This is a genomic window from Arcicella aurantiaca (assembly GCF_003148625.1).
GTDB classification, from domain to species: domain Bacteria; phylum Bacteroidota; class Bacteroidia; order Cytophagales; family Spirosomataceae; genus Arcicella; species Arcicella aurantiaca.
Map to the genome: position 1 here is coordinate 12,821 of NZ_QGGO01000015.1, position 46,910 is coordinate 59,730.

Annotated in this window: 45 protein-coding genes; 14 read left to right on the top strand and 31 right to left on the bottom strand. The window is 35.0% G+C overall.

Annotated features, from left to right (window positions below; all coding sequences use genetic code 11):
- Positions 1–43 precede the first annotated feature (43 nt).
- The 5 genes from LV89_RS14400 to LV89_RS14420 form a co-directional block, all read right to left on the bottom strand.
- Positions 44–757: an anti-sigma factor gene (locus LV89_RS14400; protein ID WP_109743613.1), complete on the bottom strand. Its 714-nt coding sequence runs from the start codon at positions 755–757 to the stop codon at positions 44–46.
- Positions 758–816: 59 nt separating this feature from the next.
- Positions 817–1,404, bottom strand: a complete 588-nt coding sequence (locus LV89_RS14405; RefSeq protein WP_109743614.1) for an RNA polymerase sigma factor — start codon at positions 1,402–1,404, stop codon at positions 817–819.
- A gap of 190 nt (positions 1,405–1,594) precedes the next feature.
- The gene (locus LV89_RS14410) at positions 1,595–3,118 is read right to left on the bottom strand and encodes a carboxylesterase/lipase family protein (protein ID WP_109743615.1); all 1,524 of its coding nucleotides are present in this window, start codon (positions 3,116–3,118) and stop codon (positions 1,595–1,597) included.
- A gap of 218 nt (positions 3,119–3,336) precedes the next feature.
- Entirely contained in the window at positions 3,337–4,503 is a 1,167-nt protein-coding gene (locus LV89_RS14415) for an aminotransferase class I/II-fold pyridoxal phosphate-dependent enzyme (RefSeq protein ID WP_109743616.1), read from the bottom strand.
- Between the two features lie 97 nt (positions 4,504–4,600).
- Complete coding sequence (locus tag LV89_RS14420; RefSeq protein ID WP_109743617.1) at positions 4,601–5,434, bottom strand: substrate-binding domain-containing protein; 834 nt, start codon at positions 5,432–5,434, stop codon at positions 4,601–4,603.
- A 385-nt stretch (positions 5,435–5,819) separates the two neighbouring features.
- On the opposite strand from LV89_RS14420, the gene LV89_RS14425 reads away from it, so the two are divergent.
- The 3 genes from LV89_RS14425 (at position 5,820) to LV89_RS14435 (ending at position 9,476) form a co-directional block, all read left to right on the top strand.
- Positions 5,820–6,848, top strand: a complete 1,029-nt coding sequence (locus LV89_RS14425) for a GntR family transcriptional regulator (protein WP_109743618.1) — start codon at positions 5,820–5,822, stop codon at positions 6,846–6,848.
- Between the two features lie 220 nt (positions 6,849–7,068).
- Positions 7,069–7,857, top strand: coding sequence for a UDP-2,3-diacylglucosamine diphosphatase (locus LV89_RS14430; RefSeq protein WP_109743619.1), 789 nt, complete (start codon positions 7,069–7,071; stop codon positions 7,855–7,857).
- 98 nt (positions 7,858–7,955) lie between these two features.
- Complete coding sequence (locus LV89_RS14435; protein WP_109743727.1) at positions 7,956–9,476, top strand: glycoside hydrolase family 32 protein; 1,521 nt, start codon at positions 7,956–7,958, stop codon at positions 9,474–9,476.
- Positions 9,477–9,709: 233 nt separating this feature from the next.
- On the opposite strand, the gene LV89_RS14440 is transcribed toward LV89_RS14435, so the two are convergent.
- The 8 genes from LV89_RS14440 to gloA2 form a co-directional block, all read right to left on the bottom strand.
- Complete coding sequence (locus tag LV89_RS14440; RefSeq protein WP_109743620.1) at positions 9,710–10,375, bottom strand: thiamine diphosphokinase; 666 nt, start codon at positions 10,373–10,375, stop codon at positions 9,710–9,712.
- Between the two features lie 94 nt (positions 10,376–10,469).
- Positions 10,470–11,702, bottom strand: a complete 1,233-nt coding sequence (locus LV89_RS14445) for a dicarboxylate/amino acid:cation symporter (protein ID WP_109743621.1) — start codon at positions 11,700–11,702, stop codon at positions 10,470–10,472.
- A 187-nt stretch (positions 11,703–11,889) separates the two neighbouring features.
- Entirely contained in the window at positions 11,890–12,324 is a 435-nt protein-coding gene (locus LV89_RS14450; protein ID WP_109743728.1) for an SRPBCC family protein, read from the bottom strand.
- Positions 12,325–12,518: 194 nt separating this feature from the next.
- Entirely contained in the window at positions 12,519–13,271 is a 753-nt protein-coding gene (locus LV89_RS14455) for an acetolactate decarboxylase (protein WP_109743622.1), read from the bottom strand.
- A gap of 188 nt (positions 13,272–13,459) precedes the next feature.
- A complete protein-coding gene (locus LV89_RS14460) occupies positions 13,460–13,792 on the bottom strand; it encodes a hypothetical protein (protein ID WP_109743623.1) in 333 nt (110 codons plus the stop codon).
- A gap of 73 nt (positions 13,793–13,865) precedes the next feature.
- A complete protein-coding gene (locus tag LV89_RS14465) occupies positions 13,866–14,204 on the bottom strand; it encodes a tRNA-binding protein (RefSeq protein WP_109743624.1) in 339 nt (112 codons plus the stop codon).
- A 414-nt stretch (positions 14,205–14,618) separates the two neighbouring features.
- Positions 14,619–15,434, bottom strand: coding sequence for an RsiV family protein (locus LV89_RS14470; RefSeq protein WP_109743625.1), 816 nt, complete (start codon positions 15,432–15,434; stop codon positions 14,619–14,621).
- Between the two features lie 117 nt (positions 15,435–15,551).
- Positions 15,552–15,941: an SMU1112c/YaeR family gloxylase I-like metalloprotein gene (gene gloA2, locus LV89_RS14475; protein WP_109743626.1), complete on the bottom strand. Its 390-nt coding sequence runs from the start codon at positions 15,939–15,941 to the stop codon at positions 15,552–15,554.
- A 441-nt stretch (positions 15,942–16,382) separates the two neighbouring features.
- On the opposite strand from gloA2, the gene LV89_RS14480 reads away from it, so the two are divergent.
- From LV89_RS14480 to gatC, 4 genes are all read left to right on the top strand, one after another.
- Complete coding sequence (locus LV89_RS14480) at positions 16,383–16,751, top strand: Rid family detoxifying hydrolase (RefSeq protein ID WP_109743627.1); 369 nt, start codon at positions 16,383–16,385, stop codon at positions 16,749–16,751.
- 170 nt (positions 16,752–16,921) lie between these two features.
- On the top strand, positions 16,922–18,430 hold the full coding sequence (gene gltX, locus LV89_RS14485; RefSeq protein ID WP_109743628.1) for a glutamate--tRNA ligase: 1,509 nt from the start codon (positions 16,922–16,924) through the stop codon (positions 18,428–18,430).
- Between the two features lie 98 nt (positions 18,431–18,528).
- Entirely contained in the window at positions 18,529–18,705 is a 177-nt protein-coding gene (locus LV89_RS25510; protein WP_170117760.1) for a hypothetical protein, read from the top strand.
- Between the two features lie 83 nt (positions 18,706–18,788).
- The gene (gene gatC, locus LV89_RS14490; RefSeq protein ID WP_109743629.1) at positions 18,789–19,073 is read left to right on the top strand and encodes an Asp-tRNA(Asn)/Glu-tRNA(Gln) amidotransferase subunit GatC; all 285 of its coding nucleotides are present in this window, start codon (positions 18,789–18,791) and stop codon (positions 19,071–19,073) included.
- A 58-nt stretch (positions 19,074–19,131) separates the two neighbouring features.
- On the opposite strand, the gene aroB is transcribed toward gatC, so the two are convergent.
- From aroB to LV89_RS14515, 6 genes are all read right to left on the bottom strand, one after another.
- Complete coding sequence (aroB, locus tag LV89_RS14495) at positions 19,132–20,154, bottom strand: 3-dehydroquinate synthase (protein WP_109743630.1); 1,023 nt, start codon at positions 20,152–20,154, stop codon at positions 19,132–19,134.
- 125 nt (positions 20,155–20,279) lie between these two features.
- Complete coding sequence (locus LV89_RS25195; RefSeq protein WP_158279587.1) at positions 20,280–20,450, bottom strand: hypothetical protein; 171 nt, start codon at positions 20,448–20,450, stop codon at positions 20,280–20,282.
- A 48-nt stretch (positions 20,451–20,498) separates the two neighbouring features.
- On the bottom strand, positions 20,499–21,380 hold the full coding sequence (locus LV89_RS14500) for a phosphodiester glycosidase family protein (protein WP_158279588.1): 882 nt from the start codon (positions 21,378–21,380) through the stop codon (positions 20,499–20,501).
- Between the two features lie 126 nt (positions 21,381–21,506).
- Positions 21,507–23,342 (bottom strand): glutamine--fructose-6-phosphate transaminase (isomerizing), encoded by a 1,836-nt coding sequence (gene glmS / locus LV89_RS14505; RefSeq protein ID WP_109743632.1) that lies wholly within the window; start codon positions 23,340–23,342, stop codon positions 21,507–21,509.
- 285 nt (positions 23,343–23,627) lie between these two features.
- Positions 23,628–25,190 (bottom strand): DUF4270 family protein, encoded by a 1,563-nt coding sequence (locus LV89_RS14510; RefSeq protein WP_109743633.1) that lies wholly within the window; start codon positions 25,188–25,190, stop codon positions 23,628–23,630.
- Entirely contained in the window at positions 25,102–25,911 is an 810-nt protein-coding gene (locus tag LV89_RS14515; protein ID WP_109743634.1) for a glycogen/starch synthase, read from the bottom strand. Before LV89_RS14515 ends, LV89_RS14510 begins: the two co-directional genes overlap by 89 nt.
- Before the next feature lie 370 nt (positions 25,912–26,281).
- Between LV89_RS14515 and panC the strand changes: the two genes are divergently transcribed.
- The 5 genes from panC (at position 26,282) to LV89_RS14540 (ending at position 30,056) form a co-directional block, all read left to right on the top strand.
- Positions 26,282–27,121, top strand: a complete 840-nt coding sequence (gene panC, locus LV89_RS14520; RefSeq protein ID WP_109743635.1) for a pantoate--beta-alanine ligase — start codon at positions 26,282–26,284, stop codon at positions 27,119–27,121.
- A gap of 202 nt (positions 27,122–27,323) precedes the next feature.
- Entirely contained in the window at positions 27,324–27,671 is a 348-nt protein-coding gene (gene panD, locus LV89_RS14525; RefSeq protein WP_109743636.1) for an aspartate 1-decarboxylase, read from the top strand.
- A 111-nt stretch (positions 27,672–27,782) separates the two neighbouring features.
- On the top strand, positions 27,783–28,772 hold the full coding sequence (locus LV89_RS14530) for a lysylphosphatidylglycerol synthase transmembrane domain-containing protein (RefSeq protein WP_109743637.1): 990 nt from the start codon (positions 27,783–27,785) through the stop codon (positions 28,770–28,772).
- Between the two features lie 110 nt (positions 28,773–28,882).
- Entirely contained in the window at positions 28,883–29,359 is a 477-nt protein-coding gene (gene rfaE2 / locus LV89_RS14535; protein ID WP_109743638.1) for a D-glycero-beta-D-manno-heptose 1-phosphate adenylyltransferase, read from the top strand.
- A 4-nt stretch (positions 29,360–29,363) separates the two neighbouring features.
- Positions 29,364–30,056 (top strand): zinc metallopeptidase, encoded by a 693-nt coding sequence (locus tag LV89_RS14540; protein WP_109743639.1) that lies wholly within the window; start codon positions 29,364–29,366, stop codon positions 30,054–30,056.
- 77 nt (positions 30,057–30,133) lie between these two features.
- Here LV89_RS14540 and LV89_RS14545 read toward each other — a convergent pair whose 3' ends face one another.
- The 10 genes from LV89_RS14545 to LV89_RS14590 all read right to left on the bottom strand — a co-directional run bounded on the left by LV89_RS14545 (position 30,134) and on the right by LV89_RS14590 (position 43,525).
- The gene (locus tag LV89_RS14545) at positions 30,134–31,039 is read right to left on the bottom strand and encodes a YEATS-associated helix-containing protein (RefSeq protein ID WP_109743640.1); all 906 of its coding nucleotides are present in this window, start codon (positions 31,037–31,039) and stop codon (positions 30,134–30,136) included.
- A 25-nt stretch (positions 31,040–31,064) separates the two neighbouring features.
- Positions 31,065–32,240 carry a hypothetical protein gene (locus LV89_RS14550; protein ID WP_109743641.1) on the bottom strand — a complete coding sequence of 392 codons (1,176 nt, stop codon included), beginning with the start codon at positions 32,238–32,240 and terminating at the stop codon, positions 31,065–31,067.
- 6 nt (positions 32,241–32,246) lie between these two features.
- On the bottom strand, positions 32,247–32,606 hold the full coding sequence (locus LV89_RS14555) for a hypothetical protein (RefSeq protein WP_109743642.1): 360 nt from the start codon (positions 32,604–32,606) through the stop codon (positions 32,247–32,249).
- A gap of 141 nt (positions 32,607–32,747) precedes the next feature.
- Complete coding sequence (locus tag LV89_RS14560; RefSeq protein WP_158279589.1) at positions 32,748–34,190, bottom strand: TolC family protein; 1,443 nt, start codon at positions 34,188–34,190, stop codon at positions 32,748–32,750.
- The gene (locus tag LV89_RS14565; RefSeq protein ID WP_109743644.1) at positions 34,183–37,335 is read right to left on the bottom strand and encodes an efflux RND transporter permease subunit; all 3,153 of its coding nucleotides are present in this window, start codon (positions 37,333–37,335) and stop codon (positions 34,183–34,185) included. Before LV89_RS14565 ends, LV89_RS14560 begins: the two co-directional genes overlap by 8 nt.
- A gap of 11 nt (positions 37,336–37,346) precedes the next feature.
- Positions 37,347–38,480, bottom strand: a complete 1,134-nt coding sequence (locus LV89_RS14570; RefSeq protein WP_109743645.1) for an efflux RND transporter periplasmic adaptor subunit — start codon at positions 38,478–38,480, stop codon at positions 37,347–37,349.
- 370 nt (positions 38,481–38,850) lie between these two features.
- On the bottom strand, positions 38,851–39,126 hold the full coding sequence (locus LV89_RS14575; protein ID WP_146199166.1) for a hypothetical protein: 276 nt from the start codon (positions 39,124–39,126) through the stop codon (positions 38,851–38,853).
- Between the two features lie 264 nt (positions 39,127–39,390).
- Entirely contained in the window at positions 39,391–41,997 is a 2,607-nt protein-coding gene (gene clpB / locus LV89_RS14580; RefSeq protein ID WP_109743647.1) for an ATP-dependent chaperone ClpB, read from the bottom strand.
- 371 nt (positions 41,998–42,368) lie between these two features.
- Complete coding sequence (locus LV89_RS14585) at positions 42,369–42,758, bottom strand: LytR/AlgR family response regulator transcription factor (protein WP_158279590.1); 390 nt, start codon at positions 42,756–42,758, stop codon at positions 42,369–42,371.
- Positions 42,759–42,964: 206 nt separating this feature from the next.
- A complete protein-coding gene (locus LV89_RS14590) occupies positions 42,965–43,525 on the bottom strand; it encodes a hypothetical protein (protein WP_109743649.1) in 561 nt (186 codons plus the stop codon).
- A gap of 257 nt (positions 43,526–43,782) precedes the next feature.
- On the opposite strand from LV89_RS14590, the gene lysS reads away from it, so the two are divergent.
- Positions 43,783–45,501, top strand: coding sequence for a lysine--tRNA ligase (gene lysS / locus LV89_RS14595; RefSeq protein ID WP_109743650.1), 1,719 nt, complete (start codon positions 43,783–43,785; stop codon positions 45,499–45,501).
- A gap of 131 nt (positions 45,502–45,632) precedes the next feature.
- Here the strand turns inward: lysS and LV89_RS14600 are convergent, their stop codons facing one another.
- Positions 45,633–45,827: a cold-shock protein gene (locus LV89_RS14600; RefSeq protein ID WP_109743651.1), complete on the bottom strand. Its 195-nt coding sequence runs from the start codon at positions 45,825–45,827 to the stop codon at positions 45,633–45,635.
- 179 nt (positions 45,828–46,006) lie between these two features.
- Positions 46,007–46,201, bottom strand: a complete 195-nt coding sequence (locus LV89_RS14605; protein ID WP_109743652.1) for a cold-shock protein — start codon at positions 46,199–46,201, stop codon at positions 46,007–46,009.
- A 446-nt stretch (positions 46,202–46,647) separates the two neighbouring features.
- On the opposite strand from LV89_RS14605, the gene LV89_RS14610 reads away from it, so the two are divergent.
- On the top strand, positions 46,648–46,869 hold the full coding sequence (locus tag LV89_RS14610; RefSeq protein WP_109743653.1) for a PspC domain-containing protein: 222 nt from the start codon (positions 46,648–46,650) through the stop codon (positions 46,867–46,869).
- Positions 46,870–46,910: the final 41 nt, after the last annotated feature.

Below are 46,910 nucleotides of genomic sequence, written 5' to 3' on the forward strand. Positions count from 1 at the left end.
ACTCATAACTCATAACTCATAACTCATAACTCATAACTCATAACTATTTACTGATTTTCTCCGCTTCGTTTTTCCCTTCTAAATTATTATCAATTACTTCTTTAAGTAACTTTTCAACTTCCTTTCTATTCGCAGGTTGTTGTTTCATGAGCGTGATGGCTTCATAGAATTTCCCGGGATTTGAGAATAAATTTGTCTGCTTTGATAATGCTCTAAAATATATAATTGCTTTATCGTACTCCGCCAAACGCAAAGCCGTAATTCCTGCATATTTTGTGGCTTCACTATCATTATTTTTTCGGTGTAAAATAGCCTCAAAAACACGTTGGGCTTCTTTGAGTTTTTGTTCATTAAATAATCGCAAACCTATTTGTAAACTATCTGCATTGGCATCCATTTTTACAGGTAGATTTTCAAAATGTTCTTGGATGTACGTATTGGCAAATTCTTCTGTATTCAATTTTGGCGTTTGATTTATCCACCAAAAACCTACTACTAATAATATCGAAGCGGCGATGCCTATTGCCCAACTGAGTGGCTTTATTTTACGTACAGGACGATTAACTAATTCTTTTCTTAATACTTCAAATTCTGCTTTCCGTTTTTCATTTGCCAAAGTTTTCGCTGCCATATTAGCATTGAGATAAAAAGCGGTATTTTCTGCTAATTCTGAATCCGTAGCAAGTTGATTTTCAAAGTCCTTTCGTTCAGAAAGGCTTAGTTCATTCTTAAAATATTTTTCAATTTGCTCTAACATCGTTTTTATTTTATGTGCTTGGTGTTGGAAAACATCATTACTTCGAAACGTAATTTCTTTTATTTTCTATACAATTCTCTCAACTTATCCATACATCTCAACCGACTCACTTTTGCCACGTTAGCAGTTTGATAACCTAATTCTTTCGCAATTTCATTATCTGAAAAACCGTCGCCCCATGCCGTTATCATTTGTTGACATTTTTCGCCTAAGTTCTTAATTCGTTCATATAAAACATTTATCTCATTGTCTGAAATAAGTTTTTGTAACATATTTCTTGACTCATCAGGCATTGCCAAAAGCCAATCTTGGATAGGTTGGGCATCATGCACGCTCATTTTGTTAGTCGTAGTTTTACGAATAAAGTCAACACATTTATTAGAAAAGATTTGATAGAGATAGGTTTTAATCGCAGATTTTCCTTCAAAACGTTTGTTTTTAACGTTTTCAATGAAAGCTAAAATTGTATCGGTATAAAGACTTGCCGCTTCGTCTTCCGAGAGTTGATGCTTAAAAGTAGCATCTTTGATGAAGTAAAAATATTGCTCGTAGAGTTTATTCTCGGTGGTTCTTTGCAGAATTCCATCACCGATTATTCCTTTTAAAATAGCTTCGTCAGACAAGGCACCACGACCAAAAAAAATCATTATTGCAAGAGTTTAGTTAAGGATTTTTACGATTTTAGCGGTATTGGCGTAAATATAGGGGATTTTGTTGTTTTGGTTTTAATTTATTGAGATTTATAGTAAATGCTTATAGTCTGATGCTCCCGCATCAAAATTTCAAAATATGCGGAAGCGTCAGATTATATAAGAATTGCAATGCAGCAGCTTCGATTTACAAGCTTTCCAATAAGTCAAATTCTTTTTTAAATAAGGCTGGTTTTTGATGTGTCTCTTTGTCTATATCTAAAATTATACCTTCTTCTTTTGTATATCTTTTCCACTCAGGCAGATTTTTACCATTGGGATTTCCTATTTTGATGAAATTAATCCAATAGGACGACATTAAGTTTTGAATTACTAAGTCGTGGTCTTGCCAAGGGCGTTTCCATAAATGCAAGGTATGCAAAGCGTAAGGTACTTCAGACGTATGAAAAGCTCCATAATTTGGAAAATCGGGTTTATCCGTCGGCACGTGTGAAACCTGATAAATATAAGATTGGCTTTTATTATAACCCGCCCAAAGATGTGATGAAAGTGCCGCAAATGAAAGCAAGGACAATCTACTTTGCGTTTGTTTTGCCTCTTCGTCAGTATTAGCAGGGAAGAGTTTAAGATATGCTTCCGACTTCGCTCCGTATTTATCAACTGCTTGTTGTCTGAATTTTTCTGCCGATAATCCTTGACTCGGAATTAATCCTGCGTCTCCCGTTACCCAGCCTGTCAATAATGGCACGTCGTTGTGTTTCCCATCTTTAAAATGCTGCACAATATCTGTTGGAAGTACATAACCATCAAGAACAACAGCCATTCTCAAACCGCTTGCTTGTGAGATTTTCAAAATTTCTTCCGAAGATTTCTGACGTAACTCTGCCAAACTATTCACATTTGCTTTTTGCTGAAACGTCTCTCCCATTTTCTCCGCATCTGCCAAATTAGTTGGAATTCTATTGGATAACATTCCTCCACTTTGAGCAATTGCTCTATTGAATAAACCTTTTGCCAAAGGCGAAGCAACCAAACAATTCACACTCATTGAACCTGCTGATTGCCCTGCAATGGTTACTTTATTGGGGTCACCGCCAAAAGCAGCAATGTTGTCTTTTACCCATTTCAACCCTGCAATTTGGTCCATTAAACCATAATTTCCAGAAGCATTATTTTGTTCTTTGCTCAATTCTGGATGAGCCATAAAACCAAATGCCCCAACACGGTAATTAATACTAACGAAAACAATTCCTTTTTTCGCAAATTCTTCTCCATCATAAATAGCACAAGCTGACGAACCCGAAGAAAAACCTCCGCCATAAATCCATACAAAAACGGGACGTTTTTCTTGGGTAGATTTCGCTCCTGTCCAAACATTTAAGTATAGACAATCTTCGCTTAATGGTTTTGGCGGAGCAATAAATTCTTCTGACCAACAATAAAATGGCGTTGGCGTAGCTTGGGAAGGACTTGCTGAAAATTCGGTACATTTACGTATTCCGAGCCAATTTTCAGGAGCTTGTGGTGCTTTCCAACGCAAATTGCCTACGGGCGGAGCTGCAAATGGAATTCCTTTAAAAATACTGATTGTACCAATTTTGGAACCAGCAATGAGTCCATTTTTGGTTTTTATCGTTTTCAATTGAGCATTTGAAAAAATAGCCCCAAACATCAAAACAAGAGCGATTGAGAGTGTTTTTATGAATTTCATATTTTGTGAGATTGGTAGGTAACACAGACTTTAGTCTGTATAATGACACTATAAATTTACAGACTAAATACACTGTTTAATAAGTTACTTCAACTTCCCGAAACAATATCCATTGCGGGTAAATAACTTTCGGGAAGTTCCCCAATCAAAGATTTTAGGAGAAAAATTATTTAGAAAACTTATTAAACAGTGTACTAAAGTCTGTGTTACGTAAAATTTCAACAAACTTCCAATGCGTTTTTCAAGTCATTTATCAAGAAATCTGCATCTTCTAAACCAATATAAAGGCGAATCATTCGATGCTCAGGATTATTTTTATCATAATCTTCTGGTTTCATTCCTGCGGCTTTTGGCATAATCAATGACTCGTGTCCGCCCCAACTTACTGCCAACAAAAAGTTTTTGAGGCTTAAAGCAAATAATTCAATTTGTTGATATTCTATTTCATGCGGAATAATTGTTAATAAGCCACAAGCACCAGTCATTTGTTTTTTTGCCAATTCAATTTGAGGAAAATCTTTATCAAATGGGAATATCACTCGCTGAATTTTAGGGTGATTTTTCAAGAATTCAACTACTTTCGATGTTGTTTCTGTGATTCTCTGCAATCTAATTTCTAAGGTTCGCAATCCTCTAATCAATAACCAAGCATTGAAAGGCGAAAGACTCGTGCCAGAATTGAGTATTTCCGAATCAAAAATCTTCTTTATCCGTTCCCTTGACCCCGTAATTACGCCTGCAACCGTATCAGAATGTCCTCCAATATACTTGGTGGCAGAGTGCAAGCATAAATCAATGCCAAAATCATGTGGTTTTTGAAAAATTGGCGTGCAATATGAGTTATCAATGATAGTTGTGATATGCTTTGATTTTGCAAAATCTGCAACAGATTGCAAATCTTGCAACTGAAAATCAAAAGAATTGGGCGATTCTAAGTAAATAAGTGTCGTATTTTCTTGATATGCTTCAATAAAATTATTTACGTCTCGTCCATCCACGTAGGTATGCGTAACGTTAAAACGTGGCAAAACAACCTCAAACATTCGTGCAGCCCATGAGTAAGGCTTCTCTACCGAAATGATATGGTCGCCCGATTTTACATTTGCCAAAATACTGCAAAAAATGGCCGAACTTCCCGAATTAGTAACCACGCAATCTTCCGAACCTTGCAAAGCAGCTAATTTCTTCCGCAAAATATCAACCGTCGGATTTTTGGATTTTGTATAGATATATTCTCCCGAAAACTCATCTTCAAAAGTTTCACGGAGCGTCTTAAAATCTTTAAAAGCAAAATTGGAAGTTTGAACAATAGGCGGAGCAACTGCATTAAAATACTGCTCACGGTCTTCTGCCAATTGGTTGATGATGAATGAAATATTGTCCACAGGTTTGTTAAAAGTTGTGATTTAGTGAATGGTGAATTAGTGAATAGGAAAACAATCTACTGAATCACCATTCACTAAATCACCATTCACAACTTCGTTAAAGTGAATTTCTTTGGATAAATAAGAACGGATTTCGAATATGTTCTTTTTTGCCATTCAAAACCAATTCGGCGGCTGTTCTTCCCAACTGACAATGGTCGGTTGTTACCACCGTAATACCACCCGACAAAACTTCTTTAATTGGGGTTTCATTATAAGATAAAATACCTACATCTTTTCCAATTTTAAGGTTTTGGGCATTACAACGTTTTAAAATATCCGCTAAAAAATGTTCTGAAAGAATTAAATAAAGTTCGTTTTTGCGAATGATATTATCCTCAATTTCTGTATAAATATTGTATTGCAGGTTATTCTCTTGGGCAAAATGACTGACGCCCTCCATGATTGAAATGGAATAGAAATAACTTTCTTGAATGACAAAATTTAAGGCTGAATATTTTGTCATTAAGGGCTTCGCATTGGAAAGGGCTTCGTAAATATCGGCTTCAAAATCTTGATAAACACAAGCATATTCGCCACGGATAAATTCGTTACGTTTATCTAAAATCAACAACTTTTCTTTCGGAATACTATTGATTGTTTTCAAAATATCTTCATTGATATGGGTCGCATGAAGCATGATAACAAAGTAGTCATAGGTGTTTAATTTCTCTCGAATGACCTCCGCAAAATGTGACGCATTCTGATGATTGATTTGAGGTATGTACAAATCTACGTCAGCTCGTCCATCAATTTGCGACAAAAAACAGTCGTAAATTTCGCTACGAAAATCACTGAGTTTATTGAAAATAAGTAACACCTTCAACTCAGTATTTTTAGTTTTATTATGAAGATTAGCTAATGGATTACTCACTGGTTTTATAATTTTCAAATTTTAAATACAAGTAAAAATTTATTCAAACAAAAAATATCCTGCTTTGCCACGACACCCATAATCAGGGCATAACAGGACAGAATGGGGCATATTGAGCTGAAATTGCAAGATTTGTGCTAAAAAATGCAACAAATAGCCTAACGTTTCTATGCCAGTCTGGTGTAATTTTACAGAACCAAAAAAGTGTGTTATTTTGATATTTTATTTAACTAAACCTATGCAACACAACAAATGGTACATCTTAAAACAAATTCAAAATAATCTATCTATTAAAAGTAGCGTATATGAATTTGTCATAACCTTTGTGATTTGCATATTGATTTTATTGCTTATAAAATTTTCACTTTAGATTCTGTTATTCACTAATATACGACCCGAAATAATGATTAAAACTTTCCGAGATTTCGCTCAAGCCAAGCAAGATTCTAAAACTCCTAAGTATCAACAATTGGTCAACACTTTGTTGGTCGATATCGAAAAAGGTAATTTACAAACAGGAGAACGTTTACCTTCTATTAATGAAGCAAGTGAAGAATGTTACTTATCTCGTGACACTGTTGAGAGAGCCTATTCAGAACTTCACCGTTTGGGAGTAATCACTTCAATTTTTAGAAAAGGATATTTTATTTCTGGAAAATCTGCTAAAACAAAAACAAAGATTTTCTTCTTGGTTGGCAAAATCACAGAGAACAATAAAGATATTTTCAATGCCTTCGTCAACGCAGCAGGAAAAGACGTAACGGTTGATATTTTTACTTACAATTATAAAAGCGAAAATTTCAGAGATACCATCAATAACCATTTAGGCAATTATCACTACTATGTAATTATGCCGCATTTGATTGACGAAACCGATGAGAATATTAAGTGTTTGAAAAAGATTTCGAGCGAAAGACTTATTTTCCTTGAGCAATCAATGAAAGCATTTGAAAATTCAACGGCTCATGTTTTGAGTAATTCAGAATACGAAATTTCTTCGGTAATGCAACAACACATTAAGCATTTCAAGAAATACAAAACCTTAAATTTGGTATTGACAGAAGAAGAGTATTTTGATGCAGAATTGATAACGGGTTTCAGAAATTTCTGTGAAAGCAATAATTTCAATTTCCAAGTTCTTGATGGCTTCCAAGAAGAAGAAGTTGAAGCTGGAAATGTCTATTTAACCATTGACGATATTGATTTGGTAGCGGCTATTAAATCAGCTCAAAATCAAGATTTAGAATTGGGTAAAGACGTTGGTTTAATTTCCTTGAACGATTCATGTTATAAAGAAATTTTGGCAGGAGGAATCAGTATCATTTCTTCAAAACCCGCTGAAATTGGCAAAATGGCTGCCGATATGATTAAAGGTGAAAAACGCCAACAAGTACAAGTACCAATGGAGATGATTTTGAGAAAATCTCTTTAAAAGAAGTTAGTATTTAGATAGTTTAACTAACGACCGTCTAAAACTAACCTCTAAAACCTACTTAACGATAAACGAGAGTTTCTGATATTCAGAAATTCTCGTTTTTTATTTCTCCTAAACAATTCCTTTCTATTCGTAAATAAAGAAAAAAGACTTTCTGTATCTTTGATGTGTTAGCAAAATGTGCTTGAAACACCCCTGCTTTCTAATACTCAAAAATATGACTACGATAAAATTACAAGAGAATAAAAAAATTTACTTTGCTTCAGATTTCCACTTGGGATACCCCGACCATGAAACCAGCTTAATCCGTGAAAGGAAATTAGTTAAATGGCTCAATTCTATTCAAAACGATGCCCAAACTGTCTTTTTAGTAGGCGATATTTTTGATTTTTGGTTTGAATATAAAAATGTTGTTCCCAAAGGATTTGTGCGTTTATTAGGAAAATTAGCAGAAATGTCTGATTCGGGCATAGAAATCGTCATTTTTTCTGGCAATCATGATATTTGGATGTTTGACTATTTCACGAAAGAAATGAATATTAAAGTATTCCGTGATTTTCAAGATTATGTGGTTGAAGCAAAAGGAAAATCTACCAGTTTTTACGTTGTTCATGGCGACGGACTTGGACCGGGTGATTATGGTTATAAATTTTTGAAAAAGGTTTTTGAAAGTAAATTGTCAATCTGGGCTTTTGGTTGGATTCACCCACAAGTCGGCATTACGTTGGCAACTTGGTGGTCGGGCAGTAGAAAAGACGAAGAACGTATCAAAAGAGAATTACAATTTAGAGGTGATGGCGAATGGCTTTGGTCGTATGCAAAAGAACAAGAAGCTCTGAAACACCGTGATTTCTATGTTTTCGGGCATCGTCATTTATTATTAGACTTACCTGTAAGTGAAAATAGCCGTTACATTAATCTCGGACAATGGGCGTATGATGACGAAAATAGTAATCATTATGCCGTTTTTGATGGGGAAAATTTAGTTGTTGAAAAATTTGAGTAAAAGTAACCCAGACTTTAGTCTGGAAACCTTCTGAAATAAAACGATTTAACAACAGAAGCAAAATGAATAGCCAGACTGAAGTCTGGGTTACAAAATCTATGAAAAAAACGCTTTTACTGCTCTTATTCCCTTTTTGGATATTAGCCCAAACGCCCAAAGAAACACCTCATTGGCGACCAACTTATCACTTTACTGCTCCCCAAAATTGGATAAATGACCCCAATGGAATGGTTTATTATCAAGGCGAATACCACCTTTTTTATCAGCATAACCCATTTGAAAATAAGTGGGGACACATGAGTTGGGGACACGCCGTAAGTAAAGATTTGGTAAAATGGGAGCATCTTCCTGTGGCTATTCCAGAAGATTCTGTTTGGATTTTTTCGGGAAGTGCCGTCGTTGATAAAAATAATACAAGTGGTTTTCAAACGGGTTCTGAACCGTGTATGGTGGCTCTTTATACTGCCGATTATCACGACGGTAAAAAGGAGGCTCAATATCTTGCTTATTCAAACGACCGAGGGCGTACTTGGACAAAATATGCAGGAAATCCTGTTATTGATTTACACATGACAGATTTCCGTGACCCACACGTAATTTGGCATGAACCAAGCCAACAATGGGTGATGAGTGTGGTATTTCCGAAGGAGTTTAAGGTAATATTTTTTACTTCTAAAAACCTGAAAAACTGGACTCGTGTAGGCGAATTTGGGAATCAAGGGGAATTACGCAAAATTTGGGAATGTCCCGCTTTGGTAGAAATGCCCGTAGAAGGTTCGCCCAATAAAACAAAATGGGTGTTAATGGTGTCGTCAAATGGGACTTATGATAAATTTGAAGGTATGCAGTATTTCGTTGGAGATTTTGACGGAACAAATTTCAAAAATGATAATTCGCCCGAAACGAAGCTGTATGTAGATTATGGCAAAGATTTTTACGCAGCCATTCCATACACCGATGCCCCTAATAATCAGAAAGTGTTTTTAGGTTGGATGTCGAGCTGGCACTACATAGAAGCCATTAAAACTTCTCCATGGAAAGGACAAATGTCTGCCCCAAGAAATATTTTTTTACGCCAAACGTCGGAAGGTTTGCGACTGTTCCAAGACCCCGTTGCAACTTTAAAACCGAAAAAAGATTATTTAGTTTTTGAGAAAAAGAATTTCGAGTTTTCCAAAGAAAAACAATTAGATGGCATGACTCTTTTTTCTCAAAATGCCTACATGATTGAGATAGAATTTGAAAAGAAATCAGCCTCGAATTTCGGATTAAGAATTGCTCAGTTGAAAGATAAAATAGATAACAAAAAGATTTTACATCAAACAATTGTCGGATATGACACTCAACATAGTGAATTATACATTGACCGTACAAATTCTGGAGTAATTCCAAATAATGATTTTGCTTCCGTAGAAAAAACCAACGTTAATCTGAAAAATAATATCCTAAAATTAAAAATATTAGTAGATAAAACGTCTGTGGAGGTTTTTGCGAATGACGGTGAAAAAGTGATTTCAGATTTGATTTTCCCTGTTGAAGGCTCAAATATGTTTTCATTATTTACGTCGGAGAAGAAAGTAAAAGTGCTGTCTTTAAAAATTTCAGATTTATCGAAATAAAATACAATAAGTTGGCTTGAAAATTGTTTTATAGCTGTTCAGATATTTACACGAAATAAATTGATACACTATGAGAACATTATCATTAATTGCCATCGCTCTTTTTGCCTCAGGCGTACTGTTGTCTTTCAAGAAAAAATCATCTTCTGATGAAAATTTAGGCGTATAATTTTAAGTAGCACAGACTTTAGTCTGTAAGTGTTCTTCATATTACAGACTAAAGTCTGTGTTACTTAAATATCAACACATTCCATCATTAACAAATCTCCTTTTTCGTAAGTAATTCTCACAATGCCATCTTCTAAGGCTTCATTGCTACTTCCTGTTCTATAACCAATCGTTAGACTCTCATTATCAAGTGGATACTTCAAATTTTTGGTTGTTATACCAGAAACTTCACCGACAGGTATAAGTGAAATAATTGTTCCCGCAGGATACCATTTTTCAAAAGTTCGAGGTAAAAGAAAAATCTTTGAATAATCATCAATCAAAACGATTTTCAATTGTTCCCGAAACCGTACAATATTGGTAATATTCGTAATGGTATGGTCTGCCCTCCTACCCGTTGCCCAAATGATATTTGCCGCAGGAAAACCTCTATCGACTAAATAATCACAAGCCTTTTCGAGGTCGGTTTTTATTTGGTCGGGCGTATGTATAATTTCTATTGGATATTGTTCTTCTCTAATTTTTTCGGCATCAAAATTTCGGTCAAAATCTCCTAAAAGTACATCTACTTTAATATTCAATTCTAAAACACGATGAATGGCGGAATCTAAAACAATGACCAACGGCGACCATTCTAACAATTCGCCCATGAGTTCAAAACTACAAGCTTCGCCATTGGCAATAATCAAAGCAGGTTCTTGTGCATCCCTGATGATGTGGTGTGATGACATGATTTTTAGTTATGAATTATGAGGTATGAATTATGAGGTATTAGTCGTATTTCACAATTTTACGACCTCATACCTCATAATTCATACCTCATAACTACTGTATATTAAGTTCTCCTTCCCATTTAGCAACTACGGCGGTTGCTACGGCGTTTCCTGCTACTGATGTGGCAGAACGTCCCATATCTAAAAGCCAGTCAACGGCAAATAATAAAATTAAACCTTCTGCTGGTAAATTAAACATCGACATTGTTCCTGCAATAACTACCAACGACGCACGTGGCACGCCCGCAATACCTTTGCTGGTAATCAAAAGTGTGAGCATCATGGTTACTTGCTGACCGATAGATAAATCAATACCGTAAGCCTGAGCAATGAACCCAATGGCAAAAGTCATGTACATCATTGAGCCGTCGAGGTTGAAAGAATATCCCAACGGTAAAACAAAACTTACAATTCTTTCTGGAACACCAAATTTCTTTAACTGCTCAATCTGTAAAGGCATTGAAGCCTCCGAACTTGCCGTACTAAATGACAAAAACAAAGCGTCTTTTACATAAGCCAATAATTTCCAATAAGGTACTTTAACGAAAACGCAAATGGCAGGTAAGACGGCAAGAATGAAAAATGCCAACGTAGCAAAGAAACAAATGATTAGATAAAGATAACCACCCAAAATGCCTAAGCCTTTTTGTGCAATAACTGCCGCAACCGCCCCAAAAACACCGTAAGGAGCAAAACCCATTACATAGCTAACAATTTTGAACATGATTTCGGCAACTGCATCAAGTCCTTTGATGATGATTTTTCCGTGGTCACCGATGGCAGCAGTTGCAATTCCGAAGAAAACCGAAAATACAACAATTTGAAGAATTTCATTGGTTGCTAAGGCTTCAAAAAAGCTTTGTGGAAAAAGGTGCGTAATGAAGTTTTCCAAAGTCATTTTCTTTACTTCTACACCAGTTTCTGCTCCTACTTTGGGCAAATCAATTTGCATCATTTTACCTGGACGAAGAATATTTACAGCAAGTAAACCTGTCAATAATGATAAAATGGTAGCAAAATAAAAGTATCCTAAGGTTTTTGCTCCAATTCTTCCCACCAATTTAAAGTCTCCCAATTTAGCAATTCCAACGGTTAGGATAGAGAAAATAAGTGGTCCGATAATCATTTTAATCATTCTAAGAAAAATTTTACTCAGAAGATTCAGATAAGTATTGGCAGCATCAAGGGATTCTTGATTTCCCTCATAAGTTTGATTTAAAATATAGCCGACAATGATACCCAATGCCATGCCAATAAAGATTTTCCAAGTAATATTTAATTTCATTTAGTATTAGTTTGAGTTGAGATTTAAGTAATTAGTAATAACGAATTAACACAAAAAAAGCCTTTTTTGCAAATTGAGTACGTTTTCTAATCCTAATTTCACTCAATGGCTGATACAAAATAATATTTAAGTCATTGATTTCTCGCTTTTCACAAATCGCTATTTGCTTAACCTTATACAAAATTAGTTACTTAAATACTTTTTGATAAATAGGTTTTCGATACCAAAATTGAAGATACATGAGAGGATAAAACAGGTAGTCTGAGATAATTGTGGGCGTTCTAAAAGAGATTTCATCAATAATAATTGTTCCTGTGCCATCTTTCACCATTCTATGTTTGTGTTGCCAATAACTCAGGAAGAAAGGCAATTTAGTCCCTTTATCAATAAAATAAATCTCAGCATCGCTACTTTGTTGGTCACTAATTTCTGAAACCCAATCTTGTTTAAAAAGGATAAAATTTAACTGTAAATGGACTTTATCACCTTTCAAGCATCCTCCAAATTCTTTCACCTCAACAGGTGGAAATGGTGGTGCTAATGTTGAAAATAATGCTAAATTAAAGCCTTCCCAAACTTGGAGAAGGCTCTGATTTACTTTGGTTGATATTTTTATATTCACTTTTTTAGTTTTTATTTTTGCCACGAAGACACGAAGGCTCAAAGTTGATTTTATTTTTTGCCACGAAGACACGAAGGCTCAAAGTTGATTTTATTTTTTGCCACGAAGACACGAAGGCTCAAAATTTTAATTAATAACTTTGTGCCTTCGTGTCTTAGTGGCAAATATCAACCTTTGTGCCTTCATAGCAGAAATCAATACTCTTCCAATTTCATTGCCTCCACAGTTGTTATTTTTGACGTACTATTATTGTCAGGGAAATAAAGGGATATTTTTCCAAATGTTTCAATTGTTTCTAAATGCCCTGAAGTCAAAGGAGCAGAAGTAATTGTATGCACGTGCATTTTGCTATTATGCGGTGTAAATATTCCTTGATGATTTTCTGAATAAAAACCTACCAGCATTACAATTTCTGCCGAATGCCATAATTCATGAGCAAATTGTTTGTGGGTATCAGCGGTGTGAATCATTCCTGACTGCCAATTAATTACATGAAAACTCATGTTTTTTACCCACGTTTTCGCCATGAATGGAAAAGGTTTTGTTACGTCCACACCATTTTCCGAAGCAAGTCTTTTTATTAATACTTCTAATTCTTCCGAATTGTTTAAATCTTGTTCAATTGTTATAATTTTCCAATTCTTCACATACGCATACACAAGCATAGATGCTTCATGATTTAGCGTTGTGTCTGTTCTTACAAAAGTATCCTTAATGGATGAAATCAAAGCTTTTCCATTTACAATAGAGATTTCTCCATGCAAACTATCAACTACGCCAATGGCAAATAAATTTTCTTTGGGAAGGGTATCTAAACGAATTTTGGAGGATAAATCAGCATCGTGCATGATTTTCCGTAATTCTCCAACAGATTTTACTTCGGGATTTTGAGCGGCAATTGGCAATATTCCAAATACTACCAATACATAGGAAAGTAAACGTTTCATAAAATTATCAGTTAGTATGTGAAAATGTGACAAAATGGGGAAAGTGAGTGTTTTGCAACACTACTGACTATTTGCCACTATCATAACGATTAGGTGCGAAACTTATTTCGCTCAATGCGACAGACTTTTGAATATTACACAATACAAACAACTGGTTTTTAAGCGTTTACAGCAAGAAGAGAATAAAACTAACCAAACAATATTTTAATAACTACAATGAGAATCAATTGAGCAGTTTTAATCATCACGCCCAAAATAATTTCCATGGTGCTACGGACTAAATTAGCAACCCATTGAATCAATGATTTGGTTAATTGATTGGTTGGCTTTTCTGTTTCCTTTTTAAGAACAGGATTATTTTGCTCAAAAACCACTCGTTGAGAGGTAATTTTTATAGAATCATTTTTCATTAAACGATTCTCACGACCGTGCATGATGGTTGAAGATTCAAGAAAGCCAAAGCCTGTTGAGGTCGTTAATACCACAAAAGAAAAGATGATGTAGAGAAATTTTTGTTTCATTTTTTAAAAAGGTTTAATAATGATACGAAGATAACAAACTAATAAATAGATTGTTACAAAATATTCTCATTTTTTAAGCTAACCTTGTGCCATTCGGTACAGGGCGTTCAATGGCAGTCAAAACAACCTCTCCATCTGGCAAAACAAAGCCTGTCACCAAAATTTCAGAAAGGAAATTAGCTATTTGTCTGGGAGGAAAATTAGTAACACACACAACTTGTCTGCCCATTAATTCTTCTTGCGTATAAAGTTTTGTAATCTGTGCTGACGACTGTTTTATTCCTATTTCCTCTCCTAAATCTACCACCAATTGATACGCAGGCTTTTTAGCCTTTGGGAAATCTCTTACTTCTAAAATTGTTCCTGCTCTAAGTTCAATTTTTTCAAAATCTTGCCATGAAATTGTCTCCATCTTATCGAAAATTACCAAATGTTAATAAATGAAAATATTTTAAAATTTGATTGAAGATTAGGTAATTCTACGCTAAAACCAATCAAAAAAACTTCCGTGCTTTGTGAAAACAAAAAAATACCTCAAACATTCAATGTTTATTGTCATTCCAATATTAGCTATCGCTCTTTTAGGGCTTGGAGCATACCTTTTACTCAACGTTTTAGGTATTGATATTAGATTTTCATCCACTAAAAAATAGTTTTTAGTTTAAGATAATAATCGTTGAAACTGAATTATAATCCTTTCTTTCAACGTATTAAGACTGTAAATTAGTAGTTCGTTCACTTTATATTTCTCGCTTACCTCTCTCTATTTTAAATCAAGACTGCGATGCTCTTTTAAGGTTAGAAAACGAGCATCGCATATAGTCTTTTATTTCAAAATTCCTTTCAAATCGTCATAAGGTATTTCCAATTCTGTTATTCCTGCGGCATACGACTTAATTTCGTAAACGTTGTATAAAAACTTTACGCCCTTATCAGTAAGCGTAAAATTATCATTCAGTAAAAATTTCCCATTTTCAAAGAAATACCCATTTTCTTCAATCAATTTGTCGGCAGGTTTTAGGTTTTCTTGTTTCCTAAATTTTGCTTCGGCAATAGTTAACAGTTTTTGGTCAAAGCCTTTTTCAAAAATATCTTCTAAAGTAACTCTTTTGAATGTTTTACGGTCATAAACATAGTAATATTCCATACTAATTGGGTGATTTCCACCCATAAACCAATTGGTATTGGTATGCAACATCAAGTATTTATCCGTTTGGCGTTGTACTTTGTTATAACCTTCCATATACCAAGGATTAGCCAAGAATCCGCCCTCATTTTTTTCATTGGCTTTATTTACAAAATCTTTGCCTTCTTGCAATTTTACGTCATAATCTGCAATGAAATTTTCAGCTAATTCTATAAAATTTTTAGGGCTATTTTTTGTCGTATCATTTTCGTCATGAAAAATATTGAACAATTCTTTCTGAATTGTAGCATTAAATTCTGGCGATGCAAATTCTGGATATTCAAACTTTACAGTAGCACATAAAGAATCTTCTTTTACGCAAGTTTTACTATGTTTTTCAAATTTCTTGACATTATAAATTAATGTATCAGCAGTGCCTTCTGCATCTTTTTCAGGGGAATTTCCACAACTCCAAAGCAAAGCTAAAAAGGGTATAAAAAGTAATTTGTAATTCATTTTATGGGTTTGTTTAAATAATATGCAAGCAAAAAAGAAAAATATAACTCACTATCAGTCAATGCTTTTTTAGATAATTGAATAATGCCCAACAATTAAATCCTAACACCAAATCATTTATTTTTGATAAAATTCGATAGGTAAATCGTCAGGGTCGCTGGTAAAGAAAAATGGTTTGTCTGTTAATTCATCAATTCTAATGGCTTCGCAATTAAGTCCTTTTTCAACTAATTCTTCACGAGTTTTTTCAATATCATTTACTTCAAAAGCCAAATGACGCAAGCCACAAGCTTCTGGTCGAGAAACTCTTTTTGGAGGGTTTGGGAATGAAAAAAGTTCTATCTGATACAGTCCATTGACCGATAAATCCAATTTATACGATTGTCTTTCAGCACGATAAAATTCACTTTCAACTTTAAAGCCTAAAATCTCGGTATAAAATTCTTTAGATTTTTGATAATCAGAACAAATAATGGCAATGTGATGAATATGATTGATTTGAAGCATGGAAATATTTTAGGGGTTTGGATTTAGGCATTAGGGATTTCACGTGCTGATTTCAAAATATTTACAAAAAAATCAGAACAATCACTCCTGAATACAAAGGTAAAAAAAGAGTTGAACAAATATAATCGAACAAGCTATTTGCGAAAATTGAACAAACTATAAAACAGATTTATAAGCTATACTAAGCGAAAAGCGATTTGCGAAAAAGCGAGGAAGTAAGTTTATAAACCCAATCTAATAAGTATATCAAAACAAAATCACAATTTTAGGCTCGCCAATAATCAATAAATCATTCAAAAACCCTAACGTTTTAGTAACTTTGCAACCTAATTAAAACAACAAGCGAAAAACAATGAAACGCCCTTTTCAAAATAGCTATATCTATCATTGATTTGGCGTTCCATCTGATGCCGTTTAAAATAACTAAAAATTAATAATCAGATGAAACAAATCATTTTTACCGAAAAAGCACCTGCCGCCATTGGCCCATATTCACAAGCGGTACTTTCAAACGGAACTTTATACGTTTCGGGACAAATTGCCTTTGCTTTAGCAGAAGCTGGTGCGAGCATCGAAGAGGAAACTCGTCAGGTAATGGAAAATTTAAAAGCAATTTTAGAAGCAGCCAATATGACTTTCGAGAACGTGGTAAAATGCTCAATTTTCGTAAAAAACATGAATAATTTTGTGGCAATCAACGGAATTTATGGTGAATATTTTTCATCAAATCCTCCTGCTCGTGAAACCGTAGAAGTGGCACGTTTGCCAAAAGATGTCAATGTTGAAATTTCATGTATCGCCGTTAGTTAAGTTGTGAATTAGTGATTTAGGTAATTATACTAAGCGAAAAGCGATTTGCGAAAAAGCAAGTTACTGTTAAACAAAGACTTACAGTATTTCTATTTTGCAAACCTCAATCGGTTGAGTAAATAAATCAAAATTTTCCTAAAGCACTCGCTCACCAAATCACAAATAAAAAAATGTCCAACAATCAAGTTAGAGTACGTTTTGCACCAAGTCCAACAGGGGCTTTACACATTGGTGGTGTCAGAACAGCATTATACAATTATTTATTAGCCAAGCAATTAGGAGGAAAAATGTTGCTCCGTATTGAAGATACCGACCAAACTCGGTTTGTAGAAGGAGCAGAAAAATATATTATTGAAGCCCTTTCATGGGTGGGAATTACGATTGATGAAGGTGTTGGCGTAGGTGGTCCTCACGAGCCATATCGTCAGTCTGAGCGTAAAGCTATGTACATGGATTATGCCATGCAATTAATCAATACGGGTAAGGCGTATTATGCTTTTGATACTTCGGAAGAATTGGACACCATGCGTCAAACACTTGAAAGTCAAGGTTCTGCATTTCAGTATAATGCCGTAACAAGAGTAAAATTAAACAATTCATTAACGCTTTCAGAAGAAGAAACGAAGGCAAAAATTGAAGCGGGAGAACCTTATGTCATTCGTTTGAAAGTGCCTGCAAAAGAAGAAATTCGTTTTAAAGATATTATTCGTGACTGGGTTCATGTTCATTCATCAACGATAGATGATAAGGTTTTGATGAAGTCAGACGGAATGCCAACTTATCACCTCGCCAACGTTGTGGACGACCACTTGATGGAAATTTCACACGTAATTCGTGGAGAAGAATGGTTGCCATCAGCACCACTTCATATTCTTTTATATCGTGCTTTTGGTTGGGAATCTACCATGCCACAATTTGCCCATTTGCCACTTTTATTGAAGCCAGAAGGTAACGGAAAATTATCAAAACGTGATGCAGATTTAGGCGGTTTTCCTGTGTTTCCATTGGAATGGACAAACCCAGACGGTTCAAAAGCATTAGGTTTTAGAGAAGAAGGATATTTAAAAGAAGCCCTTGTAAACTTCTTGGCTTTCTTGGGTTGGAATCCTGGAACGGAGCAAGAAATGTTCTCGATGGACGAATTAATCGCTGCTTTTTCATTGGAAAGAATCAATAAAGCAGGAGCGAAATTTGACATCAATAAAGCAAAATGGTATAATCAGCAATATTTAAAGTTGCAGTCAGACGAAGAACTTGCTAAAACATATCTTCCTGATTTTGAATCAGATAAAGCTGTAAAAATCGTACATTTATTCAAAGAAAGAGTAACTTTCCCTCAAGAGATTACGAAAGAAGCCAATAATTTATTTACTGCTCCAGCAACATTTGATGCAACCATTGTAGCGTCAAAATGGAATATTGATGCCAAAACAGGAATTACTGCTTTTGCAGAAGCACTACCAAGCATTGAAAATTTTGTTGCTGATGAAATTAAACATACTTTACACGATGTTTTCGAGAAATTAGGAATCAAAATGGGAAAAGTAATGCAAATGTTACGGGTAGCCGTTACAGGTGCAGGTGCAGGTCCAGACTTGATGCTTTCGATGGAAATTATGGGTAAAGATGAAGTAACGGCACGACTTACAAAAGCGTTGAATGAATTGCCTAATTTGTAAAATGTAGCACAGGTTTCTGACCTGTATCATTACATTAAAACAAATTGGATTAATGATTTTTGAACTCAAAAACAGGTTAAAAACCTGTGCTACTAACAATGGCTAAGAAAAAAGAAGTAAAAAAAGAAGACCTTCCGAAAGTTCATAAAGAATTGGAAGGGTTTGATATTTCAATAAACTCATTTGGTGAAATTAATCGCACGATTGACATTGAAAAAATCAATGAGTTTTTGAATAAAAATATGGATGACAAGAAATTGAGAAATAGAGAATAAGGGGAATTAGGTTCTGGGTTTTAGGTTTTAGCAGTTTAAGTTGTGACCTAAAACCTAATTCCTAAATCCTACTACCTAAAGACATGATAGACAAAGAATCACTACAAAAAATAGCTCATCTCGCAAGATTGGAGATGCCAGAAACTGCTGAGAAAGAAATGATGGACTCGTTGAATTCTGTTCTTACTTGGATGGAAGAATTGAACGAAATCAATACAGATGACGTGAAGCCTCTAACTCACATGAGTTTAGAAATCAATGCTTTGCGTGAAGATAAAGTCATTCCAAATATTAGCCGTGAACAAGGACTAAAAAATGCCCCGAAACAAGATGGAGAATACTTTAGAGTTCCAAAAGTGATGGAGTAAAGTAGCACAGACTTCAGTCTGTTTATAAGTGTACAAACAGACTGAAGTCTGTGTTACTTTACATATAATATTCCAAAGCCTTTTTCATTTCGACTTTTGACACTGAAATGTCGTAAGTACATTTTCCTGCATCTTCTAACAAAGAGAAGCGAACTTCTTTTCCTTTGTTTTTCTTGTCTTGGGCTGTCAATGCAATAATTGGCTCAATATCAGCTTCTTTTATTGTTGCTTTTCCGTAAACTGAGAAGATAAATTCTTCGATATTTTCCAATAATTTCTGGTCAATCATACCACGAACGAATGAAATATAGGCTTCGCAAATCATTCCTGCTGCGATGGCTTCTCCGTGAAGTAAATGTAATTTTGGTTTTCCTAAGAAATAGGTTTCAATTGCATGACCAAGCGTATGCCCAAAATTTAGTATTTTTCTAAGACCTTTTTCTGTTGGGTCGGCTTCTACCACTTTCTGTTTTATGGCAACCGAATGAGCAATTAAGTCTGCAAAATTCTGTTCTTCAAAATCTTTTCTACGAATTTCTTCCCATTTTTCAGCATCCATAATTAAGCAATGCTTGATGATTTCGGCAAAACCTGAACGCAATTCGCTAAATGATAATGTTTTAAGAAAGTCTGCATCAATTAAAACCGTTTTAGGAATTTGGAACACCCCGATATGATTCTTAAATCCATGAAAATCAACCCCTAACTTCCCTCCTACGCTGGCATCTACCTGCGAAAGTAGCGTTGTTGGGATTTGGATAAAATCAATACCACGTTTATACGTTGATGCACAAAAACCACCCATATCACCAATAACTCCACCACCCAAATCAATCACTAAACTATGGCGGTCTAATTCGTTATCAGTCATAGCTTGCCAAATAACTTCACAAGTACCTAAATGTTTTTCAGATTCGCCCGATTTAATTTTAACTAAATTGTGTTTTGGCAAGAATGGTTTAATCACAGGATAACAATGACGAAAGGTTTTTTCGTCGGCAATTACCTGAATTTTAGTGTATTTATTAGCATCTAAAAATGCTGGAAGGCTTTCGGAAATTGGAGAAATAGTAACAGACATGGTTAATTGAGTCGTAAGTCGTAAGTCAATTTTTTGGCTACGGGATTAATAATTTGACTCAAAATTACCCATTTTTATTCGAACCTTGTCTAATGAAACTACAAATTCTCAATCAAAACCTAAAATCAAAGTATATGTTTAACCTTATGATGAAAAGCAGATAGTAATTCGTGGTCAGGATTTAATTCTGTAATGAGAAAATCAACCTCCTCAGCCGAACAAACCTGTAAACGCAGTGAAGAATTTAATTTTTCAGAAATCATCGGTGTAACTACTTTTTTGGAAGCTTTTATCATTGCCTTTTTTACTTGAACAATCTCATAAATAGGGATTAGTAATAATATTTATTTCTTCAAAATCATTACCACATTACTGACGGCTCTTTCACCTCTATGGTCAAATTGTTTATTATCACAAGGATAATTGACTACTCCATCTTCATTTTGTCCTTTTACATACATCGTTGTTGAGCCTCCACCATCTAAATTAACGGCATCTTTACAATTCAACATTCGTGTTAGAAAAGTTAATTCATGCAAAGTCATACCTTGAGCTACGGCATTGCGTCCGTCAACGGTAATTAATAATAAATCGTCTTCATTAGTTATACAAGCACAAGTTCTTGGATGACGATTATCATTAAAAGCATTTACTCTTAATTCTTGTACCTCATTATTATGAATAAGTAATGGCCCTGTAACTAAGATACTATTTTCTGGTAAAGATTTTTCCCAATATAATTTTGCTCCTCCTTTTACAATCTTCATATTATTTTCGTCAATTGTAATAGCGGCAATGCTATGTTCTGGAATTAATCTATCTGGACTATACGATGCCGAATCAAGGATTTTTTTATTAATCTTAATAAAATCGACAGCCCCACCTCTCTTTGTATTAAAAAAACCACCATTTACTGCTGCAATTGCATTATTCTCTAAAGCTAAAACACTGGTAGGCTTTAATTTACGAAGCGTGTCTCCTTCTGGAACATAAGTATCTGCCGAGCCAAAAGCAAATTGCAAGCTTTTATTAGAAAGTTTTGTTTGAAGAATATTGATATTCTGATTGGATGCAAATAGCTCTTTTTGATTAAAATGATAGCTTTTCCAAAGAAGTCCATTACCTAAGTCCACAGGAAACCACCTGACATAACTTAACATCAGTGAATCGGCGTAATTTTGAGCATTAGAAGTAACAAAAAATACGGTAAGGAGGTATGCAGTCATTAAAAACCGCTTCATATACTTAGGCAAAATTGATAGTCACGAATATAACGAAAAAGTCTTCTGAAAATTATTTTTCCAGAAGACTTTTATTAAACGGTAGTTTTTAGACAGAAAATACCTAAAATTCTACTCTACTGTAACTGATTTCGCTAAATTTCTCGGTTGGTCAACATTACATCCACGCAATACCGCAATATGATATGACAATAATTGTAATGGAATAGTAGCCAATAATGGAATTAAAGCATCATGAGCCGCTGGAATCTCAATAGTATAATCAGCCATCGTCGGGATTAATTTATCACCTTCTGTTACAATAGCAATAACTTTTCCTTTACGAGCCTTCACTTCTTGAATATTTGAAACAACTTTTTCGTAAGAACTGTCTTTCGTAGCAATAAACACCACAGGCATTTCTTCATCAATTAATGCAATTGGACCATGTTTCATTTCTGCCGCTGGATAGCCCTCAGCATGGATGTATGAAATTTCTTTCAATTTCAATGCACCTTCTAAAGCTACTGGGAAATTATAGCCACGTCCCAAATAAATAAAGTTACGAGCATCTTTAAACTGCTCAGCAATAACTTTAATCTTCTCATCTGCTTGTAAAACCTTCTCGATTTTTGAAGGAATACGCTCTAATTCAAACAATAATCTTCTAAAAGTATCTTCGTGCAATGTTCCTTTTTTACGAGCAACCGCAATTGCCATCAATGCTAAAACGGTAACTTGTGCTGTAAATGCTTTTGTTGAAGCTACCCCAATTTCTGGACCTGCGTGTGTATAAGCCCCTGCGTGTGAAGCTCTTGGAATAGATGCACCAACCACATTACAAACACCAATAATAGTTGCACCTTTCGATTTTGCTAATTCAATGGCTGCTAAAGTATCAGCCGTTTCTCCTGATTGTGAAATGGCAATTACAAAGTCACCTTCCTTAATAATTGGATTGCGATAACGGAATTCAGAAGCATACTCCACTTCAACATTGATACGAGCTAATTCTTCAAAAATATATTCTCCAACCAAACCAGCGTGCCATGAAGTACCACAAGCAACAATAACTATACGTTTAGTTTTGGCTAATTTATCAATATAATCACGTAAACCTCCAAGCACTAAATGCCCACTATCTGCATTCACACGTCCACGCATACAATCTGCTACAGAGCGAGGTTGTTCGTAGATTTCTTTTAGCATAAAATGCTCAAAACCACCTTTCTCAATTGCTTCTAACTCCAATTCAAGCGTCTGAACATAAGGAGATTGCAGGATATTGTCAATATTTTTAACCGTCAATTCACCATCACGTACTACTGCCAATTCGTAGTCATTCAAGTAAATAACTTCGTTGGTATATTCAATAATTGGTGTGGCATCTGAAGCGAAGAAAAATTCGCCCTCTCCTACCCCAATTACTAAAGGAGAACCTTTACGTGCAGCAATTAATTGAGAAGGATTTGTGGCATCCATGATAACAATGGCATACGCACCAACAACTTCTTTCATTGCCAAACGAACGGCTTCTTCTAATAAACAACCCGTATTTTTCTGAATATCTTCAATGAAGTGAATAAAAACTTCAGAATCTGTATCAGAGTAAAAGACGTGTCCTTTCTTAATTAAATTCTTTTTGATGGAATCATAGTTTTCAATAATCCCATTATGGATAATTGCTAATTTTTCATTGGATGAATAATGCGGGTGAGCATTTTTATCATTAGGCTCGCCATGAGTAGCCCAACGAGTATGTCCTATACCAATTGTACTTGTAAGATTCGCTTCAGTAAGCGTATCTTCTAAATCTTTTACTTTTCCTTTTTTCTTATAAACATTCAGTCCATCATTTAATAATGCAACTCCTGCACTATCATAACCACGATATTCCAAACGTTTTAATCCTTTAATAATTATTGGATAGGCTTCACGATGCCCAACATAAGCTACAATTCCACACATAAGTTTCTTAGTTTCATATTTTAAGAGATATGTAAATTAAAGATTATTTATGAAAGCTTAAAAAATTAGCAGTAATTCTTATTTTTCAAAAGCTATCTAATTTCTAACTCACCACTCTTTCAGTAATATATTGCCACAAAAATAAAGCGGAGATTTCAGATTATGAATCTCCGCTTCAGATTATTTTATTAAAATATTAAGTATCTGTTGTTTGACTATATTGAAAGGTCCTGATTAATAGTGAGTTCCAACACTAATGCCCAAAAACTAAATCCTAACAACTACTTATTTGGTAACGTATGTATAATAAATCTTCAATTTCATTTTACTGTTAGCAAAAATGGCTCTATCTGGCGTTGGGCTAACAATATTTTTACTTGAAGTGGGTGAACGTACACCTGTTGAGGAATTGGTAACCAATGATGTTGATGATAATAACCATCCATTTGATTTATTTCTTCCTGAGAGTATATTCTGTAATGAACTTGTTACATTGAATGTGTATGTATTGCTTTTGGCAACATAAGCCGCTGAATAACTTTCTCCTGACACAAAATAAAGTGAACCATCACCCGTAGTGGTTGTTCTCAGCGGACGATTAGCGGGTGTACTTTCTACAATCACAAGGTCGGATGGCAACGACAATCCTGCGTTGTCATTCGGTTCTAAAACTAATTCAGCTTTATTAATAGCAATATCTTTTCCGTTCTTTAATTTTGATAAAGTTGGGAATTTCAATTTCACACCTAATCCTGTTGCTGCTTGCACCACAACTTCATTACTTGTAGCAGAAGCAGGAATGGCATCGCCACCTTTTTCTAACTTCGCAAATGCCGTTGTTCTTGTTGGTGTTATTCTACTAAAACGAGCGTTTTGAGCAACTCCTGTTGAAGAAGTATATAAGCCTATATAAATATTATTCGCTTTAGTAGTATCTACTGTTACTTTAATACTATCAGCAGTATTAGCTGCATTTCTTAAAGTGTAAATGTATTTATAATGGTAATACACTTTCATTACAGACAAATCTGCTGAAATACCTAAAATAGCTGCATTCTTTGCACTTTCAGAAGTTAAAGCTAAACCTTTGATTTTATTTCTAAATCCAGTTCCAATCAAAACATTATCTTTACTACTCTGTAAATCACGCTGAGAAGCGATAAAATTGATAAAAGTTGGGTCAGTGATTGGAATTCTAAGTGTATCAAATCTACTTGTTCCTGAAATGATGTTTTTATCTTTAACAGGTCTAATACGAACATTTTTAGCTTGTCCCAACAAAGTAGATTTCAATGCTGGCGAACTTGTGGTTCTGTAATAAGTGGCAGTAGCATCTAATGAAGCATCATCCGACAGTTGTGTTAAACTAAATGTTTGATTCTGCAATGTATCACCTTGATAAAGTGTATAAGGCATAATAAAACGGATAGAATCAACTTTACTTGGGTATTTCAACCATGTTACATCTTTTCTACCTGCTGTATCCACACTTGAATAAAGTGTATCGGCATTTGAAATATGGAAATAACTACTTGCTTCTACTAAACCTAATTTAGGGTCAATATAACGCCCAACTAAAAGATTGGAAGTATTATTTGTTGCAACAGAATCTAACAAAACTGTTGAAGCATCTACTGTTAGCGTATCTGTAAATAATATTCCAATATCTTGTACAAAAACCTCTGAGCCAATTTCTTGTGGGTCTTCACAAGCGGTTAAAGAAATACAAAAGAAGAGAACCAGACTTGTTAGTAGGCTTTTATTCGCCCACCAACGCTGTGTAAAGATTGTAAAAACCGTCGATATCTGTTTCAGAAACGTACTCAAATTTTTTGTCAGGTAATTCATTAAAAATAGTGTTAAATTTCTCTGTAACTTCTTCCTCTGTCGTTATAACTATATCAGAATACTCAATGCCGATTTTCATAAATCCTTCATAATCTGCTGAAGCTAAATTTCCTAACATTTCATCTTCAACGTTAGTGTTTTTAACTTTATCATAAAGTCCTTCAAACTGGAATTTATGAGCAAAACTATTATCAAAAACAGAAAATACCGTTTTTGAATCTTTGAAAATTGGGTCGCTTTTATAAGTCGTTTTAAGATATAAAGGAATTAGTGAAGTCATCCAATCGCTACAATGAACAATATCTGGTGACCAACCTAATTTCTTAACGGTTTCTAAAGCTCCCTTGCAAAAAAAGATGGCTCTTTCGTCATTATCTTCATAAAACGTATTTTCTTTGTCCGTGAAAACGTATTTTCTTTGAAAATAGTCTTCATTGTCAATAAAATATACTTGTAATCTTGCTAAAGGTAATGACGCCACTTTGATAGTAACAGGCATATCAGAATCACCAACTGGAACGGTAAAACCTGATAATCTGACTACTTCGTGAAGACGATTTTTTCGTTCATTTATCAACCCAAAACGTGGCACTAAAATCCTGATATCAAACCCTTTGTCTTGCATAGCAGAGGGTAGTTTTCTGATAAAATCAGCGACTTGGGTCGTAGAAAGAAAAGGGTCAACTTCACTGGCAACGTAAAGGATACGCAATTTAGACATTGTTGTCGTTGTTAGAAGCTTTGTAGCTGTTAAAAAGTGTTAAGTAGTTTGTTATCATTTAAACGGCGAACCGTTATGGGTTATTTATTTCGTTGTAAAAGTAATTTTAATACTTTTGTAAGACTTCTTGAAACCCTGATAACTCACCAACTTGATGCTTTTGTTAACACCAAAGCAGAGAAATATAAGTAAAAAATTATGCAAAAATATAAAAAAAATACGGATATTCCACAATAAATTGCTTCGTTATATGGACTTATTGCTTTTGTTTCTGCATTCTTGTTAGAAATCAGTTATTCAAAACCCAATAACATCACCCAAAGACAAGGTCACTTTTAATATATTTCACGAACATCGAGCGTAAATAAAAATGCAAGTTTTTCATTCAATAAAATCCCTACAAGTTTTTTTAAAATCAGAACGTCTTGCGGGTAAATCTGTTGGCTTTGTCCCAACTATGGGAGCATTACACAATGGACATTTGTCGTTAATTGAGGCATCCAAAAAGCAAAATGAGCTTACCGTTTGTAGCATTTTTGTAAATCCTACCCAATTCAATAATGCACAAGATTTAGTGGTTTATCCAAGAACTTTGGAAGCTGACTGTCAAATGCTTGATTCAGCAGGGTGTGATGCCGTTTTTGCCCCAAGTGTTGAGGAAATGTATCCACAACTACCCCATTTAAAATTTGATTTTGGTGATTTAGAAAGAGTGATGGAAGGAAAATTTCGTCCTGGACATTTTAATGGTGTGGGCATAGTTGTTTCTAAATTATTCAATATTGTTCAGCCAGACCATGCTTATTTTGGACAGAAGGACTTACAACAATGTGCCGTTATCAATCGTTTGGTAAAAGATTTGAGTTTTTCTTTGACCTTAAATATTTGTCCAACTCAAAGAGAAACAGACGGTTTGGCAATGTCTTCAAGAAACAGAAATCTTAGCCCAGAACAAAGAAATTTAGCTCCTGCGATTTATAAATCATTACAACAGGCTTCTGATTTATTAAGAAATAAAAAATCGGGTGAAGAGGCTAAAACGTTGGTTTCGGAATATCTTTCAAAGGTTGAAGGCATTGATTTAGAGTATTTCGAAATATCAGATTTTGAAACACTTCAGCCAATTAATGAACTTTTGGAAGGACAAACAGCTTTGTGTATTGCTGCCTTTATGGGCAAAACTCGTTTGATTGACAATGTAATTATTTAACGGAACTATTTGTCGCAAACAAATTTAGGCCACAAATTGAACTGATTTACAGGGATTAAAATCAAGAAAAATAAGCAAAAACCTGTTAAATCAGTATAATCTATGGTCTATCGCTTTTCGTTTAGTATAGAATCATTAATTCTAAATACCTTTGTGCTTTGATTTAAAATCAAACATCGAATCCCAAATATCAAATTAAAATATGTTTATTCACGTAATGAAATCTAAACTCCACCGTGTGAAAATCACGCAGGCGGAGTTGAATTATGTTGGAAGTGTAACCATTGACGAAGATTTAATGGATGCTGCCAATCTTATTGAAAACGAAAAAGTACAGATTGTTAATAATAATAATGGTGAACGTTTCGAGACTTATGTTATCACTGGCGAGCGTGGCTCTGGAACTGTTTGTTTAAATGGTGCTGCTGCTCGTAGGGCTCAAGTTGGTGATATTGTGATTATTATTGCTTATGGTATTATGACTCCCGAAGAAGCAAAAGAACACAAACCAAATTTGGTTTTCCCTGACAGTAATAATAGATTAGTTTAATTTTTGGGGGTTAGGATTTAGGAGTTGAGCATTAGTATTTTAAGAATCTTCTTATATTTTACTCTAAAATTGACTACTAAAACCTAAATACTAACAACTAAAACCTCTTGTATGAAAAAAATCTTTCAGTATCTTCTTTTCTTAGGAATTGGAGGTGGATTAATTTGGTACTCCATTGCTACGGGTATTATCAACCCTGCCAAACTATGGGAAGATGTTTCTCATGCCAATCTTTGGTGGGTGGGGCTTATGGTTCTTCTAACCTTTGTAGCTCATGGAAGTCGGGCGGCACGTTGGCAAATGCTTTTAGAACCTTTAGGATATAAACCTTCATTTTTCAATGTCAATAATGCCGTTTGGTTGGGCTATTTTGCCAATAATTTAGTTCCCCGTTTGGGCGAAGTGACTCGTTGTAGTCAGTTGTATAAAAGTGATGATATTCCTGTTGAAAAATCATTGGGAACGGTTGTTACCGACCGCCTTTTTGACGTTGTAGCACTATTTGTTTTATTAATTATCCATTTTATTATTGATTTTGATAAACTTTGGGCATTTGTCAATCAGCAATTAGCACAAAATACTGGAGGACAAAGCAACAAATCAAATCTATTATTTTTCCTTTTAATTGGGTTGGCTCTTGCTGGCATGATTCTTTTTGTTTTTCGTAAAAAAATCCTTCAAATTTCTATCGTGAAAGTAATTTTTGAAAAACTAAAAGGACTTTTAGACGGGCTTTTGAGTATCAGATATTTAAAAAATCCGAAACTTTTTCTGTTTTATACCGTCATGATTTGGGGAATGTATTGGCTGATGGGCTATGTGCTTTTCTTTGCCATTCCAAAGTTTTCAAACTTACCTCCTATTGCGGGTTTAACCTTTTTAGTTTCAGGAGCATTAGCGATGATTTTGCCATCACCAGGTGGAGCAGGAACAGTTACAGCAATTGTTTCGCCCGTTTTTGTAACCATGTACGGACTATCAAAAGACGATGCAGGAACGCTTTCGACCTTCGTGCAGAGTTCACAAATGTTAGCAACATTAATAATTGGCTTGATAATTTTTATCATTTCGATATTTACGAATAAAAAAACAAGTAAGTAGAGAATAGAGGATAGAGGTCAGAGATTAGAGGTTAGAAAATTCTCTACAATCTGTCCTCTAACATCTAATCTCTATTCTCTAACCTCTATCATCTAATCTCTAAAATAATTATGACAGAAAATAAAATATATACACGAGAATCTGCCACCGTTCAGGCGGAGAAATGGCAGGCGGAAGGACAAAAAATTGTTTTCACAAACGGTTGTTTTGACATTGTACATTTAGGACATATCGACTATTTAGAAAAAGCTCGAAACTTAGGTGATAAATTAGTTTTAGGACTGAATACCGATGCTTCCGTGAGAAGATTAAAAGGAGAAACTCGTCCCGTAGTAAACGAATATGCACGCTCACGAATGATGGCAGCCTTTGAATTTGTAGATGCAGTTGTACTTTTTGACGAACCAACGCCATTAGAATTAATAGAAACCGTAAAGCCCGATATTTTAGTAAAAGGCGACGATTATTCCATTGAAACTATTGTAGGGGCAGATTTTGTTATAGGTAAAGGAGGCGAAGTAAAAACAATTCCCTTAGTAAAAGGATATTCAACCACAAGTTTAATCGAGAAAATAAAAGCAATCTAAGAAAATGATAGGAATCTATTTAATCACGTTTGTCTTTGCAGGAATTGGAATGTTTGTGCAATGGCGTTTAAAAAGTAAATTTCAGCAATATTCAGAAGTAGGCTTACAAAATGGGCTTTCGGGTAGAGAAATTGCCGAAAAAATGTTGAGAGATAATAATATTTTTGACGTAAGGATTGTATCCGTAGAAGGACAATTAACTGACCATTATAATCCATCCGACAAAACGGTAAATCTTAGTCCAGACGTGTATCACGGCAGAAGCGTATCTGCCGCAGCCGTAGCCGCTCACGAGTGCGGACACGCAGTACAACACGCAGTGGCGTATTCGATGTTACAATTTCGTAGCTCAATGGTTCCTGTTTTGAACCTTGCCAACAACTTCATGCCGATAGCATTGATGGTCGGAATGATGATTTTATACTCGACAGGCAACAAATTAGTTTTGACAATTGGGGTCGCCATGTTTGCCTTAGCAACACTTTTCAGTTTTGTTACTTTACCCGTAGAGTTTGACGCATCACGCAGAGCATTAGCATGGATGGAGTCAAAAAATATGGTAACTCAACCAGAACACGACGGAGCAAAAGACGCACTTTGGTGGGCAGCCATGACTTACGTAGCAGCAGCTTTGGGTATGTTAGCTCAATTGCTTTATTATGTGAGTTTGCTGTCTGGGAGACGTAGTGATGATTAGATTTTTCAGCAAAAAGCCAACCTGTAATGGGTTGGCTTTTTTGAGATGGATTAGATTATCAATTTTGGGAAGTAAAATTATCGTTTTTTAAAATCATCAGGTAAATCAGGTTCGTCTCCTAAATCTAATTCTAATTTTGCACCTGTGCTTAAAATTTCTACGCCAATCGTAAAAGCTCCCCAAGCAACCCTCTTCAATTTTGCTACTCCATTTACTACATCAACTGTTTCTACATCAGGCTTAAAGGTAGGATGTAGATGAAATCTTACCTGACCTTCTAACTTTACTTTAGAAGGATCTTTCGCAAAAACTTTATACGTAAGATTATACCACCCTTTTATACTGGGGTCAGCAATTTTATCTACTGAAATTTTAAAATTTTCATCTTCTCGACTACCTCCAAATTTCCCTTTACATGGGTCATCTAAGTCGTCAGGTTTATTTTCAATGCTTGATGCTTCAATAATTTGTTTTGTTGTTTCAGTAATTTTTTGTGTACCTCCTCTTTGTTCAGTCGCTTTTACTAATGTATCTGCTTTTTGTTTAGCCTCCTTTGCAGTATCTTCTGCTTTACTTATCCTATTCAGAACGGAATCAGAAACTGACGAAATAAAGCGAGTGGAAGTAATTGCTGCTAAAACACAAAAACTGATAAAAAGAATACAGTCATTCAATTTATGATTTTGTAAACCATCCAAAATACGACTTTGGGTTATTTCTAAGAAAATAGGTACAATTATAGAAGCTCCTATCCCTACAATAACTGAACGAAATAAAGTATTCCCATCATCACTTTCTGAGTCTTTCTTTAAATTATAGTAGTAGTTTACGCATCCGCCTATTACCCCTGAAACAATAATAAAAGCAATAATTGCCCAAAAGCTTACCCAATCAAAACTTTGATTTTGAGCTGTGTATTTCTTTGAAATTTCTAATAGTGCTTTCAAAGAATCTTTTGTAATAGGAATTGTGTCTGTTTTCATGAAATATAAAGAGTTTATGAAATGACTATCTTTTAGCTCCAAAACCTGCAATAAAATTTAATGCTGCTATTAAATTTCCATCTTTAATATTAGTTCCATCAAAGTTTTTTCCCAACGAAATTGTAAGCAATTGGTTTTCAGAAACTTGATACTCCGCATTAAAAACATAGCGATTTGTATGCTTCGCTTTACCAGTTTCAGCATTAGTCTGATTTCTCCAAATGCTTTCTATTGATAAAGAAAGCTTATCATCTATAAGTCCACTTTTTATAAATCGAAAGCCAAAATCTACACTGGAAATATTTTTAGTAGTTTTAAAATCATACTCATTCAAATATCTTACAACACTCAAGATACTATAATCACTTTCCCACTCATAGCCTAAATTTGCCCAAGCCCCAATTTTCGTAACTTTAGAACTATCAAAACGCTCATTAAAGAAATCATAAACATATCCTAAAGAAATATCTGTCTTAAAACCATAACGTTTAAAGGATAATTCAGATAATTTTTTAAAAGCAGTATTTTTTATGATATTTTTTTTCTCGGGTGATAATGATAAAAGACTATCTAATTCGGTAACTCTTTTATCACGAATTTTACTTAGTTTTTTAATTTTCACAGAGTCTTTAATCTCATCTAACTGATTAATTTGACTTGTTATTCTTTTACAAATTGAATCGTTTAATATAAGAGTGCCAATTTCTTCAACTTTAAATTTAGACAACACATATCTATTATTTAATTCTTTTTCTGTTGCCTTACTTAGCTGACCTCTAAAAAGTGAAAACTTAACTCCTAAACCTAACTGATCGTTTTTCTTTTTTGCACTATCACTTTTCGAAAACCCAACTGAAACTAAAAAGCTTTGATTAAAATTTTCAATTGGGTTATTACTAATGGTTTGGTCAAATCGAAACTTGTTCTTCTTTAAAATTGAGATGGGTGCAAATTGCATAGCAAAAGTTTTGGGTATTGCACTAAATCCATTGGTAGCATTATTAAGGATAACTGCAAAGTCCGTAACATCAGTGGGTTTCTCGATATTTGAACTTTCTAACCCCATTAGAAGTAGTACAGGAGTCGATGGAGCTTTTAACATATTTATTGTTAAACTATCAGCACTTTTCTTATCAGCATCTTGGGCGAAGGCATTTTGTATTATTAATAAAAATACCGTTATTGTAAATACTATTTTCATGATTTCTTAATTTATTTTTCTAAAAGTGATAAAGAAAACAAGTAATATTGATTTGTCAGTTGGAATTATAACAGGTTCATTAATTATCCTGTCTATGACTCCTCCTGTGAGTTTTACATCTACTTTTGCGTCATCACCTTCAGGGTCAATGTCAAAAATTTCTGTCACTATCATTAATGTTTTTGATTTTAAACTATTATTTTCGCCTATATGAGTTTTGGGGAAATGATTAGTTTCGGTATTCCCAATTTTAGTTTGTTCAAGATGAACACTTATAACACCTGGTTGTCCAAAAATACTTACTTCAACAGTCACTGGACTGTTGCTGTCATCTACATTGTAAAAATATTGTCTTGTACTTGCCATGTTATTATTTTTTAAATTGTTAAATAATCAGATATTTTCCTTCCAAACCTAACAAAAAAAGCCAAACCTAAACGGCTTGGCTTCAATTACTTAACAAAAATCTTATTATACGGTCATTTGGTTTATTCTTCTTTTAAGAAATTAATTTCGCCAACCTCCTCCCAATGATTTATAAAGTCCAATGACGGCATTGTATTGGCGTTTCTTGAGATTTATTAATTCTATCTGTGATTGTAAGGCATTTTTTTGTGCTGTGATGACTTCTAAATACGTTGCTCTGCCCGACCTAAATAGTTCTGCGGAGTTGTTAATGGATAGTCGTAAAACGCCAACTTCTTGTACTTTTAAATCGTACATTTCATTGGTGTTTTGAATCACGTTCAATTGATTGTAAACTTCTGTAAAACTATTCACTATCGTTTTTTGATAGTTGATGTAAGCCATTTTTTGGTCGGCTTTTGATGCCATCAAATCCGCAATTATTTGTCGTCTGTTGGCTAATGGTGCCGTTAATCCACCAAAAGTATTCATGGCTAATGAAGCAGGGTTTAGCCATAAAAGTGCTTTAAACGACTGTAAACCAAGTCCGCCCGTAAGGTTTAGGGACGGATAAAACGCTGCTTTCGCCGTAAATAAATTGGCGTTGGTAGCCAAAAGCTCATATTCTGCTTGCTTAATATCAGGGCGATTTTCGAGTAATCGGGATGGAATGCCTGATGTTAATTTTGGGGGAATAACTTTTGCCCAAGCTACCTTTTTTCGTTCTATGATTTGTGGGTAACGTCCAACCAAAAAATTAATCTTGCTTTCTGCTTCTATTATTTCTTGCTTTACCTCAATTTTTAGGGCTTTTGAACTCAATAATTGGGCGTTTAATAAGTCAACTCCTAATTGATTGGCTTGCCCTGCTTGTTTTAATACACGAGTAATTTCTACGGCTCTTTCTTGTAAAATGATGTTTTCTTCAAGGAAATCTAACTCATTATCTAAAATCAATAATTCGTAATATGAAGATGCTATTTGAGCTACTAATTCACTAACAACCAAATTTTTACCAGCCTTACTTGCTAATAATTTTGCGGCGGCAGAGGTTTTTTGACTTTTAAGTTTTCCCCACAAATCTATTTCCCAAGATGATTGTACACCCAAGTAGTAATCGGGGATAATTGGGTCTGGAATCTGTTGCTTTTCGTTAATATTGGTTGAAAATTGAGTATCATAATTTCCAACGCCATCAACGGTATAATTTCCAAATTTTCGTTGTCCAACCGTAACATTGGCAGCTAAATCTGGTTTGCCTAATCCTTTCGTAAAACGAACACCTGCCCGAGCAATTTCAATTTTCTGCAAGGTCATTTGAAGGTCAAAGTTGTTAACAAAAGCCGTGTCAATCAAAGCCATTAAAGTTGAATCTGAAAAGAACGCCTTTAATGTTGGCAAATTAATGGCTGACGAATCTGATTTTGTTGTAAACTTCTGAGGCATAGCCAATAATGGACGATTTTGAGGGATTTCTTGCTTGATTTTACAAGCTCCCATCAGTGCCATTATCGCTATAAAAAAAAGTATTTTATATCTAAACATGAGCTTCTTCTGTAATTTTAATAGTTTCTTCTTTGCTTTTCCCTTTCCCCATTCCTGCAAAAATGACATATAAACCAGGGATAACGATTACGCCAAAAATTGTCCCAAATAACATTCCTCCTGCGGCTGCCGTACCAATGGTTTTGTTACCAATCGCTCCAGCTCCCGAAGCAAACATCAACGGAACTAAACCTGCAATGAAAGCAAAGGAGGTCATTAAGATTGGTCTGAAACGGGCTACTGCTCCACCTACGGCGGCTTTGAGCAATGTTTTGCCTTGTTTTTGTTGTAAAACGGCAAATTCAACTATCAGAATGGCATTTTTACCCAATAATCCAATCAACATAACCATGGCTACTTGGGCGTAAATATTGTTTTCTAATCCGAATAAATACAAGAAAAACAGCGAGCCAAAAATCCCAACGGGTAAGGATAAAATAACGGGAAGTGGTAGTAAAAAACTTTCGTATTGGGCTGAAAGTAACAAGTAAACGAAAAGTAAACAGATGATAAAAACACCAATTACCTGATTACCTGACAATACCTCTTCACGGGTCATGCCCGACCATTCGTAGGCGTATCCACGTGGTAATTCTGTTTTTGCTACTTCTTCAATGGCTCGGATGGCATCACCAGAACTGTATCCTTTGGCGGCTTCTCCGTTGAGCATTGCCGAAACGTACATATTATAGCGAGTCAATTGCTCAGGGCCATAAACACGCTCAATTCTACTAAAAATGGCATAAGGTACCATTTCTCCGTATTTATTTTTGATACGCAACTTCATAATATCCTCAGGCAATGCACGATATTTTGGGTCTGCCTGAATCATTACTTTGTACATTTGACCGTATAAAATGAAGTTTGTCGCATAAAAACTACCAATTAATGACTGTAAATTACTCATCGCAGCATCTACCGAAATTCCCTTTTTCGCTGCCATGTCTTGGTCAACATGAATCATGTATTGCGGGAAGTTTGGATTGAAACTTGAAAATGCTTCTTTGATTTCGGGACGTTTTTTGAGGGCTGCAATAAATTTATTAGCCACTTCGGCGGTTCTTTGCAAATTTCCAGAACCTGTTTTATCTAACAAACGCACCTCAAAACCACTCGCATTTCCAAAACCCGGAACGGCTGGCGGTGGAAAAAACTGAATTTCTGCCCCTTTGATGTGCTTTGTTTTTTCGGTTAACTGATTGATAATATCATTGGCAGTTGCTTTGCGTTCATCCCAAGATTTTAGGTTAATTGTACTCATTCCGAATGATGCACCCACACCGTCAGTCATCATACTAAAACCCGACAAACTCGAAATGGATTCAACTTCCGTAATTTTCTTCGCAATTTTATCAATCTCGTTCATCACTTCTTCGGTACGTTCAAGCGTTGCTCCTACGGGCGTAGTTACGTTTGCATAAACCGTCCCTTGGTCTTCCGTTGGGATAAAACTGGTTGGCAAAACACTTCCAACACCCCAAGTTGCCACACAAAACGCCACTAAAATTCCGAAGGTGATTAATCTACGATTGGCAATAATTCTTAATAAACTGCCATAACGGTCTGAAAGTCGGTCGTAAGCACGGTTAAATTTATTGAAAAATCGAGTTAGGAAATTTTCTTTTTTCCCTTCCAAATGTGGATTTTTCAACATTATCGCACATAATGCGGGCGTTAATGTTAAGGCATTTACGCCCGAAATCACAATCGAAATTGCCATCGTCACGGAGAATTGTCGGTAGAAAACCCCAACTGGACCTGATAAAAATGCCACAGGAATAAAAACTGCCGACATTACAAGGGTAATGGCTACGATTGCCCCGCTGATTTCTTCCATTGATTCAATCGTCGCTTCCCGTGCATTAAGATGTTTTTCCTCCATTTTGGCATGAACCGCCTCTACGACGACAATGGCGTTATCAACCACAATACCGATTGCCAAAACCAAAGCGAAAAGTGTCAATAAATTGATGGAGAAACCAAATAATTGCATGAAAGCAAACGTACCCACCAAAGCCACAGGAACTGCCAATACAGGAATAAGCGTTGAACGAAAATCTTGCAGAAATAAGAATACCACCAAAGCCACCAAAATAAAGGCTTCGATGAGGGTTTTTATCACTTCGTGAATAGAGGCATCTAAAAATCTCGATACGTCATAACTCACTGTGTAAGTCATTCCCGGTGGAAAAGTGGTCGATTTCAAGAATTCTAAACGTGATTTGATATTGGCGATTACTTCACTGGCGTTTGAGCCTGGGCGTTGTTTCAATACAATAGCGGCAGATGGTTTTCCGTTTTCTTTTGAAAGTACGTCATAATCTAACGAGCCAAATTCTAAATCGGCTACGTCTTTCAATCGTAACATTTCGCCACTTTCTGTCGTCTTGATTACCACATTTTCGTATTGGTCTTTACGAGTCATTTTACCCGTATACCGCAAAACATATTGTAAAGATTGAGCCTGACGACCCGAACTTTCTCCTACTTTCCCCGGAGCGGCTTCTACATTTTGCTCCTTCAAAGCTTTGATAATATCTTCTGCTGAAATCTCGTAAGCGTCCATTCGTGCGGGTTTCAACCATACACGCATAGCGTATTCTCGTGAACCCATAATATCCACAAAACCAACGCCATCAATCCTTTTTAATTCGGCTAACACGTTAATATCAGCGAAGTTGTAGATAAATTTTTCGTCAACTGTCGGGTCTTCACTAATCAAGTTGATGTACATCAACATGGAGTTCACTTCTTTTTCGGTAGAAACTCCCGCTTTGATTACTTCTTCGGGCAATTCATCTAAAACCGTCGTTACACGGTTTTGTACGTTTACCGCTGCTACGTCGGGGTCTGTTCCAACTTCAAAATATACTTGAATAATTGATGTCCCGTCATTTCCAGAAACAGAAGTCATATACGACATTCCCGGCACACCATTAATGGCTCTTTCAAGCGGTGTCACTACGGCTTTGGCACAAACTTCGGCATTGGCACCTGTATATTTTGTGGTAACTGAAACGGCAGGCGGAGCAATATCTGGATATTGGGTAATGGGTAGCCCAACCATCGCTAACACGCCCAAAAGCACAATAAAAATGGATATGACCAGTGATAAAACGGGTCTATTAATGAAATTTGTAAACATATTTTAGTGGGTTATTCAGGTGTGTTTTCGTAAGTTAAATCTTTTGAAATACTGTTCATTTCCATGAAAAGTGGCTTCACAACCATTCCATCTTTGACATTCTGAATGCCCTCATAAATGATTTTATCGTCTTCGTCCAAACCTGTATCAACAATGTAAAAATGTTGCATTCTATGATTTGAAGTAATGGCTTTGGTTTTCACCCGATTACTATTGTCAATCACATAAACGTACATTCTGTCTTGAACTTCAAAAGTTGCTTTTTGGGGAATAATCAAAGCATTTTTGTATTTTTTGAGTAAACGAACCTTACCACTTGCACCATGTTTCAAGATTTTTTCGGGATTATTAAATCTTGCTCTGAAAGCAATATTTCCTGTATTGGGGTCAATTTCACCTTCGGTAGTTTCAACTTTTCCTTTAAACGGATGTTCTTCACCATTTGCCAAAATAAGGGTTACATTGTTGGATTGTTGGGTTTTATCTTTAAAATTAGAACTATAATTAAGGTATTCTTTTTCCGAAACATCAAAATAGGCGAATACTTCTCCGTTGTTTGAAATATTCGTCAAAAGCGTTCCTTCTTCAATTAAGCTTCCAATTTTGTTGGGAATTCGATTCACAATACCATTGAAAGGAGCTTTGATTTGTGTGTAAGTCAATTGAATTTTAGCAAAAGATTCATTCGATTGAGCCTCTTCTACTTTCGCTTTCATCATATCAACCTTGTTTTTGGCAGCTTCCAATTCAGTATTGGAAACGACATTTTTTTCCACCAATCGCTTGATATTGTTCAATTCTATTTCAGCAGCTTTTTGTTCCGTAACGGTACTTCTTAATATTGCTCCTGCTTTGATAGCTTGTTCTTTCAACTCTGGATTATTGATGCTAAATAAAACTTGTCCTTGTTTTACATATTTTCCTTCGTCGATATAAACTTTATCGAGATAGCCTTTCACTCTGGCACGGATTTCCACATTCTGAACGGCATTAATTTCTGCCACATAGTCGGTATGTAATGTGGTATCAATTTTTATGGGAGAGGTTACTGGAAAACTCTCTGCAATTTGTTTCTCTTGTTTGTCTTTATCCTTACACGACAATAACAACGAGACGACCAAAATACTTGATAGCAAATGTTTCATTTTTTATTTTTGGGATAGATGATTATTCTGATTTACAATCCATTGTGATTCTCTTCAAGGGAACTTTTTAACGTATCACAGATTGTTTTTTGTTTTACAATACCCATTTTCAAGATTTGATGCGTACTTAACGAAAGTCTTCCTTCAAAACGACGACTTCCGTTGAGACTCAGATACACAATACCTTTTTTAAATTAGTATAAATACACAGCAACTTTCAGAAACTAAGAATAGTCTTAATTTCTAATTCAATAATCTTTCATCAATCATTCCATTTATTAGCGTATGAAAAAGATATGATTGATGCTTATCTAAAAGAAGAAAATACCACCTTATAATGCAGATGGAGAAGAAAAGAGTTTATAACGAATCAAGGAGGAGGCGTTTTTTGCTCTAAGCAAATATTATAAGCATTTAAAAGAAAATAACCTGTTTGAATATTCGCAGGCGGTAAATCAAGGTCTAAAAAACAATAATCTAAATGTGGAATATTGTCTATTTCTTCAATATCAATCAAATCGGAATCAAAAGAAGAATCCTCGCCCGAATTTTCAAGTTCACCATCTACGGCAACCACAATATCTTTACCGACAGAATTATAAAGAATAATTCCTCCGCACAAGATTGGTACAATTAGTATCAGCAAAAAATATATCTTTTGAACAATTTCTTGTTTCAACAATTTAAACATAGTTTAGTTTGATGATTTGAAAACAAATATAGTTTAGCACTTTTTTTAAAAAGCGTTTTTCGCCTTAGAATTCCCTTAAAATGATACCAAACAGTAAATTCTGACGACAAAGGCACTATTCAAAAATGCCTTTTAAGTATAAATACACAAGGTTTTAGTCACAAAAAAAGCCAATCTGACAACAGACTGACTTTTTGTTTTTCACGGAAAAATCCTTTTTTAATTCAAAGCATCTTCCGTTTTTATATTCACAAATTTCAAGGTATCATCCTCTCCCACTTCCATCATCACTACCGAATCTTTGGTAATATAATTTCCTAAAATACTCTTCGACAATTCGTTTAAGATACGTTTTTGCATTACTCGTTTCAAAGGTCTTGCTCCCATTGTTGGGTCATAACCTTCATCGGCAAGTTTCAATAAAGCTGCATCGGTAGCTTCTAAAACGATACCTTGTTCTTTCAAACGTTCTTGAATTTGACGGAATTGAATTCTCACAATTTGTGCTAAATTCTCTTTCGACAAAGGCTCAAACATGACAATTTCATCTACACGGTTCAAGAACTCTGGACGAACTACTTGTTTCAACAATCCCATCACTTCTTCCTTAGCTTTCTCCATCACGATATGATTATTCCAACCTTCCATTTCACCCATTTTTTCTTGAATAATATGGCTTCCAATATTTGAAGTCATAATAATAATGGTGTTCTTGAAATTGGCAATTCTACCTTTATTATCAGTCAAACGACCATCGTCTAAAACCTGTAAAAGTATGTTCCAAACGTCTGGATGAGCTTTTTCAATTTCATCTAAAAGAATTACAGAATACGGTTTTCTACGAACTGCCTCTGTCAATTGTCCGCCTTCGTCATAACCTACATATCCCGGAGGTGGACCAATCATACGGCTAACGGCATGACGTTCTTGATATTCCGACATATCAATTCTCACCATAGCGTTTTCATCATTGAACAAATAATCCGCCAATGCTTTTGCTAATTCTGTTTTACCAACACCCGTTGTTCCCAAGAAAATAAACGAGCCAATCGGGCGTTTGGGGTCTTGCATTCCTGCTCTTGAACGACGAACCGCATCAGAAATCGCCTCGATAGCTTCCGTTTGTCCAGCTACTCTCATGCCTAATTCTGCTTCCATGTGGAGTAGTTTTTCTTGCTCAGCTCGCATCATTTTCGATACTGGTACACCTGTCCATTTTGCCACAACCTCCGCAATATTTTCAGGGGCAACTTCTTCTTGTAACATCGTAGAAGCCTGATTTTCAGCCGTTGATATTTGAGACTGAGCTAAACGAGCTTCTGCTTCTACTAATTTTCCGTAACGAATTTCCGCAACTTTACCGTAATCTCCCGCACGTTCTGCTTGTTCGGCTTCTAATTTCAATTTATCAATATTCTCTTTTTCTTTACGAACATTATTGAGAATATCTTTTTCGCCTTGCCATTTAGCCATTAAATCCGTTTTCTTGTCGGTCAATTCTGCTAAATCATGGCTAATTATTTTTTCACGTTCAATGTTATTTTCTCTTCTAATTGCCTCACGTTCAATCTCTAACTGCATAATTTTACGTTGTAAATCGTCAATTTCTTCTGGCACAGAGTCTATTTCCATACGCATCTTGGCAGCGGCTTCGTCCATTAAGTCAATGGCTTTATCTGGCAAATAACGGTCTGAAATATAGCGACTTGACAATTCAACGGCAGCAATTACGGCATCATCTTGAATACGAACTCCATGATGAATTTCATATTTTTCCTTAATTCCTCTCAAAATTGAAATAGCATCTGTGGTAGTAGGTTCATCAACAATAACCGTTTGAAAACGTCTTTCAAGAGCCTTATCTTTCTCAATATACTTTTGATATTCCTTCAGCGTAGTTGCTCCAATTGCGTGCAATTCTCCACGAGCCAAAGCTGGTTTCAATAAGTTTGCCGCATCCATTGCCGACTCACCTCCGCCTGCACCAATCAGGGTATGAATTTCATCAATAAACAAAACAATATCTCCTTCCGAATCTGTAACTTCCTTAATTACAGCCTTTAAACGTTCTTCAAATTCACCTTTATATTTTGCTCCTGCAATCAAAAGTCCCATATCAAGGGTATAAATTATTTTTGATTTTAGATTTTCTGGCACGTCTCCCAACACAATTCTCTGAGCCAATCCTTCAACGATGGCGGTTTTACCCACGCCAGGTTCACCCACCAACATTGGGTTATTTTTTGTACGTCTCGAAAGGATTTGTAACACCCTCCGAATTTCTTCATCACGCCCAATCACAGGGTCAATTTTCCCTGATTTGGCAAGTTCATTTAAGTTTCTGGCGTAGCGTTCCAACGAACGATATGTTGCTTCTGCGTTTTGGTCTTTCACGTTAGTATTTCCTCTTAATTCTTTAATAGCTTCTTTTAATGATTTCTCTTTAAATCCGTTGTCTTTCAACAAATTAGCCACCGCATCTTTACCCAAAGTTAAGGCTAACAATAAAAGTTCAATCGAAATATATTCATCAGCAAACTCTTTCATCAAGCCATCTGCTTTGGTCATAGCAGCATGGGCTTCATTGGCAAAATAAGGTTGTCCTCCTCCCGAAACTTTGGGATAAGCATTCACTAAATCATTTAATTTGGGTAATAAAATAGCTTGATTTGCCCCCAATTTCTTCATTAAAAACTGTGTAGTATTGGGTTCTTCCTCAATAATTGCTTTCAGTAAGTGTCCAGTTTCAATGGCTTGTTGTCCATTGGCGGTGGCAATCGAAGCAGCTTGCTGGATTACCTCTTGTGTTTTAGTTGTGTATTTCATGTCTTCGTAGGAGAAAGGGAGGATTAGAAGAATGTAGAAATCGAAGATTAACCAATTTCTCCATTCTACCCGTCTCACTTTCTCTCTCTATCCTTCAATTTCTGAGCCAAGCTAATATTTCGGAAATTATGGCGTAGAATTGAGAATTTATTTCTACAAAATACGTCAAATTGGCTGTAAACGTACATTTTTGACAGTTTCAGGAGAATAATACATTTAAAAAATAGCATAAAAAAACAGCTCCCCGAAATATTCAGAAAGCTGTTTGCTATTCACCTAACCACTAAAATAGTTTATCTTTAAAAAGCCAATAACCAAAGTATTACAACCTAAAAACCCCTTAAAAGGCTATCACTTGGCAATGGCTTTTTTTACTTATGCTGTTTAAAACTTCTTAATTGCTTTTGAAAATCAGTTTTTCGTCTTCTCGAAATTTCTATTCTATGCCCTGTTTGCATCGTTACATAGGGTTCAATAGACAAATTTACTTCTTTCAAAAAATTAAGGTTAATGAGGTAAGACTTTCTAATTCTGGCAAAATCATATTCTTTAAATGCCTCACAAAACTCTTTTAAAGTTTTCGAGATTAATATTTTTTTGCCATTAATCATGTGTACATAAGTGTAATTTCCATCACCTTCCAACATCATTATATCTTGAATAATGATTTGGGTTTTCTTTCTATCCGTATAAATTGCTGGATAAAAATTTGATTTAAAATTGGCGGTTGGATAAGCATAACTCTGTACTGAAATGTTCATGTTGTTAAGAGATAAGACGGGTTGTTTATTTATTTTGTTCATTTGAACGATACAAAGTAACAAAGCCGAATTTTCTTTTTTTAGCGTAGAATTACGCTATTTTCAAAAATGCGTAGATTTACGGTGTGACTTTTTAGCATTTGCTAAGTCCACAAACACTTAGTCGTAAAATAGAATTTAAGAATAACAAAAATTAAATCTTAAATCTACAAATTACGTAAAAGAGAAAATATAACAATTAATGCTAAAAAAGGCACTATAAACCAAACTACGCCAATGACAGCCCATACATAAAACTGGTATTTCTCAACACGATTCTCTGGAAAAATACATTTATCAAAGCCAAATTCTTTTTTCAAAATTTCTATATCAGTTTCAAATAAATATTCTTGGCTTAGACCTAATAAGTAAGGACTTCGAGTATTTCGACCTCTCACGAAGGCTTGATAAGTAGATTTTGGGAAAAAAATTACGCCCACACTAAAAGCAGACAAGCAAAATATCCAAGCAATATAAAAGCGTCCCCAGCCTCCTGAGCCAATTACCCAAGCCGCTACTTTTGCTTCATCTTGCCAATCGGTGTCATAATCTAAGAGAATATGTAGCATATCATGTCGCCAAACATTTTCTCGACGACCTTTCACATTGGGAATTGGCAATGAAAAATATTTGAATTTTAGCCAAATCCAATCATTATTAATTCCACCTTGTTCACCATAACCGTGTTTTTCGTAGAATCCTTCTAAAGCTTGATGTAAAGTTGTCATTGCCTTAATATTTTAGTTTATCAAATTTATAAATCATTAAATATGACATCATTATAAGAGAAGTTATCCTATTTCTTGAGTATAAAAACCCAGAAAAGTACAAGGTTTTTGAAGTTTCACAAGAACATTACATGATTTATTCATAATTTTGCAGATATTATTTAGCCTTTTAGTATAAGTTGTTTCAAACTAAAAATTGAATCGTTCTTAAAACAACAAAACTTATCCCTAAATGCTAATTGTTTAAAATCACAACCATGATACAATTATCTGAACAAGAATTACTTCGCCGACAAAAGCGTGAAGATTTGATGAAATTGGGCATCGACCCATATCCTGCTGAAATGTTTGACGTAAACGTTACGGCTGCTGACATTCTGAAGAACTACGAAAATAATAAGATAGATTATAAGAATATCTCTATTGCAGGACGTTTGATGTCTTTCCGTATCATGGGAAGTGCTTCTTTCGCTGAGTTACAAGACTCTACTGGACGTATCCAAGTGTATTTCCGTCGTGATGATTTATGCCCTGACGAAGACAAAACGCTTTACAATACCGTTTTCAAAAAACTTTTAGATATTGGTGATATTATTGGTATCAAAGGTTATGTTTTCACTACGCAAGTAGGCGAAATCTCTATCCACGTTACTGAATTCAAGATTTTAAATAAATCTTTAAAACCGCTTCCTGTTGTAAAAAGAGATGAAGAAGGTAATATTCACGATGGTTTTACTGACCCAGAAATGCGTTATCGTCAGCGTTATGTTGATTTGATTGTAAATCCAGAAATTAAAGATATTTTCTTAAAACGTTCTCGTATAGTTACTACGATGCGTTCTATGTTCGACTCGAAAGGTTGGTTAGAAGTTGAAACGCCAATTTTACAGTCAATTCATGGTGGTGCTTCTGCTCGTCCATTTAAAACACATCATAATACGCTTGATATGCCATTGTATATGCGTATTGCAAACGAATTATATCTGAAAAGATTAATTGTTGGTGGATTTGACGGAGTTTATGAATTTGGTAAAATGTTCCGTAACGAAGGTATGGACAGAACCCACAACCCAGAATTTACCTCTTTGGAGTTTTATGTAGCTTACAAAGATTACAACTGGATGATGGATATTACCGAACAAATTTTTGAAAAAGTAGCTCTTGCAACCAATGGGCAAAGTAACGTAAAAGTTGGCGAGAACGAAATCGAATTTGCAGGGCCATTTACACGTTTGACTATCACGGGTGCTATTGAAAAATATACAGGGGTTAATGTGGAAGGTATGGACGAAGAAACACTTCGTGGACACTGTAAAACATGGGGAATTGAAGTTGACGAAACAATGGGAACAGGAAAACTTATCGACGAAGTGTTCGGAGAAAAAGTGGAAGCGAACCTTATTCAGCCAACATTTATTATTGATTATCCTGTCGAAATGTCGCCACTTACCAAAAAGCACCGTAGCAAACCTGGTTTAGTAGAGCGTTTCGAATTATTTGTTAATGGTAAAGAAATTGCCAATGCTTATTCTGAATTAAATGACCCAATCGACCAACGTGAGCGTTTTGAGGAACAATTAAAATTGGCTGAACGTGGTGATGACGAAGCAATGGCAATGGATGATGATTTCTTGCGTTCATTAGAGTATGGTATGCCACCAACCGCAGGTATTGGTATAGGTATTGACCGTTTGACGATGTTGATGACCAACCAAACATCAATTCAAGAAGTTCTTTTCTTCCCACAAATGCGTCCAGAGAAGAAAGTGGAAATGGCAACTGATGCAGACTATGAGGCAATTGGAGTACCAACAGCTTGGATTCCTGTATTACAGAAAATGGGTTTCATGACGATTCCAGCTTTGAAAGAAGCTAATCCAAACAAAGTATTCAACGATTTGGGAGGAATGAGAAAGAAATTGAAATTAGACATCACCATTCCTACAAAGGATGAAGTAATGAAATGGTTTGAATAGTTATTAGGTGTTAGGTGTTAGAAAAACCATAAGATTCTAACACCTAACTTCTAAAACCTGACAACTCACCATTAAAAAAGCCCAACCAAATGAATGGTCGGGCTTTTTTAATGACTATATGAAAAAAAATATTAAGCCTTCTTCACATTAACGGCGTTTAAGCCACGCTTTCCTTCTTGAACGTCGAAAGAAACAGAGTCATTTTCACGAATAGTGATTCCAGATAATCCTGTAACGTGAACGAAGATTTCTTCGCCAGAATTGTCATCAACGATAAATCCAAAACCTTTTGATTCGTTGAAAAATTTAACTTTACCAGTTTGCATAAAAAATATAAAAAAAATTAAAAAATAAAAATTCTAAAAATAATAAATTAACAATTAATATTGATGAACAGACACAGCTATTAGGCTTTTTTCGACATAGGACGAAATAAATAAGGTAATCTTTCGGATTTTACATCCAGTATATAAACAAACAATCTTTTGTCAAACAAAATAAGAAACTATTGTTTCTTTACATTAGCTGCGTTCAAGCCTCTCTTTCCATCAACAATGTCAAATGAAACTTTATCATCTTGACGAATGTGTGTTCCCCCCAAAGCTGTTACATGAACAAAAATCTCTTGTCCAGATTCATCATCTACAATAAATCCGAAACCTTTACTTTCATTAAAAAATTTTACTGTGCCTGTTTGCATGATTACTAAAAATTAACAATTGATAAAATCATAAGAAAACAAAGAATTGTGTTCTGTATGAGTCAATAGCCGAAAAGAGAAATGATGTGATACATTGAATGTTTGATAATCAATGAGGAAGTGAATCTGAGGGGACTGACGAACTCTTGAATAATTAAACTTGTACTAAAAATTTACTTTTAAACTATTAACCATCAAATGTAGTCATAATTTTGTACATTCCTACTTTAAGGCTAATATTTTTACAGTTTTTTCTGAAATTAGTGGTATTTACTTAGTATTTTTTTGTGTTTTTTGAATATTTCTACTGTAAAATATCGATTATTAAGGTCGTAAGTAAATTTGAAAAACCTGCTATATTCTTTGAAAAAGTAACACATTTTTGTAACTTGTGTTAAAATTAGAATCTATTTAAAATCAACAAGTTGCTAATCAAGTAAAATATCATGCTAAAAATTAAATACTTCGTTGAACAACACGTCTTTGGAGTTTGCACTCGATTGGGTGAAAAATTTGGCATTTCTACTGCCAGTATTCGCCTATATTTTGTTTATCTATCCTTTATAACTATTGGTTCGCCAATCATTCTTTATTTAATCCTCGCTTTTTGGATGAACATTCGTCGTTACCTTCGCCAGCAAAATAATCCAACTGTTTGGGAGATTTAGTTAAGAGTTAAGAGTTAAGAGTTAAGAGTTAAGAGTTAAGA

Coding starts and splice junctions, on each gene's coding strand:
- LV89_RS14400 (WP_109743613.1), bottom strand. CDS start 757: ATGTTAGAGCAAATTGAAAAATATTTTAAGAATGAACTAAGCCTTTCT.
- LV89_RS14405 (WP_109743614.1), bottom strand. CDS start 1,404: ATGATTTTTTTTGGTCGTGGTGCCTTGTCTGACGAAGCTATTTTAAAA.
- LV89_RS14410 (WP_109743615.1), bottom strand. CDS start 3,118: ATGAAATTCATAAAAACACTCTCAATCGCTCTTGTTTTGATGTTTGGG.
- LV89_RS14425 (WP_109743618.1), top strand. CDS start 5,820: ATGATTAAAACTTTCCGAGATTTCGCTCAAGCCAAGCAAGATTCTAAA.
- LV89_RS14430 (WP_109743619.1), top strand. CDS start 7,069: ATGACTACGATAAAATTACAAGAGAATAAAAAAATTTACTTTGCTTCA.
- LV89_RS14435 (WP_109743727.1), top strand. CDS start 7,956: ATGAAAAAAACGCTTTTACTGCTCTTATTCCCTTTTTGGATATTAGCC.
- LV89_RS14440 (WP_109743620.1), bottom strand. CDS start 10,375: ATGTCATCACACCACATCATCAGGGATGCACAAGAACCTGCTTTGATT.
- LV89_RS14445 (WP_109743621.1), bottom strand. CDS start 11,702: ATGAAATTAAATATTACTTGGAAAATCTTTATTGGCATGGCATTGGGT.
- LV89_RS14455 (WP_109743622.1), bottom strand. CDS start 13,271: ATGAAACGTTTACTTTCCTATGTATTGGTAGTATTTGGAATATTGCCA.
- LV89_RS14460 (WP_109743623.1), bottom strand. CDS start 13,792: ATGAAACAAAAATTTCTCTACATCATCTTTTCTTTTGTGGTATTAACG.
- LV89_RS14465 (WP_109743624.1), bottom strand. CDS start 14,204: ATGGAGACAATTTCATGGCAAGATTTTGAAAAAATTGAACTTAGAGCA.
- LV89_RS14470 (WP_109743625.1), bottom strand. CDS start 15,434: ATGAATTACAAATTACTTTTTATACCCTTTTTAGCTTTGCTTTGGAGT.
- gloA2 (WP_109743626.1), bottom strand. CDS start 15,941: ATGCTTCAAATCAATCATATTCATCACATTGCCATTATTTGTTCTGAT.
- LV89_RS14480 (WP_109743627.1), top strand. CDS start 16,383: ATGAAACAAATCATTTTTACCGAAAAAGCACCTGCCGCCATTGGCCCA.
- gltX (WP_109743628.1), top strand. CDS start 16,922: ATGTCCAACAATCAAGTTAGAGTACGTTTTGCACCAAGTCCAACAGGG.
- LV89_RS25510 (WP_170117760.1), top strand. CDS start 18,529: ATGGCTAAGAAAAAAGAAGTAAAAAAAGAAGACCTTCCGAAAGTTCAT.
- gatC (WP_109743629.1), top strand. CDS start 18,789: ATGATAGACAAAGAATCACTACAAAAAATAGCTCATCTCGCAAGATTG.
- aroB (WP_109743630.1), bottom strand. CDS start 20,154: ATGTCTGTTACTATTTCTCCAATTTCCGAAAGCCTTCCAGCATTTTTA.
- LV89_RS25195 (WP_158279587.1), bottom strand. CDS start 20,450: ATGATAAAAGCTTCCAAAAAAGTAGTTACACCGATGATTTCTGAAAAA.
- LV89_RS14500 (WP_158279588.1), bottom strand. CDS start 21,380: ATGACTGCATACCTCCTTACCGTATTTTTTGTTACTTCTAATGCTCAA.
- glmS (WP_109743632.1), bottom strand. CDS start 23,342: ATGTGTGGAATTGTAGCTTATGTTGGGCATCGTGAAGCCTATCCAATA.
- LV89_RS14510 (WP_109743633.1), bottom strand. CDS start 25,190: ATGAATTACCTGACAAAAAATTTGAGTACGTTTCTGAAACAGATATCG.
- LV89_RS14515 (WP_109743634.1), bottom strand. CDS start 25,911: ATGTCTAAATTGCGTATCCTTTACGTTGCCAGTGAAGTTGACCCTTTT.
- panC (WP_109743635.1), top strand. CDS start 26,282: ATGCAAGTTTTTCATTCAATAAAATCCCTACAAGTTTTTTTAAAATCA.
- panD (WP_109743636.1), top strand. CDS start 27,324: ATGTTTATTCACGTAATGAAATCTAAACTCCACCGTGTGAAAATCACG.
- LV89_RS14530 (WP_109743637.1), top strand. CDS start 27,783: ATGAAAAAAATCTTTCAGTATCTTCTTTTCTTAGGAATTGGAGGTGGA.
- rfaE2 (WP_109743638.1), top strand. CDS start 28,883: ATGACAGAAAATAAAATATATACACGAGAATCTGCCACCGTTCAGGCG.
- LV89_RS14540 (WP_109743639.1), top strand. CDS start 29,364: ATGATAGGAATCTATTTAATCACGTTTGTCTTTGCAGGAATTGGAATG.
- LV89_RS14545 (WP_109743640.1), bottom strand. CDS start 31,039: ATGAAAACAGACACAATTCCTATTACAAAAGATTCTTTGAAAGCACTA.
- LV89_RS14550 (WP_109743641.1), bottom strand. CDS start 32,240: ATGAAAATAGTATTTACAATAACGGTATTTTTATTAATAATACAAAAT.
- LV89_RS14555 (WP_109743642.1), bottom strand. CDS start 32,606: ATGGCAAGTACAAGACAATATTTTTACAATGTAGATGACAGCAACAGT.
- LV89_RS14560 (WP_158279589.1), bottom strand. CDS start 34,190: ATGTTTAGATATAAAATACTTTTTTTTATAGCGATAATGGCACTGATG.
- LV89_RS14565 (WP_109743644.1), bottom strand. CDS start 37,335: ATGTTTACAAATTTCATTAATAGACCCGTTTTATCACTGGTCATATCC.
- LV89_RS14570 (WP_109743645.1), bottom strand. CDS start 38,480: ATGAAACATTTGCTATCAAGTATTTTGGTCGTCTCGTTGTTATTGTCG.
- clpB (WP_109743647.1), bottom strand. CDS start 41,997: ATGAAATACACAACTAAAACACAAGAGGTAATCCAGCAAGCTGCTTCG.
- LV89_RS14585 (WP_158279590.1), bottom strand. CDS start 42,758: ATGAACATTTCAGTACAGAGTTATGCTTATCCAACCGCCAATTTTAAA.
- LV89_RS14590 (WP_109743649.1), bottom strand. CDS start 43,525: ATGACAACTTTACATCAAGCTTTAGAAGGATTCTACGAAAAACACGGT.
- lysS (WP_109743650.1), top strand. CDS start 43,783: ATGATACAATTATCTGAACAAGAATTACTTCGCCGACAAAAGCGTGAA.
- LV89_RS14600 (WP_109743651.1), bottom strand. CDS start 45,827: ATGCAAACTGGTAAAGTTAAATTTTTCAACGAATCAAAAGGTTTTGGA.
- LV89_RS14605 (WP_109743652.1), bottom strand. CDS start 46,201: ATGCAAACAGGCACAGTAAAATTTTTTAATGAAAGTAAAGGTTTCGGA.
- LV89_RS14610 (WP_109743653.1), top strand. CDS start 46,648: ATGCTAAAAATTAAATACTTCGTTGAACAACACGTCTTTGGAGTTTGC.